The following is a 56210-nucleotide window of genomic DNA, read 5'->3' as shown; positions in this document are numbered from 1 at the left end:
ATCGGTTTGCCCGTGCAGACGCGCAAATGATGCATCGGCATTCGCGCGCATAATCGGGCAACGCACAAACGGAGTGCACGTCATGCTCGAACCTGAAATCGTGGCATTCGTCGAACGGACGAAAGCGCTTTATCCGGGCGACCGCTCGGCATCGACGGTCGTCGAGCAGCGGGCGATGTACGAGCGCCTCGCCGCCGCATTCACGCCGCCGTTACCCGATGGCGTGCGCACGCACGATGCGCCGTTCACATCGCCCGATGGCCACACTTTCATGCTGCGTCTCTATGCGCCTGCCCAACGTGAGCGGTGCGAGCGGTCGCCGGGCATGGTGCTTTATTTTCACGGCGGGGGATTCGTGGTCGGCTCGCTCGCGAGCCACGATCTGATCACTGCGCGCATCGCGGCGGATACGGGCCTGTGCGTGATCGCCGTCGATTACCGGCTTGCGCCCGAGCATCCCGCGCCCGCCGCTCACGGCGATTGCTTGGCCGTCACGCGTGCCGCGCTCGATGGGCGCTTGCCATTCGGTCCGCTGCCGACGTCGCTGCAACTTGCGGGCGACAGCGCGGGCGCGACGCTCGCGGCGAGTGTCGCGATGCGGTTGCGCGACGAAGGCGTGAAGGGCGTACGCGGTCTCGCTCTGGTTTATCCGATGTTGGGTGTCGAACCGCAATCGCCCGCGCGCGAGACGGAAGCCGAGGCGCCGATGCTCACGCTCGCCGATGTGCGGCGCTACAGCGCGACGTATTGGGGCGATGAAGGGGGCAACCGAGCGAGCAACGAAGCGGGCAACGCGGACAGCGCGGACAGCGGCATCGGCGGCATGCGCGCGAGCGTTTCGGCGCATATCGCGTGGACGATTCCGCTCGAAGCATCACGTTATGATGGATTGCCGCCGACGCTTGCAATAGGCGTCGAGCACGATCCATTGCGCGACGATGCACGCGTGTTTGCAGAACGCATCCGCGCGGCGGGCGGGCAAGCGCACGCACCCGTCGGCAAGGGCCTTGTGCATGGCTCGTGGCGCGCGCTTGCGACGAGTCCCGGCGTGCGATGGATGCACGGCGAGGTGTGCCGCTTCCTTGCCGATCATGCAGCGGACTAGCGGATGCAACAACGGCCTGTCGCGCGCGATCTTTTTGCGTGCGATGCTGCTGCTGGTTCTGTCCAGGAACCTTTGAATCCGATTGTTGCGTGAAGCGCCGGTTATGCGGCGAGCGCGTGCTCGAGTTCTTCGGCGGCGAGTGCGTGTTCGAGCACTTCGGCCGCGATCATCGCGGATGCATTGGCGGGAGCGGGGCGTTCGGCCGGCTTGAAGACGGCGTCGCCGCGGCGGATCTTGCGGCGCGATACGGCGCAGGTGCCGGACGAGTGCGCCGAGCGGCGGCGCCAGCGCTGCTCGCCATAATGACAGCGGCCCGGCTCGACCCAGCGAATGATTAGCGTTGTGTCAGAGTGCTCGAGTATCTCGATGCGCAACCCGTTGGCGCCTATCAACGGTAAACACTCCAGGGTCGTCATGGTCGGCTCCGTAGTTGTGGTGTGTGCCGAATTTAGTCCCGCGCGCGCGTGAGAGCCATTGTGCGGGCGTAGAAACACTGTTCCCGATTCCGCAATAATGAGATGGCGGGTATGTATGCGGACGGTAATAGGCCGTTTCGCGGGCTGTTATTGCCATTACATGCAAATCTGCAACGAACTGTTGTATCAGCGGCAGAAAAGGGCGGGGTCGCCGGGCAGCGTGGATGGGCGCGTGCGGCATCCCTTATGATGTGCGCCTCGACAGGGCGACGCCGCACCGGAGGTGAGCTCGATGCAGGTATCCCGCGTGCTCGCTGCCATGGTCTGTGCAGGCTTCGTCCTCTATTCGCGCTATCTTTGAGCGGGCAGGCCGCTCATGCGGGCAGCCCACGCACTCCGCTCATTCTACGAGGTCACATGAATCAACGTCCGCCAGATGTCCCATCCGAGGCCGACGCGCCCGATCGCCGCAAGGTGCAGCGCGTGGCCTCGGCCACGCTCTATGCCGTGATGGTCGTGCTGGCGATCTGGGTAATTCGCGACTTCGTGCCCGCGATCGCGTGGGCTTGTGTGATCGCGATTGCGCTGTGGCCGGCATTTCATCGGGTCGAACAACACGACTTCTTCAAGGGACGCACGACGCTGATCGCGACCGTGCTGACTATTGCCATTGGATTGCTGTTCCTGTTGCCCGTCGGGATCGGCATCGCGCAGGCCGCGAACGAAGCGCACGACGTGATCGAGTGGTTGCGCACCGTGCACGAAAACGGCATTCCCGTGCCTGATTTCGTGCGGCATCTGCCGTTCGGCGCGACGCAGATCGGCGCGTGGTGGGAGGCGAATCTCGCGCAGCCGCTGCGCGACTCGCCCGCGATGAAGGGCCTGCACAGCGATGCCGTCGTGACGTTCGGTCGGCATTTCGGCGCGCGCGCCGCGCATGCGCTGATGCTGTTCGGCTTCATGCTCGTCACGCTGTTCGTGATCTTTCAGGCAGGCCCGAGGCTGTCAGGCTCGCTGATGAAGGGCGTCCAGCGCGCGTTCGGTCACGAAGGCCTGCATCTCGTCGAGCGGATGGCGGCGGCCGTGCGCGGGACGGTGTCGGGGCTCGTGGTTGTCGGCATCGGTGAGGGCGCGCTGCTGTTCGTCGCCTACATGTTGACGGGCGTGCCGCACGCTGCGCTGCTCGGGTTCGTCACGGCGATCGCCGCGATGCTGCCGTTTTGCGCGCCTGTCGTATTCTGTGGCGCGGCGCTGTGGCTCTTCATCATCCAGGGGACGATCGTCCCTGCAATTGCGCTTGCCGTGTTCGGCTTTATCGTCGTGTTCGTTGCCGAGCACTTCGTGCGCCCTATGTTGATCGGCAATTCGACGCGGCTGCCGTTTCTGCTGGTGCTGTTCGGGATTCTCGGCGGCGCGGAGACGTTTGGCCTGTTAGGTCTGTTCGTCGGCCCCGCGCTGATGACGGTGCTGATGGTGCTGTGGACCGAGTGGATCGAGCGATGATCCGTTGATTCGCTTCCGCGCTTCTGCCGCGAGTGGGAGCGCGTTCGTGATACCGCTTCGAGTGGTGGTGGCGTGCGTGACTGCGTGATCGGTCCGATCAGGCGGGGCCCGAGCCGCGTAGGCGCAAGGTCAGCACGCGCGAGACCGGCACGGACACTCTGGCGACCGCGAACAGCGAACCGATCGCGACGGCATCGGCGATCAGGCCGAGCGGGACATTCAGATAGCCGTCGGTGGCTGTGTACAACAGCGAATCGACGACCAGCGATATCACCGTGCCCGCGATAAAGCACAGCAGGCCTTTGCGGCCCACGAGCCCGATCCACGGCAGACGCTGCGCGATCGCCTTTGCCCAGCCGATGCGCACCATGTTCGCGGCGAGCCACGCAATCGCGAGAAAGTTCACGGCGCGCAGCCACGACAGATTCTGCTTGAGGCTGCCATCGAGCGGCGCCGTTTCGACGAACAGCTTGTACCCGGCGGCCGCTCCGACCACGGCGCACGCGAGCGCCGTCACGATCCAGCCATGGCGGTGCGCGCTTGCGCGCTGATAGACGGGCTGCGTCTGCGCGATCACACCGAACACGAACATCAACTGCCATGCAAACGGGTTGAAGTCCCATTGCGCGTCTTCGGCGACGGGCAGATGCGGCAGCATCCACGGCGCAATCGACCACACGGCGAGACTGCCCGCGAGCAGCAGCCACGGCCTGCTTCGCGCGAGCGGCAAGACGACGGGCACAGCGAACGCGAAAAACGCGTACATCGGCAATACGGACGCGAGATAAGGCTGACGGCGGAACAGCAGGATGTCGCGCAGCACGGCCGCGGGCGTGTCCATCATGTCGTCGAGATCGGTCGTGGTCATGTTGGGTGCGTCGATGCTGAACGCGCTCATCACCGCGCTCGCGACGAGCATCAGGACGGCCGTGATCAGAAATGCCCTATACAGCTCGAACGAGCGCCGGAAGAAACGGTTGCGCGCGTCGGCTTCCGTGTGGCGCTTCGCGAGCGACGCATAGGCCGTCGCCGTCGCAAACCCGCCGAGGAAGACGAAGACTTCGGCTGCGTCGCACAGCGCATATGCATGCAGCGTGGCGCGCGACAGGATGCTGCCGCCGATATGGTCGACGACGATAAACAGAAGAACCAGTCCTCGGAAGAAGTCCAGCTCGATCAGACGGGCTTTTGATGTCTGCATGCGTGTGATGGCAAAGCGCCTCCACGAAACGGTGCGCGGGCGGCGCGCAGCGCGGTTTCGGTGAGGCGGAAGCGGAGGGGGGCTTGCGTGTGCGTGCCTGGCGCGCGTTCGCGGAATGGCCTGACGGCGCGAACGCGCAGCGGTTCGTGGCGGCGCTGCTGACCTCTTTCTGCATTGGGCGCCGACCACTGAATCGCCCGCACGATCCGAAATGGACCGCCATTATCTCTCAGAGTTCCTCCTGGTTGCGTTTTTGTTGGGAAGGTGGTGATGCGGGGTGGGTATCGCGGGTCCGAGGGCGGTGTCCGCCAACAAAAATGAGATGAGGGGTTGGCGAAAACGGTTCGGGTATTGGCCGGAAGGATGGGGGAATGGGTCGTACGCTTGGCGGCTCTTTTGAGCAGGGGGCTCTTACGGATTTTCCTGATGGCAAGTCATCAGAAAGCAGGCGGTGCTGGAGTTCATGTCGAGCAAGTTTGATCTATGTTGAAAATTATCAAGGAAAGATGCATTGCTTCCAGTCGCGTCGCGCTGGTGGCGATGTGCGTGCTTCTGCCGGCGTGTACCGCTGCTCCCGGTATGCACATGAACGTGCAGGCACCCGTCGCGACGAACAGTACGGAAAGCGCGCAACCTCAAGCGTCGGTTGTTACGGTCAATGAGATTGATACATCGTTGCTGAAGCGACTGCGCGAGCAGACCACGGCAAGCGACGCGTCGGCCCTGTTCGCGGCTCCACGTCCCTATCAGCTCGGCATCGCCGACGTTCTGCAGATCACCGTGTGGGACCATCCCGAACTGGCAGCCGCACTGGGCGCGCCTGCCCAGGCGCAGCTTCGTCCGGCCGATGCACCCGCAGGCTTTGTCATCGATCAGTCGGGCGACATCCAGTTTCCCTATGCGGGCACGTTGCACGTGGCCGGTCTGCGCGTGGAGCAAGTGCGCGACCTCCTGACGCGTCGGCTGTCGAACATGTTCCGCAATCCACAGGTCACGGTGCGTGTCGCGTCGTTTCGTTCGTCGCAGGTGTACGTCGACGGCGAAGTGCGCGCACCTGGCGCTCAAGCGATCAACGATGTTCCGATGACGCTGTACGAGGCGATCAGCCGGGCGGGCGGATTCACGGCAGCCGCCGACGAAAGCCGGATGACGCTCGTGCGTGACGGGGGCCGCTATCTGATCGACATGGCGAAGATGGTTTCCCAGCGACAGAACCCTGCCAGCGTCATGCTGAAGAGCGGAGACCTGTTGCGCGTCAGTTCGCGCGACGAAAACGGCGTGTTCGTGATGGGCGAAGTGAATCGTCCCACCACGGCTGTTCCGATGAAGTCTGGCGGCCTGACGTTGAGCGACGCGCTCTCGCAGGCGGGAAGCATCAACGTGGCAAGCGCAAATGCCACGCAAATGTACGTGATCCGCAACGCAATGGGCGATACAGCCGAGGTGTATCACCTTGATGCGCAGTCGCCTGTCGCGATGGTGCTCGCCAATCAGTTCGAGTTGAAGCCGAAGGACGTGGTCTACGTCGACAGCACGGGCCTCGCGCGTTTCAGCCGAATCCTCAGCCAGTTGCTGCCCGCAATCAACGCCGGTCTGACGGCTGCTGTGGTGACGAAATGAGCGGACATATCTTGATGGTTTGTACAGGTAACGTCTGCCGCAGTCCGATTGCTGCTGCCTTGCTGATTCAGTCGATGCCGGGCGTCGCGACGCTTTCGGCTGGCACGCACGCGCTGGTCGGGCGAGGTGCCGACCCGCTCGCAATGGCATTGATGCAAGAACGCGGGATCGACTTGAGCGCACATGTGGCCACGGCACTGAGCGATGCCCATGTGCGCAACGCGAACCTCATTCTCGCGATGACCCGTGCACACCTCACGTGGCTCAAAACCCTATATCCGGAGGTGAAGGAGCGCGTCCACCTGCTTTGCGAAAACGACGACACGGACGTCGTCGATCCGTATCGCCGCACCCGCTTCACGTTCGAACTTGCCACGTCGCAGATCGAACATGGTCTCTCACATTGGCTCGATGCCATCCGCACCCTTTCCGCGTGATTCATGACTCAGCAAGTGCCATTATTGACTGCCCCGTTGCATGCGTCGGATGAAATCAACCTGTCCGAAATCGTCACAGTGCTGCGGGAAAACGGCTGGCTCATATCGATCGTGACGGCGGCGGCGCTCGTGGTCGGTACGGCGTACGCGTTCGTCGCGACGCCTGTGTACCGGGCGGACGCGCTCGTGCAGGTTGACGACAGTTCGAGCATCCTCAACGACAAGCTTGGCGACCTTGCCGCGATGTTCGACGGCAAGGCCACTGCCGACGCGGAGATAGAGTTGATCCGTTCGCGCCAGGTCGTGGGCGATGCCGTGCGTCAACTGCACCTCGATATCGACGCAAGGCCGCATTATTTTCCGCTTGTTGGCGAGTGGATAGCCCGGCGCATCGCACCCGGCGAGGCGAGGCCGCCGCTTGGATTGAAGCAGTTCGCATGGGATGGCGAGCGCATTTCGGTCGAGCAGTTCGACGTGCCAGCGTCGCTCTATAACGCGACATTTACGCTCGTTGCGCAGGCGGATGAAACCTGGCGGCTCCTGAAAGACGGGGACACGGTGTTGACGGGCAAAGCGGGCGTCATCGCACACGGCGCTGTTCAGGAAGGTCCGCTTGCGCTCAAGGTGAGCCGCATCGTTGCACACGGCGGGACCGAGTTCCTGCTTTCGCGTGCATCAACGCAGCAGACGGTGCAGAACTTGCAGAAAGTCCTCGATGTGAAGGAAAAAACCAAGCAGTCCGGCATTATCGCGGTGATGCTGGATGGCGTCGACAGTGATCTGACGACGCAGACCGTCAACGCAATTGTGCATCGATATGTGCAGCAGAATATCGACTGGAAGTCAGCGCAGGCGGCCCAGATGCTCGATTTCCTGAGCGGCCAGCTTCCGCTGATTCACGCGGAACTGGACAAGGCCGAGCAACGCTACAACGAATTCAGAAATCGAAAACGCACAGTTGATCTGGAAGCGGAAAGTCGTCTTCTGTTGCAGTCCATCGTCGATGGCAAGACGCGTATTCTAGCCTTGCAGCAACAGCGCGACGAACTCGTCCAGCGCTTTGCGGACGGACACCCCTCCGTGACAGCAATTGATGTGCAACTGGCCGATCTGCGTAAGCAGCAGCAAATGCTCGACGCACAGGTCGCCGCACTACCGGACACGCAGCGTACGGCGCTGGGACTGGAGCGCGATGTCGAGATCAACACTCAGCTCTATACAAAGCTGATGGATAGCGCACAGCAGTTGCGTGTCATGCGAGCAGGGCAGCAAGGAAACGCGCGCATCGTCGACCTTGCAGTCGTCGCGGAGAAAGCCTTCTGGCCAAGGAAAGGTCTGGTTATGGCGACCTCGTTCCTACTGGGACTGCTATTGGGTGTTGGCGGCGTTTTCGTGCGTCGTTCGTTCCGTCAAGGTATCGAGACGAGTGTCGAAATAGAACAGGTAACGGGCATTCCCGTATACACCATCATTTCGCGTAGCGAGCGGCAACTGAAGTTGCAAAAGAGCGCAAGCAGCAAGGAGCGGGGCATGCGTGTACTTGCCGTGGACGCGCCTCAGGACGTCGCCGTGGAAGGCATTCGAAGCCTTCGCACGGCGTTGCAGTTCCAGATGACGAGAGCACGCAACAACATTGTCATGATCACGGGACCGCGTCCGGCAGTCGGCAAATCCTTTCTTGCAATCAATCTGGCCGCAGTACTGGCGGTTGCGAATAAGCGTGTGCTGGTGATTGACGCCGATCTGCGTCGAGGGAGCATGGAGGATCACTTCGGCGTCAATCGCGGACCGGGCCTCGGCGATGTGCTGGCAGGAACTGCACCTGACAAGGTGATCCGCCGCAATGCGTTACCTAACCTGGACATCCTCCCACGCGGGGTGGGCACCCCCAATCCGGCAGAAGCATTGATGGGCGAACGTTTTGCCGATGCAATGAAGCAGTTCTCGAACGAATACGACATCGTCATCGTTGATACGCCGCCTGTGCTTGCCGTGACAGATTCGATGCTGATCGGCAAGCACGCTGGCACGACGCTGCTTGCGACGCGCTATGGCCTGCATTCCGCGTCGGAGCTTCGCGAGACCGTGCGTCTGCTTGGCAGCGCCGGCGTGACGATTTGTGGCATCACACTCGGCGACGTGCCTCCCAGTGCGACTGCGTATGGCACGTTCTCGTCCTATGAGAGTGTCGCGCCGTGAAGAAAAGGATTCTTTTGACGTTCGGTACGCGTCCCGAAGCGATCAAGATGGCGCCGCTCGTGAAACGTTTTGCCGCGAGCGCAAGCATAGATTGTTTCGTGTGCGTGACGGGGCAACATCGAACGATGCTCGATCAGGTGCTCGATCTCTTCAGGATTCGCCCGCATTTCGACCTCAACGTGATGAAGCCCTCACAGGATTTGTACGACGTGACATCGTCGATCATGCTGGGCATGCGCGACGTGCTCAAGGACTGCCGGCCTGACATCGTACTCGTTCACGGCGACACGACGACGACGATGGCGGCGACGCTCGCCGCGTTCTATCAGCGAGTGCCTGTCGGTCACGTCGAGGCGGGTTTGCGTACGGGCAACCTGCTTTCGCCGTGGCCAGAAGAGGCGAACCGGAAACTCACGGGTGCACTTGCGGACATTCATTTCGCACCGACTCAGCGCGCGCAGCAAAATCTCATCGCCGAGAACGTGCCCAATTCGCGAATTGTCGTGACGGGGAACACGGTGATCGACGCATTGCTCGACGTGCTCGGAATGTTGGCGCGCGACCCGCAGCTATGCGCGGTTGTCGACCAGCAGCTTCCCTCGTTGCCTGCAGACAGACGTCTACTGCTGGTTACAGGGCATCGCCGCGAGAGCTTTGGACTCGGTTTCGAGCGCATATGTTGCGCGCTTGCGCAAATCGCGCAACAGCGTCCGGACATCGAGATCGTGTATCCGATGCATCTGAATCCCGCAGTGCGGGAGCCTGTCAATCGTCTGTTGAGTGGCATTCCAAACGTGCAGTTAATCGAGCCGCTCGACTATTTACCCTTTGTCCGCTTGATGGACCGTGCACATCTGATTCTCACTGATTCCGGTGGAGTCCAGGAGGAGGCGCCGTCTTTGGGCAAGCCAGTGCTTGTGATGCGTGACTCGACGGAGCGACAGGAAGCCGTCGATGCCGGCGTGGTGAAACTGGTGGGCACGGACGGACAGATGATCGTGAGGACTGCAATGCAGCTTCTGGACGACGAAGGTTTGTATGACGCGATGCGTCGTGGAGGTAATCCGTACGGCGACGGGCGCGCGTCTGAGCGCATTGTCGAGACGCTCGAGCGGCATTGAAGCGTCATGCGACCTGTTTTCAACGATCAAACTGAGGAATAAGGGCAGCGGCCCATGGAATTTGAAACTATTTCTGTTGTAGGTCTTGGCTATATCGGTTTGCCGACGGCGGCTGCATTTGCAGCAAGGCGAAAGCGCGTCATTGGGATCGACGTGAACCAGCATACCGTTGATACCATCAACCGCGGAGCGGTTCACATCGTCGAACCGGATCTCGACATGCTGGTTCACGCAGCGGTCACGCAAGGATATCTGCGCGCGACGACAACACCAGAGCCGGCAGACGCATTTCTGATTGCAGTGCCGACACCATTCGCGGATGGTTTCAAGCCGGATTTGACTTTCATCGAAGCGGCTAGCCGAGCCATCGCACCGGTGCTGAAGAAGGGTGATCTCGTGGTCCTCGAATCAACGTCGCCGGTGGGTGCGACTGAGCAAATGGCCGTGCGGCTTGCCGAGTTGCGTACGGATCTGACGTTTCCGCAGCAAGCCGGCGAGGGCTCGGATATTCGCATCGCGCATTGTCCGGAACGCGTGCTGCCAGGCCATGTCATTCGGGAACTCATCGAGAACGACCGGGTGATCGGAGGGATGACACCCAGATGCGGCGAGGCGGCTCGAGATTTGTATCAAAGCTTCGTGCGCGGCGAATGCATCCTGACCGATGCGCGGACAGCCGAAATGTGCAAGCTCACGGAGAACTCGTTTCGTGACGTGAACATTGCATTCGCAAACGAACTCTCGATGATTTGCGACAGGCTCGATATCAACGTGTGGGAACTGATCAGGCTCGCGAACCGGCATCCGCGCGTGAGTATCCTGCAGCCGGGGCCGGGCGTGGGAGGGCACTGCATCGCGGTCGATCCCTGGTTCATTGTCGATTCGGCGCCGGAACAGGCGCGCCTGATCCGCACCGCGCGCATGGTGAATGACGACAAGCCGAGGCACGTGATTGAGCGTGTCGAGCGCGCGGCGAGGCGCTTCAGAGAACCGGTCATTGCGTGCCTCGGGCTGGCATTCAAGGCGAATATCGACGATTTGCGCGAGAGTCCAGCGGTTGAGATCGTGCGGCGTCTTTCGGAGCGCTTTCCCGGCCAGGTGGTTGCGGTGGAGCCGAACATTCGCAAGTTGCCCGATGTGCTGAAGGAAGCCGTGCCGCTTTGCGACATGCATGACGCGCTGACCGAAGCCGATATCGTGGTGATTCTTGTCGATCACATGCAATTCAAGCAGGTTGATCCGGTCAAGCTGCAGGCGAAGGTCGTCATCGACACGAGGGGGGTGTTGGCGCATGGCTAGGTCGAATCGCCGACAGGAGTCGGGCGTTCGGGGCGTTTGATGACTGACACAGCTCGGTCCGATACGGTGCCCAGCGGGAATCCACAGGACAGGCGGATTCTCGTGCGGAATTTAATGGTAATGATGGTGTGGCAGACGGGCAACTATCTGGCGCCGCTGATGACCTTCCCCTATCTGACCCGCGTGCTGGGTCCGGTCAATTTCGGCGTGCTGGGCTACGCAACTGCGATTGCAACCTACGGCGCGTTGGTCACGGAATGGGGATTCTTTTTGAGCGGCCCACGAGCGGTGGTCGAGTGTCGTGAGAACCCAGACGCTTTGAATGAACTGATCTGGTCGACGATTGGCGCGAAAGCTTGTCTTTGCGCGTTGTCGTGTGCCGGTTTGTGGATCGTGCTGCATGCCGATGAACACATCGCATCGGCACGGCCGATCGTACTCGCATCGTGGCTCATGGTGGTCAGTAACGTATTCACATTGAACTGGCTGCTGCAAGGGTTGGAGCAGTTCTCACTGTTCACCGTAGTATCGCTCGCCGGCCGCTTCGTGACGTTGCCACTGACTTTCCTCTTCGTGCATCGCGAAGAGGATGTGGCGGCCGCCGCGGCGATACAGGCGTCGGCAGCGGTCGTTACCGGCGCATTTTCAGTGTGTGCTGCATGGCGGCTTGGCGTGATGAAGCGGCCCCGCACGTCCGTTTGCGCGATTAGGCGCCGTATTTGCGAGAGCACTGAATTGTTCGTCTCGTCCGCGTCGGTGAGCCTGTTCAGTACAACCAACGCGGTCATTCTGACTTCGTTGGTCGGATCGTACCAAGCGGGTATCTATGCGGCTGCTGACAGGATCAAGACCGCGGCCAACATGGTTCCCGCCCAGATCAACACCGTCCTTTATCCGCGCATAGCAGCGCTGTTGATCGAGCGCAGGCGTACAGCAGCGAAGCTCGCCGCCGTTGGCGCGGTAGCAACAGTCATGACGACAGCGGGCGGGGTAGCGGTGTTCTCGTTCCTCTCCGAGCCATTCACTGTGCTCTTACTCGGCAGGAAATTCATCGACTCGGCGTCGGTGCTCAAGATACTTTGTTTCGCCACACTGTTCGGCAACCTGGCCTACTTTCTCGGCCTGCAAGTGCTCATTCCGTTCGGCGCGAGCCGCATGCGCTCGTTGGTTATGCTGGTTGCGGGTTGCTTGAACGTCGTGCTGGCGCTTATCACGGTTCCGCGTTTTGGCGCTGAAGGTGCCGCAGCCTCTTTCCTCATCTCCGAAATCGCAATACTCGCCGCGTACCTCGTGATGATCGTGCGCAAGCCTGAGATACGCGCACATTTTCTGCAATTGTTGCATCGGTGAAATTCGTCATGTTCGATGTCCACGTCATATCACTGCCGCGTTCGGGAAGACGCGATTCAATCGGGAGAGTTTTGAGCGAAAAGCGCGTCGCGTTTCGGTTTGCGGATGCTGTGGACGCGCGTATTTTCACCGACGCGGACATAGCGGAATGCTATGACGATGCGGCAGCCCGTCAGCTTTATCGACGTTCGATGACCGCCGCCGAGGTCGCGTGCTTTCTAAGCCACTTATCCGTTTGGAAAGAGATTGCGTCTACCGGCCGCGGTGCCGTTGTACTTGAGGATGACGCGATCCTCGAGCAAGGCTTCTTCGAGCGGGTTCTGCATATGTCCGACGAGCGGCTGGCGTCGATTGCCGATATCGTGTTGCTGGGCAGATCGAAGTTGCCACGCACATGCGCAGCAGCGGCCTATTTCCATGAGCCGCTGAAGCAGTCCACGCTGATGGATGGACTGCGAGTCGGCGCTCCATTCAAGCAGTGGACGTCGGGGGCCGTGGGTTACTGGATATCTGCGCAGGGCGCTCGCCTTGCGGTGGAGAACGCTCGCGGGCCGATTCGCGCGCTACTCGACGATTGGCCGTGGCACATAGATAACGCGGGCGTACGCGTGGCCGAAGTACGCCCGTATGTCGTGTGGGAAAACTTTGAGGTGCTACCGAGCAGTATCGAGGCTGAGCGGCGCGCGTTGACGAAGTCACGTAAAGCAGTTCATGACGCTGCACTATGGCCGCTGCGAATTGTGAGGACCATCTGGCGGTGGGGAGCAGTCGCGATGCTTCGAATGGCTACTTTGATCATGAAAGGGGACTCCCGGCATGAGCGGTCTTGAGCTTGTGGAACATCGCGAGCCGCGGGCGTACATGCGTGGCTTCACGAAGCGGAATCGGATCACGCTGACATCGGCTGTCTTTGCTATCGGCATGGTGCTCTCGCCGATCGCCGATTTTCTTTCGGTACGCGCATCTTATGGCTTCGAAGACGCAGGCGACTCAGGGCGCTACTCGCTTTTGGTCCGTGGCGGAATGGTGTTCGGGCTCATCCTCGTTATGCTGATGCGAAAGAGGATGAAGACATCGAGCCTTCGGACTGCGTTCTTCGCTATTGCCGCCATTGCGGTATCGACGGTTGCTTGGGCGCTAGGCGGTATATCGATCGGTGAGTATCTGCAGCAAAGCGTTTTGGTGCTCAAGGTGTTCTCGTTCTTCGTGTTCTTTGCCGCGCTATCCGGCATGGACGATCGGCAGATCGAAGGGCTTCAGTCACTAATCCGCTTGTCGCTGCTGGTATATGCGCTGTCTATTGTTGCAGGCGCTGTGTTTTCCATCGACTTGTTTCGTAGCTACTGGGGCGACACGCAGATTCGGTCGGGCTACAAAGGCATCATCTATGCACAAAACGAGGCATCCGCGCTGATGATCGTTGGCCTCGCATATGGACTCCAGCGGGTCCTGAGATCCGGGTGGACGCTGTTCAATGCATTCTTGACAGGAAGCATTTTCATCGCGTCATTGCTAGTCGGAACCAAAGCCGCCGCCATCGGCGCACTAATGACAACGTGCTCATACCTTTATGCGAGATACAGCCTGATGCGTGCGACTCTTCAAGCCGCAACGGTCATATCGCTGGTTGCGGGGGCGGCGATTTCCGTTTACCTCACGTCTCAGAATGTGAGGGATGCCGTCGACCTCAGCGTGAGGTACTTCACGTACCAGCACGAGCATGCGAATGGCGAACGGTTCTTGACGGTCCTGCTATCTGGTCGAAACGTCAAGTTCTCGAAGATATGGGACGATGTTTCGCAAAAGGGATTCGTTCCGCTCCTCACAGGTGGCTACCCTGTCGTACGCTATCTCATCGAGATCGACGTACTCGACTTGACGCTCGCCCTCGGTTTGCCGGTGTTCACGCTTTACTTGTGCTGGCTCGGAAAGGCATTCATCCATCGGAGCCGTGGATGCATACAACGGTTCGGAAAGCTGTTTTTCATCGTGCTGATGGCCACCGCCGCAACGGCGGGGCACATATTGGTGTCAGCACTCGTCGGCCCATATCTGGCGATCATTGCGGTGTACCTGTCCCGGGCTGGACGAACAGTGAAGCCGGTAACACGGAATCCCTTACCATGAACAAGAAGGACGCTGAGCGGAGCGGCTGTGGCGTGTCACCTGTAGTACGGGTTCTGCACGTCGGACCGGGCTGGGGGCAGCGGGGAGGAATCGCCTCCGTGCTGGCCGAACTGGCCGGAGAAAGAGAACGATTTGCAGCGCAGGAGATTCTGTTCTCGTTCTTCGAGACGCACGGCTTTCAGAGCATCAAAGGCGTGCTCTCCTTCTTGCTGTTGGATATTCCTCGTTTCTTTGTCGCGATGTGCGGTGACGTGAATATCGTGCATTTCCACGTCTCCGTTCGCGGTTCTTTCTATCGCAAGTACATGTTGTATCTGCTCGCAAGGCTTTTCGGAAAGAAAGCTGCATTTCACCTGCATGCAGGAAATTTTGAGCGTTTCGTCGTTGGTTCCAGCCGCGTGATACGCGATGCGGCGTCCCGGTTCGCGCGTGGGGCGGACGCCGCCGTGGCAGTGTCGTCAGCCATTGGCGACGAGGTGAGCCGATATCGGGGAACACGCGATGGACTCTACGTCATCGGCAATACAGCTCGCATGGCCCAGGCGGCGTCGCATGCGATACCTCGCAAGGCCAACCGGAACACTCCACCCTATATTGCGTTCGTCGGTCGTCTGGCCGAAGGAAAAGGCATCGACGATTTGATGAAGGCGCTAGCCATATTGGCCGATCGCGGCGTACACGTTGGCTTGAAGCTTGCTGGCGGAGGCGACCTCGACCGGTGGAAGCGTGCGGCCAGCGCGCATCGGGTCGATCACAGCGTGGAATTTGTCGGTTGGCTCGAAGGCGAGGAAAAGCTATCGCTGTACAGGAATGCTCGTGTGTTCTGCATGCCTAGTCATTTCGAGTCGTTTGGTATCTCCACGCTTGAGGCCATGTTTCTTGGAGTTCCAGTTGTCGGTACGTCCGTTGGCGGCTTCCTCGACCTGGTGGAGGACGAACGGACGGGGTATTTGGTGTCGCCCGGAGATGTTGAGAGGCTGGTGGACCGGATCCACATTTTGCTGGATAACCCGGATCTCGCTGTTCGCATGGGGGCGGAGGCTGCCAAGAGGGCGTGCAGCCGCTACTCGGTCGAGAAGATTGCAGACCAATACGTTTGTTGCTATCGAAACGTGATGGCGTTGCCTGGCGGAAAGAGATGAAGACCGGACAATCAAAGGCAGGAAAGGTCGCGCTGTTTGCAGCGTTAAACATCCTTACTGCTGTTGTCGGCGCTGAGGTATCGGGCGGGGTTCTGTCCGATTCGCGAGCCGTGGCGCGGATGAAGACCTACGAAACACTCTATGCCAGGAACTGGCTTGATGGCATCGGTTCTGGAATTGGTGTTCAGGCTAACCCGGGCGACATTGCTGTCGTTGACGACCCCGTTTATCCGGGGCGCAAGGTGTTGCGGGTCAGCATTTCGAAAAACGAAAACTTCTCGAAAATCGCGAACGGCGTGCCTAGGGCGGAGCTGCTATTTCCGGAGCCGGTGAGGTTTGCTCAGGGCACAGACTATCTGATTCAGTGGAGCACCTACATTCCCGCGGATTTCGCGTTCGATTCGAAACAGGCTGTGATCATTACCCAGATTCATCAAGGCAAGTGGATAGGCGGGCCGACGGTCGCCCTCGCGCTGCTCGGTGCGCGATATGCGCTGTCTGAGCGCGGAGGGCAAAGTACAGCGAATGTTTCCGCCGGCAAATGGCTATGTTGTGCGGACAAGGATCGTGGCCGATGGGTGAATTGGGCTTTGCGTTATGTGGCCGACGAGAAGGGGTATCACGCGTCGACGCAACTATGGAAGGACGGACGGTCGGTCTTCGAGACGCAGGGTGTCCCCAACGCCTATCTTGGCGTCCAGGATGCGTATCTAAAAATGGGACTCTATAAGTCGGGATGGAATTCAGAACCGTCGGACGTTGATCGAATTGCCATGCTGTTTGGACCAGTTTCTGTCTCAAGCAAGTAAATGAATTCCCGCGCATATCGAACGATAAAGACTGCAAGACAGTATTCGTAAAATAGAAAATTAATATTTTTGGGAAAACAATGCGACGAATAGAGTTGTTCGGTTGTCCAATGGATGTTGCAACGATGGAGGAAACCGTAACGTCGATCTTGCAGCGAATCGACACTAAGGAATTTACTCAGCACGCTGGCATCAATGTTGCCAAATTAGTGCACATGCAGTCGGACCGCCAGCTTGCGATGTCGGTTCGCGGGTGCGACTTCATCAATATCGATGGCATCGGAGTGGTTTGGGCGGCGCGGATGCTCAGACATGAGGTTCCCGAGCGCGTGGCAGGCGTGGACCTTTTCGAGCGCCTGTTGCAGGAAGCCGCACGACGAGGCATTTCGGTGTTTCTCCTTGGCGCGACCACCGAGGTGGTCGCGCGTGTGGCTGAACGGTGTGCATACCTCTATCCTGCGTTGGAAATCGCCGGCTATCACCATGGTTACTTCTGGGACGACGAGCGATCGGTCGTCGATCAGGTTCGTGCGTCGTGCGCACGCATGCTTTTCGTCGCAATTACGTCGCCGGAAAAGGAAAATTTCATCCACCGCTGGCAATCGGAGCTGGGCGTCGATTTTGTAATGGGCGTGGGCGGTACGTTCGACGTAGTTGCAGGCAAAGTGAAGCGGGCACCACGATGGATGCAGAATTCGGGACTGGAGTGGTTCTTCCGCGTAATTCAGGAGCCCCGGCGGATGTGGAAACGGTATTTCGTGACCAACAGCCGATTTGCATTAATGCTCGGAAAGGCGTGGCTCGCGCCGCGTCGGAATTGACGAAATGATCGGGCGCACTGTGGACGGGTTGGCGAAGTCTTGCAATTTGGTGGATAGTACATGATTTACATCTATCGGCTTGCACATTTTCTTTATCGCTTCCATGTTCCGTTTCTTCTATGGTTTTTGAAGGTCATCAACCGAATTATTTTTTCCGTCTCATTACCGGCATCGGCCAGAGTGGGGAGAAACGTAACATTCGGTTATCAAGGGCTCGAGATTGTCGTGCACAGACAGGCGGTGCTGGGCAGCAACATTGTCATATCTCCCAACGTGGCAATCGGCGGGAGAGGGTGTCCCGGTGCGCCGGTCATCTAGCAGGCTGTTGAAATATCCCTTCGTCGTGGCGTGCCATCCCATTCGAAAGAACTGTTGCGTTGAATCGTCGCGTCCAATTTGATGCCGAAGTTCGTTAATTCAGGTGCATCCAATGTCGTTTTTTCGCGTGCCTGCACTTTCATACCACCCGAAAGGCGAGCGTTCGCATACGCGTCAGGGTTGTAGGCCGCCTGGGTGAGCAGGAAGAGTTGGTCGACTCGCTCCAGTCCTCGATACATTGCCTGCCGAATCCTGCCGACGGTCTTGCTCCAGCCAAAGACCTGCTCAATAAATTTGCGCTTGCGCTGACTGATCGCGTAGCCGGGCCAGCGCGTGGTGCGACCGTCGATGGCCGAGCCACCCGCGCGGACCATCGTTTTGCGCCACATGCGGAGTCACGCCGCGTGCGCGGCACGTCGCCACGAAGCCGGCCGTGTCGTAGTTCTTGTCAGCACCGACCTTAATAGGCGTACGGGCGAACTGCGCGGTATCCGCAAGCATCTCAGCCGCTGTGTCACGCTCGGCCGTGCCATTGGCCTGCGTCACCCGTGCGTTCGCCACGAGGCCATGCCGGTTATCAGTCAGCAGGTGGCCCATGTAGCAGAGCATGGCGCCCGTGCCACGACTCTTGCGAAAGAGTCGCGTCTGACTGTCTGTGCTGGATTCATGCGTGTCATTGCTACGCTTCTCGCCATGCCAGTTCTCGTGGGAGTCGGCCCCTCCATCAGGCGGCGTATCGTCGTCCGACTTCGCCTTGCGCACAAAGCTCTTGTGTCCTGCCCACGCCTGAATGAGCGTGCCGTCCACGCTGAAATGTTCGCCCGACAGGTAGGCACGCACGCGCGCCGTCTCGACCGTCTCGTTGAACAGGCTAACAATGACGTCGTGAGCCATCAGGCGGGTCCCGGTTCTTGCTGAAGGTAGAGTGGTCCCACACCGCATCGTCCATTGCCAGTCCGACGAACCAGCGAAACAGCATGTTGTAGGAGATTTGCTCCATCAGCATGCGTTCACCGCGAATCGAATACAGCACCTGCAGCAGTAGTGCCCGAATCAGTTTCTCCGGCGCAATGCTTGGGCGACCGCCTTTCGCGTCGCTCTCGTACATACGCGAGAAGAGCGCATCCATGCGAGTGAGCGCGTCGTTCAGCCAAAGCCGAATGGGTCGCAACAGGTGACTGGCCGGAACGAAGTCATCCAGCCTCGGCATCGTGAACATCGACTCGGTATAGCCGTCCGCTCCGCGCATCGCTTCAGTCTCAGTATTGTCCGGCTCTTCTCAACGTTTACCCCTCATACCCGGATGACCGGTGCGGAAGGTATTTCAACAACCTGCTCGGATGACGTACTTATCGGCGCAGGGGCCTGCATTCTGGGTCCGGTGACCATTGGACGTGGCGCGAAGATCGGCGCGAATGCCGTGGTCCTGAGTGACGTATCGCCCAATGCGACAGGAGTCGGCATTCCGGCGCACATTGTGAGTCGGCCTTGCGAGGCGATCCTTTGTGGGTAAAGCGTGGTATGAAATGTAACAATGAGCGAGACGGAAAATCTCCCGCTGCATCAGTTGCCGGGCTCAAAAAGTAATTTTTTGTTACGCCTTTAATACACACTATTTCCTATAAATCCCCTAATTATGGTCAAGGCGATAATTTTCATATCCATCCAGAATGTCCAATGTCGGATGTAGTGCATGTCAAACTTGACTCGCGCTTCCATCTTCTCGATCTCTGCCGTTTCTCCCCGATACCCGTTCACCTGCGCCCACCCCGTGATGCCGGGCTTGATTCGATACCGGAACATATAGTGCTGGATGAGATCCTTGTAATACTTGTCGTGCTCGACAGCATGTGGGCGCGGCCCTACTACGGACATTTCTCCTTTGAGCACGTTGATAAACTGCGGCAATTCATCGAGGCTCGTACGCCGCAGGACGCGGCCCACTCTGGTGACACGCGCATCTCCCTTGCGCGCCTGAACGACAGAGCCTGGCAGGTCCGCATCCTGAAACATCGTGCGAAATTTATAGATCGAAAAGACATCACCATTCATGCCCATACGGTACTGTCGGAACATGATCGGACCTGGTGACGACAGCTTCACGGCAATGGCGATCGCGAGCAGCGCTGGAGAAATCGCGAGCAACACGAAAAGAGCAAACGCGCGGTCGAATAGCTCCTTCGGCAGAACGTCCCAACTTCGTTCAGGCGTAGCCATGATATTCAGGACTGGAACGCCACGAAAGTCGCCAACTGCCCTAACAGGCATGCTTCCTTCAAACAGCGGCAGCACACGAATATTGACGAACTCGTCCCGAAATTCTTCGATCAAGTGCTCGACGGAAATCGGTTCAAATAGCGGATTGATGATCCAGATTTCCCTAAGATTTTTTATCCGTACAAGCTGCTTGAACGCACTCAATTCGCACACCAATGGGACGTGATCGATTGTGGTATCGCATGGTAGAGAAGGATTGAAAATTACTTCCGGGACGAAGGCATTTCTCGTCGCCTGAGCTATCCGCATGAGCAGATCGACATTCGCTGCGAACGGCGCGACGATTGCGATTCGCGCCGGTGCAAACCGCCACGAACGCAGCAGTGATGGCAAAGCGTGGATTGTGCAACGTCCGGCGACGAGCATGCATGCGGCTATCGTCGTCCACCACAACAACCAATGTTTTCGCAGTTCACCGCCAGGATAGGCATGTGACAACCCAGCCAGAACTAGTTGGGCGATAAACCAGGCGAGCAGGACGCGCATGACACTGGCAAGCGCAGAATTATAACGAAAAGGCCGGTAAACCCTGATAAACCGAAACGTTATAAACGGAAGCATAAGCCCGAGCATGCCCATTAGACCGTCAATATGTGAAAACGTAGTGCGGTCGTGAAAGACGATGCTTTGCGAAATATAGGCGGCCCCCGAAATACAGAGAAAGTCGGTGGCTTTGAAAATAGGCGTCAGCATCGCTTGTATCGATCGATAAAATTCAGAATACGCGGCTTCGTCTCGACAAAAATTCTCATGTCTTTGAGCACGTTGAACGCAACCGACTCCGATACTCTGTCGGAGAAATATGCCAAACCTGCCTAAAAAGTCTCGCAAGGCATTCCCCACCCGTCAGTCCGCATCGTCTTGCAATTTTGTCGACAGGCAGATCGCTCGATTCCAGCATGGCCGCAGCAAGCTCGATGCGCGAACGCCGGAGATGCTCAGAAGGATTGACGCCCATTTCCGCGCGAAAGTGCCGTAAATATGAGCGGTCGCTCATGTTCGCCGTTTGTGCAGCTACCGTAATGGAAATCGACTTGTTGCAATTGCGCGTGATCCACTGCGCGCTTTCCTGAATTTTCTGCCTGATCGATTTGCCGTTATCGCTTGCAATCAAGGCAAGCTCTGGCCGATTTGTATCGGGCAGCAACTCCAGAACACGACGTAGAATGGCAACGCCAAAATCCCGCCGGATTATTTCGAGTGCCTGTCGGATTCCGGAGCGTGGCATCGGCGCGTGTGGGGCAGTGACGCTCCCAGTGTCCATAGCGCGCAAGTCCCTGGTAGGAGTCTGGTTGCCCGCCGTAGACCAGCGACTTGATCCCCCCATCGCGGACAACAACGCGTCGCCGTTACCAATAGGGAAGATCTCGTCTGATTCAACTGTCGCTTCGCGAAGCCATCCATCGGATTGCGTATCCCCCGTTTCACCGCTCGCGACGAATAGTGCTCGCGCTTTACCCAAAAGTTTGATCGATTGTGTCAATACGTCGATGTGCGCCGAGCTGGATATACAACCGCCGTGGCGGGAAACAAAGGCAGTGCGGTAGGTGGGCGTGTCACGGTGTGCGGCCGCGAGAACATGATTCGCTTTATCGAAGACGTCGACGACTTCTGCCACAGGCAACATCGAGAACCCGTCGAATACAAGGATTCCAATAGGGTTTAGGAAGCGACTAAAACCCGGATTGGGCACGGCATGGCGTGAAGTGTATGAGTCAGGACAATGAGTCATCTTCATCAATGCATTCCCTGCTGCGTGACGGCGCCGTGGCGCATGGTGACGAGGGTGTGAGGCGAGGTTCAATACGCGCTTCAACGGACGCCTCATAGAGGCGCAGAGAATACGTAGACGTTTCGACACATCAAATCAGACAATTCCGATTCACCTTGCGGCTGTCTCTGAGAAGAAAGTTTTAACGAAAGCGGGTCATGTCTCGTTAGAACCAGTCTGACAGACCCATTCAATCGCACGAATTGACGCACCAATTGTGGGCGTTTCACAACGAATCTCACACCCGTGAATGCTTCAACTGGACTGCACGCACTAGCTCGGGCAGCATCTCGTCCGCTGCATGCGTTGTGGGTCGATAACACATGTGTGTAAAGCTCCAAAAAGCTTTATATACATTTAGCATGACGAATGAATAGTTGTATAAAACAGAACACAACGAATCACACCTCTACCAACAAACGGAGATCATTCAATGAAAAAACAGGTCATCGCATTGGCCGCCACCGCCGCATTCACCGCTTCCGTCTTTGCACAAAGCAGTGTCACTCTGTATGGCGTGATCGACGAGGGCATCGACTATACGAACAACGTCGGCGGCAACAGCGTAGTCGAGCTGCAAAGCGGCTACGCGCAAGGCAGCCGCTGGGGCATGAAGGGCGCGGAAGACCTGGGTGGCGGCAACAAGGCTATCTTCCAGCTGGAAAACGGTTTCGACCTGAATAGCGGCCGGCTCGGCCAAGGTGGCCGCATGTTTGGCCGTCAGGCGTATGTCGGTCTGTCGAACGATAAGTTCGGTACGGTCACATTCGGCCGTCAGTACGATTCCGTCGTCGATTACCTTGCGCAAACGACGTCAAACGGCAACTGGTCCGGCTATCTGTTCTCGCATCCGTTCGACAACGACAACACGGACAACTCGTTCCGCGTCAACAACACGATCAAATATGCGAGCCCCGACATCGCGGGCTTCAAGTTCGGCGGCACGTACAGCTTCAGCAACGACACGAACTTCGCTAACGACCGTCAGTACAGCATCGGCGCGCAATACGCGACGGGCGGTCTGCTGCTCGCCGCCGCGTACCTGCAGGCGAATAACGCGGGCGCGACGACGGGCGGCGCGATCGCAACCAACGACGCAAGCTTTCTTGCGCAACGTATGCGCGTGTTTGGCGCGGGCATCAACTACACGCTCGGCTCGGCGACGGTCGGCTTTGCGTACACGAACTCGAACTACAAAAACCCGACGGGCAACGGCTATCTGGCCGATCCGGCCGCGATCATCGCGCCGGGCGCGACGCTGAACACACTAAAGTTCCAGAACTTCGAACTGAACGCGAAGTATCAGGTCACGCCCGCGTTCTTCGTCGGCGGCGAATACGTGTACACGATGGAGAGCTACGATGCATCGACGGGCGGCGTGAAGCCGAAGGTCCACTCAGTCGGCCTGATGGCGGACTACAACGTTTCGAAGCGTACGGACTTCTACGTGCAGGGCATGTATCAGAAGGTCGCGGGCGACAAGACGAACTCCGTCATGGACAACGCGTTCATCCTGGGCACACAGGCTCCGTCGTCGACGGCGAATCAGTTTGCGTTCCGCGCAGCGATCCGCCACAAGTTCTAAGCGTCATGTAGCAAGCGACATTCGTGTCGTGAGCTTTCCACGCATTGCCCGTCGCGCTTCATTCGAAGAGCGGCGGGCTTTTTTATGGCGCCCGAATTGCGAACGCGCAAGTTCATTCCCGGAACAAATGCAAAGCCGCATACTGCAGCAGCATGATAGTCTTGCCGTCCATGATCTCGCCTCGCGCAACCATCGTTAGCGCATCGACGAGCGGCAATTCAAGCACTTCGATGTCTTCGCCCTCGTCGATGACTCCGCCGCCTCGGCCCACGCGCGTGCCCGCGTCGTATTCGGCGACGAAGAAATAGACCTTCTCCGTCACCGAGCCCGGGCTCATGAATGCCTCGAAGATTTTGCGCACCGTTTGGACTCGATAGCCCGTTTCCTCTTCGACCTCGGCGCGAATTCTTTCTTCCGGTGACGCTTCCTCGAGCAACCCGCCAGGCGTCTCGATCAACATCCCATCATGGCCGTTGACGAAGGCGGGGAAGCGGAACTGCCGCGTGAGCACGACGGTTCTGCGCCGCAGATCGTAGAGAAGAAGCGTCGCGCCGTTGCCGCGGTCGTAGGTCTCGCGGCTCAACCGCTGCAAGCTGCCGTCGGCGCGCTGATAGTCGAAGGTGGTTTTCTTCAGCACGTACCATTCGTCGGATAGCACCTGCACGTTGACGATACGCACGCGTTCAACGGTTCCGCTCATGTGCACTCCTGTGTCGAGGCCGGAATCGGAGGCGGTGATTCCGGTAGGACGCGTCCCGGATAGGCCGCGCTGTCGAATCATGGTATCGTGCAGATTCATGCAAAATCAAGAAAAATCGTGCATAGCCGAGCAGGTGGCTATCGCGGACCGTTATTCAGGCAAACCCGATGCTGACCTCTCAACGCAAGAAACTGATCCTCGATGCGCTCAAGCGCGACGGCCAGGTGCTGGCGAAGCCCCTGAGCGAATCGTTCGGCGTATCGGAAGACACGGTGCGGCGCGATCTGCGCGAGCTTGCCGCCGAAGGCAAGTTGCAGCGCGTCCATGGCGGCGCGTTGCCGTCGTCACCGGCCGTGGCGGACCTCGCGAAGCGCCGGTCGATCGGCTCGGAGGCGAAGGCGGCGATCGGACGGGCCGCCGCGCAGATGATCGCACCGGGGCAGATTGCAATCGTCGATGGCGGCACGACGGCGATCCAGCTGGCCCGCCACCTCCCGATCGATCTGCGCGCGACGATCGTGACCCACAGCCCGAGCATAGCGGTCGAACTGGCGGAACACGAAGCGCTCGAAGTCGTGCTAATCGGCGGGCGGCTGTTCCGTCATTCGATGGTGACGGTGGGCGCGGCTGCCATCGAAGCGCTCAGCCACATTCGCGCCGATCTCTACTTCATGGGCGTGACGGGCGTTCACACCGAGGCGGGGCTCAGCACGGGCGATCTGGAGGAGGCGTACATCAAGCGCGCGCTTGCGGCGCACGCAGCGGAGACGGTCGTGCTGGCGTCGTCGGAGAAGCTGAACGCCGCGTCCGCCTACAAGATCGCGGACATCAATGCGGCCAGTACGATTGTCGTCGAGAAGGGCACGCCTCGCGAAGCGACCGCGCCCTTCGATGCGCTCGGCGTGACGATCGTGCGTGCATGAAGCGATGCGCGCCTTGCGCTAGCGCTTCTCGAGAAACCGCTTCAGCGCGGCGAGATCGCGCTCGACCCATTGCGCGTCGGCGGCAAATCGCGCGTCGCTCATGTCGGCCGCGCGCAGCAGCGTGAAGAGCACTTCGGCGCCGTCGCCGTTCGCGATGACGCGCATCGGCACGTAAATCTCGTCACCGTGTTCAGTCGTCACATAGTGATCGAGCACGCCATACGGATTGCGCGGCGTGAAGCGCACGGTGACGGGGTGGCCGTCGGCGCTTTCGAAGGTCCACTGCGAGCCTTCGCCGCGCAACGGCTTGCCGAGCCCCGATGCCCACTGCGCGAACGACAGCGGGTGCTCCATGAATGCGTAGACTTCGCGCCAATCGCGCGCGATCGACACGCTGATGGTTTTCGATTCGACAGGGCCAGTCATGCGTTCGTCTCCATAAAGGGCAACGGTGGGGTAACGGCGCGCGTCTCAAGTTTCGTGCGCGTCATGCCGATATGAGATTGAGCGGTCGTCATGACGCTTCGACGCCCGCGCGACGGGCGTCGCAGGGCGGGGCAAGCAAAAAAGCCGCCGTCAAACATTTCATTTGTATCAGAGTGTTCGGGCCGCCCGCTTTTCCGGCGCACGCAATCTACAATGCGGGATTCATTTTAGACGCTTAATCTGGCCCTTTTGACGGAAGATCGCATCACGTTTGACGCGGCTCCGGCAGGGCATCGGCTGATTCCGGCACAGCGCCGGAAGGTTGCAGCCGCATCAAGGCGGCATGCTGCGCCACCGTTCGCAAGTGTCGGTCGACACCTGCTGGGCAGGCAGAAGCGCGCATCCGGTCTTTAACGAACAATGCGGGAGAGCAGATGTCGATGAGTGGACTCGATAAGACGTGGGCCAGTTTCGCGAGCTTTGCCTTCGCCTTGATGCTGGGTGCCTGCGCGCACGTCGGCGAACAGAATGCGAATAACAATGACGCGGCCGCGAGCAACCAGACGGCCGCAAATTCAACGCCCGCGCAACCCGCGACGCAGATGGTCGCGCAACCCGTGCCGCCCGTCATGTACAAGGTGCGGCGCGGCGATTCGCTTGCCCGCATCGCGCGCAGCCATAACGTGACGGTCGCGCAGATCGTCGCGTGGAATCATCTGAAACCACACGCGCGCTTGCGGGCCGGTCAGTCACTGAAGGTGTCGTCGCCGGATGCCGTCAAAATGGTCGCGATGCCGGTGACATCTTCTTCGGCTTCAAACGGATCGACGTCGAGCGTGAATGCGAACGCCGGCAATGCGTCGGGCGCGACAGTCAGCAGCGCAACCGGCAGCGATTCGAATGACGCCGACGGCTCGAACAACGCACAGAGCACGACGGCTTCGGCCGCCGCGCCTGCGCCGAGCGCCGCCGAAGCGCGCGAAGTGAACGCCGAAGTGTCGCGTCACGCGAAGGGCGTGTCGCTGATCTGGCCGGCGCAGGGCAGCGTCGTCGAGGCTTTCCAGCCGGGCGAGACGCGCGGCATCGAAATCGGCGGCAAGCCGGGCGACCCGATCCGGGCCGCTGCGGACGGCAAGGTGATGTACGCGGGCACGGGGCTCAACGAGTACGGCAGCCTCATCATCGTCCAGCACAACAAGGACTTTCTGACGGCCTACGCGCACAATCGCAAACTGCTCGTGAAGACGGGCGACATCGTGCGCAAGGGGCAGCAGATCGCCGAGATGGGCAGCGAGAACAACTCGCGCGTCTCCGTGCTGTTCGAGCTGCGCCACGACGGCAAGCCAATCGATCCGATGCCTTTTCTGCCGCATCAACGGAGCTGATCGAGCCGTTTCAACGCGTGCACGGAATACCGGCCTGAAGGCAAGGCGCCGACGAACGAAGTTCGCCGGCGCCTCGCTACGTTTAGGCCCGTTGCTCAGCCGATCCAGCGCATCACGGCGGCGACGATCGCTTCGGGCGCGTCTTCCTGCATCAGATGTCCGGCGTTCGGCACGGCCTGAAAACGCGCGCCGGGCACGAGACTCGCCAGATGCCGCCCGCGCTCGATGGGAATCCATTGGTCGTCTTCGCCCCACAGAATCTGCGTGCGGCAGCGTATCCGCGGATAGCGCGCTTCGACTTCATCCGTATAGCGCTGATCCATCTGCGCGATCTGACGATAAAAGGCCGGCTGCCCGATGTCCCCGAGCCACGGCTCGACATAGGGAGCGAGACTCTCAGTGGAAATAGGCCTCGCGACCGCGCCGCGAATATACGCATCGACGATTGCCGCATGGATATACGCAGGCAGGCCAGCGAACGCCGCCGCGTGCTCGCGCACGTGCCTGACGAACGGCGAGCCCCAGGGCGCGACGGCAACCGGGTCGATCAGCGTCAGGCTTCGATATTCGCAGCCATCGATCAGATGCGCGCGCAGCGCTGTTGCGCCGCCGAAATCGTGCGCGACGACATCGGGCGCATCGAGCTTCCAATGCGCCAGCAGCGCGCCCAGCACGCCGTTCTGCACACCGAGCGAGACGTCCTGGCCTTCACGCATTTCGGACTGTCCATAGCCGGGCAGATCGTAGACATACACTTTGCGTTCATGCGCGAGATGCGGCGCGATCCGGTGCCATACCCATGATGAAAACGGCGTGCCGTGAATCAGAACGATCGGCGGACCATCGCCGAAGGTCCGATAGCGCACGGCCTGATCGCGGTATGTGAATGTCTGATCGAGCGTCCATTGCTTCATCGGTGTTGAACTCCGTTTCGCGAACCGCGCGAGCGCGATCTGTTTCGATGGATAACGATGGTCACGCCCCTTCGACCGACTTCAGGATCGGCGCGACCTGTCCATGTGCATGAAGTATTTCGGGGCTGTTCTGCAAGATCTGCCGATAGCGCGGCAGAAACAGATTGCCCGGCACGTCATCGGAGAAAAGGCCCACTGTCGACTCCACGGCTGCGGTGCGTTCAGCGGAAGTCGCTTCGTCGTTGTCGAGAGTCTCGTCGACATTGGCGATCACCGTCGATAGCGGCGTTAGCCAGCGAAAGCCCGAGCCGTTGATCAACACCTGCAGGAACGCAGCGGGCGTGACAGGCCCGAACTCCTTTTCATACAACGCGCGCTCGTGATCGAGTATCGCTTTGTGCAGCACGAGCAGCGGCTTGCGAATGTCCCCAAGAAACTGAATGGCGCGTTGGTCGTTCATCGTTCGACTCCAGGCAGATAGCGTGCACGGCTATTACACGCGACATCGAACACCGGTGCAATCGGTATCGAGCGATAGCCTCGGCGGGCAGTCCGCACGCACGTTTTTTAACGTGCCACTACAATCGATTGACCTCAGTTTTTGATTGCATGCGCAATGGGTCGATGCACGCTGTGTGCATCCATGCGCGTTGCACGATTAGCGCGCCATGCGTGACAAAGTGCGGGGATCGATTGCATTTTGTCAGGCGTCGGCGGATAAACGGCACCCACTTACGGAATGGACATGACAACGCTGAACATCAACGGCCAGTCTCATACCATCGACGCGCCGCACGACATGCCCGTGCTCTGGGTGCTGCGCGACATCATCGGTCTCACGGGAACGAAGTTCGGCTGCGGCATTGCGCAGTGCGGCGCGTGCACCGTGCATCTGGACGGCGTGGCCGTGCGTTCCTGTGTGCTGCCCATTGCGGCTGTTGGCGAGAAGAAGATCACGACGATCGAAGCCGTCGGCGATACGCCTGCGGGCAAGAAAGTTCAGGCGGCATGGCGGCACCTCGACGTCGTGCAATGCGGCTACTGCCAGTCGGGCCAGGTGATGCAGGCAGCGTCGCTGCTTGCGCAGAACCCGACTCCGAGCGACGCCGACATCGACGCGGCGATGGCGGGCAACATCTGCCGCTGCGGCACGTACAACCGGATTCGCGCGGCCGTGAAGCGGGCCGCGAAGGAGGCGTGACATGTCGCAAGGATTGCTCGATGCTCAAAACGGCAAGCCGCGCGACGACGACCATTCGCCCGTCACGCGCCGCGCGTTTCTGAAGTTCAGTGCGAGCGTCGCCGCGATGGCGGGCGGCGGTTTGCTGCTCGGCTTCAGCGTGCCCGCGCAAAGTCAGGGCGGCCAAGGCGACGCACGCAAGACGGTGATCGGCGGCGATGGCGTCGAGACGCCGCAAAATGGCGTGCTCGCGCCAAACGCCTTTGTGCAGATCGACACGGCGGGCAAGGTCACGCTGATCGTCCCGAAGGTCGAAATGGGACAGGGCGTGTACACGTCGATTCCAATGCTGATCGCGGAAGAACTCGAAGTGCCGCTCGACAGCGTGACGATCGACCATGCGCCGCCCAACGAAAAACTCTTCACCGATCCGCTGCTCGGCGGCCAGCTGACGGGCGGCTCGACGTCGATCCGCTATGCGTGGGAGCCGATGCGCCGCGCGGGTGCGACGACGCGCGTGCTGCTGATCAACGCCGCCGCACAGCAGTGGCAGGTGGACCCGGCGTCGTGTCATGCGGAGAACGGCCAGGTGGTTCACGCGGAGAGCAAGCGCAGCATCGGCTATGGGCAACTCGCCGATGTCGCCGCGAAGCTGCCCGTGCCGCAGAACGTGACGCTGAAAGACCCGAAGGACTTCAAGCTGATCGGCACGCAGGCAAAGCGTCTCGACTCGCCGGAAAAAGTGGACGGCAGCGCGATGTTCGGTCTCGACGTGCGTCTCCCCGACATGGTCTATGCGGCCATCGTCAACTGCCCCGTGTTCGGCGGGACGCTCGCGAGCGTCGACGATACGGCCGCGAAGAAGATTCCCGGTGTGCGTCAGATCATGAAGATCGACAATGGCGTCGCCGTGATCGGCGCTCACACGTGGGCCGCGAAACGCGGCGCGGCGGCGTTGAAGATCACATGGAACGAAGGCGCGGGCGCGTCGGTATCGACGCAGACGATCGTCGACGATCTCGTGAAAGCGTCGCAGCGCGAAGGCGCCGTCGCGCGCAAGGAGGGCGACGTGAACAACGCGTTCTCGCAGGCGAAGACGCGCGTCGATGCCGTGTATCAGCAGCCGTTTCTCGCGCACGCGACGATGGAGCCGATCAACTGCACGGTCCATGTGAAGCCAGACGGCTGCGATATCTGGGTCGGTACGCAGGTGCCGACGCGGGCGCGGGATGCGGGCGCCAAAGTGACAGGGCTGCCGCCGGAAAAAATTGTCGTGCACAACCATCTGCTCGGCGGCGGCTTCGGCCGGCGGCTCGAAGCCGACATGGTCACGCAGGCGGTGAAAGTCGGCAAGCAACTGAATGTGCCCGTTAAGGTGACGTGGACGCGCGAAGAGGACATCCAGCACGACATGTATCGCCCGTACTACTACGACAGGATTTCGGCCGGGCTCGACGCGAACGGCAAGCCGATCGCGTGGCAGCATCGGATCGTCGGCTCATCGATTCTCGCGCGCTTCGCGCCGCCCGCCGTGAAGAACGGCGTCGATCCCGATGCCGTCGAGGTGGCGGCCGACCTGCCGTACGACCTGCCGAACCAGCTCGTCGACTACGTGCGCCAGGAGCCGCGCGACATACCTACGGCCTTCTGGCGCGGCGTGGGGCCGACGCGGGGCACGTGGGTCGTCGAGAGCTTCATCGACGAACTCGCGGCGCAAGCGAAGGTGGACCCCGTCAAGTACCGGCGCGATCTGCTCGGCAAGTCGCCGCGCGCGCTGAATGTGCTGAACGTCGCGACCCAGGCGGCCGGCTATGGCGGCGCGCTGCCGAAGGGTCAGGGGCGCGGCGTATCGGTGATGCATGCGTTCGGCAGCTATCTGTCGATGGTCGCCGATGTGACCGTCGATCAGGGCGAGGTCAAGGTGAATCGCGTGGTGTGCGCGGTCGATTGCGGGATGGTCGTCAATCCGAACACCGTCGAAGCGCAGATTCAGGGCGGCGTGATCTTCGCGATCACAGCGACGCTCTATAGCGAGATCACGCTCGACCGCGGCCGCGTGCAGCAGAGCAATTTCACCGACTACCGGATGCTGCGCATCAACGAAACGCCGCCGATCGACGTGCATATCGTGAAGAGCGGCGAGGCGCCGGGCGGCATCGGCGAGCCGGGGACGGCCGCCGTGATTCCCGCGATCGCCAATGCGATCTATGCGGCGACGGGCAAGCGGCTGCGGCAGTTGCCCGTCGGCAATCAGTTGATGAGTGCGTGAACGGAGGCCTGCGATGAACACGACATGGAAGGCATTCGTTACAGCAGCCGTGCTTGCGCTGCCTGCCATCACCCACGCTGCCGACGACGCTCTCGTCAAACGCGGCGAATATCTGGCGAAGGCGGGCGATTGCATCGCGTGCCACTCGGCGCCGCACGGCAAGCCGTTCGCGGGCGGCCTGCAGATGACGACGCCGATGGGCGCGATCTACTCGACCAACATCACGCCCGACCCGGACACAGGCATCGGCCGCTACAGCGAGGACGATTTCAGGCACGCGATGCGCGAGGGCGTCGCGAAGGACGGCCACAACCTGTATCCGGCGATGCCATATCCGTCGTACGCGAAGGTCAACGACGACGACATGCATGCGCTCTACGCGTACTTCATGAACGGTGTCGCCCCCGTGAAGCAGGCGAATCGCGAGTCCGATATCAAGTGGCCGCTCAACATGCGCTGGCCGCTGAAACTCTGGAACCTGGTCTTTCTCGACAACGGCGTGTATCAGAACAAGCCGGACAAGGACGTTGCGTGGAATCGCGGCGCGTATCTGATCCAGGGCCTCGGGCATTGCGGCTCGTGTCACACGCCGCGTGGCATCGCGTTCGAGGAGAAGGCGCTCGACGAAAGCAGCAACGCGTATCTGACGGGCGGCGTGCTCGAGAACTGGTTCGCATCGAATCTGACGGGCGAGCACAACACGGGTCTCGGCCGCTGGTCCGACGCGGACGTCGCTCAGTTCCTGAAGACGGGCGCGAGTCGGCATGCGTCCGCATTCGGCGCGATGACGAGCGTGATCAACAACAGCACGCAAGCCATGACAGATGCCGATGTCGCCGCGATGGCGCGCTATCTGAAGTCGTTGCCTGCGGCGGGCGGCTCGGGCGGTCCCGCGTACGCATACGATGCGAAGGCGACGAAAGTGTCGCTGACGCGGCCGGCCAATGATGCGGGCGCGCGCGTCTATACGGCGTACTGCATGCACTGTCATGGCGTCGATGGACGCGCGTTCGCGCCGATGCTCGCGCCGCTCGCCGGCAACCCGAACGTGCTGGAAAAGGACGCGACATCGCTGATCAACGTGACGCTGAACGGCACGGAAGACCTCGTGATCGGCGGTATTCCCGCGCCGTATCCGATGCCGAAGTACGCGAGCGTGCTGAACGATCAGCAGATCGCCGATGTGCTCACGTTCGTTCGCGCGGGCTGGAATAACGGTGCGCCTGCTGTCGGCGCGGCCGACGTCGCGAAGTTGAGGAAGGCGACTCAGGCTGCACGATAAGCGTTTTGTGGGCGAAGGCGCTCGCATTTTCAATGCAGGCACCTTCGCAACGAAAGAACGTCACCGATGCTGCCCGACCTTCTGCTTGCGCTCAAGCACCCGCGCATACCACGTCAACGGAAAGCACATCGCGAAGTACAGCAGCGCGACCATTCCATAGATCGGAAACGGCCGGAACGCCGCATTGGTGATCATCGTGCCCGTCTTCGTGAGTTCGATGAAGCCGATGATCGACGTGAGCGCCGTGCTCTTGACCACTTGCACGAGAAACCCGACCGTCGGCGCGACGGCGATCTTCAGCGCCTGCGGCCACACGATATAGCGCAGCTGCTGGCCGAACGTCATGCCGAGGCTTGCGCCCGCGGCCCATTGTCCGCGCGGCACCGCTTCGACGCAGCCGCGCCAGATGTCCGCGAGATACGCGCTCGTGTATAGCGTCAGCGTGACGGTCGCGGCGACCCACGGCGATACGTCGACGCCGAGCAAAGGCAAGCCGAAGAACGCGAGAAAGAGCTGCATCAGCAACGGCGTGCCCTGGAACAGCTCGACATACAGCACGACGACGCGCCTCAGCCACGACAACGGCGACACGCGCATCGCGAGCAGCAACAGCCCGACGATGCCGCCGCCGACGAACGCGATCAGCGACAGCAGCACCGTCCAGCGCGCGGCGAGCAGCAGATTGCGCGCGATGTCCCACAGCGTGAATTCGATCATGACGGCCGCTCCGTCGACGGCGCCGGACGCGCGCCGCGCCATCCGAGGAGGTTGCGAAAGAGGCCGCGCGGCGCATCCGTGGAGCGGGCCGCGCGCCCTGCGAAGAGCCCCTTGCCGAGCCGGTTCAGCAGTCGACGCAAGACGATCGACAGCACCAGATACGTCGCGGTGATGATCAGGTACGCCTCGAACGAGCGGAAGTTGCGCGACTGGATGTAGTTCGCCGCGTAGGTCAGATCGGGCACCGAGATCTGCGACACCACGGCCGAGCCGAGCATCACGATCAGCACCTGGCTCAGCAACGCGGGGAACACGTTGGCGACCGCCTGCGGCAGCACGACATGGCGAAACACCTGGCGCTTCTCCAGGCCGAGCGCCTGCGCGGCCTGAACCTGTCCGTGCGGAATCGACTCGATGCCGGCGCGCACGATTTCGATTGCGTACGCACCAAGATTGACCGTCATCGCGAGAATCGCGGCCTCGATCTCATCGATGTGGATGCCGAGGCTCGGCAGCCCGAAGAACACGAAGAAGAGCTGCACGAGAAACGGCGTGTTGCGGATCAGCTCGACATACGTGGCGATCAGCGCGCGCGCCCATTTCGGACCGGACGCGGCAGCCGCCGCGCCCCCAATGCCGACGACGCCGCCCAGCACGGTCGAGACGGCCGTGAGCCCGAGCGTCACGCCGACGCCACGCACGAGCATGCCCGCGTACATGTCGAAGCTGCTGAAATCGAACGAGTAACTCATCGTATGCGGCTCATCGTGGCATCGGCGATCAAGAGGACTTCAATGCAAGGACTTCAACGCAAGGACTCAGAGATTCTCCGGCAGCGGCGCGCGCAGCCACTTCTGCGAGATCGCGTTCATCGTGCCGTCCTTGCGGGCGCGCGCGATGGTTTCGTCGACTTTCTTCAGCAGGCGCGGCTCGTTCTTGTTCAAGCCGACGTGATCGGGCGAACTGAACAGCGAGAACTTCTGCTCGGGATCGTTGGCGGGATGGCGCGCGAGTATCGTCGCGCCCACATCGTTGCCTACGACCATCAACTGTACCTGACCAGAAAGAAATGCAGAAATAGCGCCGTTCGGATCGTCGAAGCGCTTGATGTTCGCCGACGGCGGCGCGATCTTCGTCACGCTCAGGTCCTCCAGCGTGCCGCGCGCAACCGAAATGCTCTTGCCCGCGAGATCGCCTGCGTCCTTCACCTTCACCGTCTTCGGGCCGAACACGGCGAGGTAGTAAGGCGCGTAGGGCTGCGAGAAGTCGATCACCTTCTCGCGCTCGGGCGTCTGGCCGACGGACAGCAGCATGTCCGCCTTGTGGTCGGCGAGATACGCCATGCGGTTGTCGCCCGTCACGGGCACCAGCTCCACCTTCACGCCGAGCGACTTGCCGATCAGATTCGCGACGTCGATGTCATAGCCTTGCGGCTTCATGTCGGGGCCGATCGAGCCGAACGGCGGATAATCCTCGAACACGCCGACGCGCACGATGCCCGCCTTCGTGATCGTGTCGAGGGCATCCGCATGCGCGAGCGGGGCGAACGCGGACAACGCGGCGCCCGTCAAGGCAAAGGCCGCGAACGCGTGGGAGAAGCGGCGGCGGTAGAGGGCGGCGAAGGTCATCGGTGCATCCTTTCGTTGAAGGTTGGGGCTGCGGGGACTACGGGTGAGGGTCACTCTAGGTTTGCCAAAATCCGCAAACAATCGAAATCTGCGCATGGACGCCATGACGTGCGCTCATGCCGTACGGGTTGTCCCGAAGCCGCTGCCGCATGAGCGCCGCGCATGACGAACGGTGCCCGGAGAATTTTGGATCGCGTATGCTTGGGAATGGTCGGCCGCGTGCTTCGAGTCGAAGCGTCACGCCCGATGATTTTTACTGATGCGATCCACGCCCATGCGACGACTTCCGCCCCTGAACGCCTTGCAGATCTTCGAGACAGTGGCGCGCCATCGCAGCTTCACGCGCGCAGCCGAGCATCTGTGTCTCACGCAGGGCGCCGTGAGCCGCCAGATTCTCGCGCTCGAGGACTACTACCGGTTCCCGCTCTTCAAGCGCCACGCGAAAGGCCTCACGCTGACGGCGGAAGGCGAACTGCTGCTGCCCGCCGTCAAAGAGAGCTTTGCGCGCATCGAAGAAATATCGCTGCGGCTCACGCGCCAGCGCACCGATCTCGCGCTGAAAGTGCCGACCTGCGTGATGCGCTGGATGCTGCCCAAGATCATGCAGTTCCAGGCCGAGTATCCCGATCTTCACGTGCAGATCACGACGACGTGGCAGCACGATGTCGACTTCCAGGTCGAGCCGTTCGATGCCGCGATCGTCTATGGCACGTCGGCGGGCGCCGATGTGCAGTCGGTGCCGCTCTTCGAAGAGCGGCTGACGCCCGTATGCGCGCCGCAGCTGTTGCAGGACAAGCCGCTTGCGAGCGCCGCCGATCTCGCGCGCCACACGCTGCTGCATCCGACGCGCGATCATCGCGACTGGAAAACGTGGCTCGAATACGTGGACGCGCGCGATGTCGACGCGGATCACGGCCCGAGCTTCGATACGCTCGATCTCGCCACCAACGCCGCGCTGCAAGGCTTCGGCGTCGCAATCAGTGACCTCGCGCTGATCGAAGAAGACGTGGCCGCGCAGCGTCTCGTGCGTCCGTTCGATGCGGTGCTCACGACGGGCGCGCGCTACTACCTCGTGTATCCCGACAGCGTCGCGCATCAGCAGAAGGTCAATCTTTTTCGCGACTGGATCGACCGGCACTGGGCGGGTTGAGCGGCGGCCTGCTTACATTGCATTGACGTTGCGAACGCAAGACGCTCAGTCCGCGAAGATCGAATGCGTCAGGGCACGAAAGACAGAAACAGATAGGCGGCCAGCAGCGACAGGTGCACGGCTCCCTGAAGGATCGTCGTGCGCCCCGTGCCGAGCGTGAGCGTGCTGATCAGAAGCGTCAGCGCGAGCAGCACGGTGTCCCTGCCCGTGATGCCGAGCGTGAGCGGACGGTCCATCCATATGAACACCAGCGCGACGGTCGGAATCGTCAGCCCGATGCTCGCGAGCGCCGAGCCGAGCGCGAGATTCAGGCTCGTCTGCAAACGGTTGGCCCGTGCCGCGCGCACGGCGGCAAGCCCTTCGGGCAGCAGCACGAGCGCCGCGATCACGATGCCGACCACGGCGATGGGCGCGCCCGCTTCGAGCACCGCGCGCTCGACGACGGGCGACAGCACTTTCGCGAGCAGCACGACGGCGACGAGGCACACCATCAGCAATACGCTGCTCGTCAGCGCAATGCGCGCGCTGGGTGGCGCGGCGTGCGCGCTTTCGTCGTCGGCTGCGTCGGCGAGAAAGTAGTCGCGGTGGCGCACTGTCTGCACGAACACGAAGACGCCGTACAGCACCAGCGAAGACACGCCCGCGAACGCAAGCTGTGAGGCGGTGAGCGCGGGTCCGAGCGTGACGCTGATGTAGTTGGGCATCACGAGCGACAGCCCCGACAACGACGTGAGCACGGCCAGCGCCGCGCTTGCGCCGCGAATCTGGAAGCCCTGCTCGCCATGGCGCAGTCCGCCGAACAGCAGGCAGACGCCGACGATGCCGTTGCATACGAGCATCACGGCGGCGAACACGGTATCGCGCGCGAGTTCCGCTTTCTCCGGGCCGGCCGACAGCATCACCGACACGATCAGCGCGACCTCGATCACCGTCACGGCGACGGCGAGCACGAGCGTGCCGAACGGCTCGCCGATGCGATGCGCGACCACTTCCGCATGATGCACGCCGGCGAATACCGAGCACCCGAGCGCGATGGCCGCGAGCGTCACCAGCAGCCCGTTGCCGGGCAGCGCATAGGCGCCGCCGAGCACGACCCACGCGAGCAGAGGGGCCGCGATCGTCCAGCGGGGCAGTACGGGCGAGGTCGATGCCATGTGCGTTTCAGTCCGTTTATCGTTGTTCGGATGACCCGGGCGCGGATGCGCAGCCTCACGAGTCGCGCGTCCATGAAATTAAAGCAGGTCGGATCGCCGCGTGTATGACAGGTCAGGTCAAGACGCGCATCGCGCAAAGAAAAACACCGCTCCTCGCGGCGAAGAGCGGTGTGTCGTGCATGATCCGGGCGCCCGCGTCGCGAGCCCCGGAGGCTTTGGCGTGGAACTTATTGCCCGACGGGGCGGATCGTCAGCGCGTTCTTCACCGATGTCACGCCTGCCACGTTTTGCGCGACCTGCGTGGCTTTGTCGACTTGCGGCTGCTCCGGTACCGAGCCCTGCAGCGTCACCGCGCCGCTCTTCGCGCGGACCGTGATGTTGGAGACACTGATGTCCTTGCTCTTCGACAGCGCGGCGCGCACCTTCTTCGCCAGCGCGCGGTCAGCCGATTTCGCTGCCTTCGCGGTCTGTTTCGCACTGGGCTGGTTGGTCATGTCGACATCGCTTGCCTGAGCATAGGCGTTGATCGACGCCAGAACCACGAGCGCGCCACCTACCAACTTGATTGCCTGAATCGCCTTCATACACTTTCTCCTGTTGTCATGATTTGCGACGGTGTCGCGCGTGAACGGACCCGGCAAACGGGCCGTCATACGTGATACGACTGCACTACCACTTCGGTACTTCGCGATGAAAACGGCTGGAAAGATGCTGCTGGTTGGATAGGCATCGGGTGGCTTGCCGATCTGGAGGGCAGGCCGGAACACCGATGCGGCTAGCCGGACAGTAACGATACCTCAATTGGTTCCATGGTGAAGACATGGGGTCGTCAGGATGAGGCATCGGTACAACGGATGGGCGCCGGATCGACGTCATTCGTGCCGGATTGCGTGCATCGTGCATGGATACGGGCGACGCGTCATCATGCTGCAAACTGTTTGGCGCACGCCGCCGACCCGTTTGCCGCCGACGAATCACCGTATGGTCACGACAACACTTCCTATCGTTCCTCTACGTCGCAACGATCTACCCGTCGATACGGTTGACCTTGCGCGCTTCATGCTGGGTAAATACCTGGTCCACGATCTGCGCGAAGGGCGCGTGGCGGGGCGCATCGTCGAGACGGAGGCGTATCCCGTCGGCGATTCGACCAATCACGCGTGGCCGGGGCGGCGCGCGTACAACGGCTCGATGTTCCTCGAGCGCGGGCATGCGTATGTGCGGCTCACCTACGGCATCTACAACGTGATCAACGTGGTCAGCGAGCGCGAAGGGACGGGGGCCGCCGTGCTGATCCGCGCGCTGGAGCCTGTCGAAGGCATCGAATGGATGCAGGCACGCCGGCCGGATGCAAAGCCGCGCGATCTTGCGCGCGGGCCTGGCCGGCTCGCGCTCGCGCTTGGCATCGATCTGGGCTTTGACGGCGCCGACCTCTGCACGGGGCGCGGCTTGTGGCTCGGTGCGATCGACGGAAAGCCCGCGCCGTTTGCGGTGACGACGCGCATCGGCATCGCGCGCGAGACGCATCGTCTGTTGCGCTTCTACGAGCCGGGCAGTCCGTTCGTCAGCGGTCCGCGCAAGCTGCTGTCAGCGGGATGACGCGCACGGCGCGGGGCCGAGCTTCGCGCAAACCGTCGATGTCCCATAGGCCTTGATATGTGGCAGTCGTCACGCTTGCCGCACTTCTGGGCAAGTCCTGATGCGGCCCGTCATTATTGCGGCACTCCGTCCCTTGAATCGACAGGCGGCTCGCATGGCCGCAGAACTTTTGCACTCAGCGCAATTAAGTATCTCCGATATAGGGGTTTTCCCTCGGTGCACCGGTGGCTACACTGAACTCACTTGCTTCACACACGGTGTGTGAAGCGGCTGATAAAACAATCATTGGAGGTAGTTACCATGAAATCGCTGATCAAGGCTGTCGCCATTGCTGCTGTTCTCGCTGCTCCCGTCGTTTCGTTCGCGCAGTCGAGCCAACCCGTCACCCGTGCGCAGGTTCGCTCGGAACTGATCCAGCTGGAAAAGGCAGGGTATAACCCCTCAACGGCTTCCGATCCGACCTATCCGGCCGACATCCAGGCCGCCGAAGCACGCGTCCAGGCCCAGAACGGCGCTGTTGCGCAAGCGCCTGTCGCCGATACGGGTTACGGCCCGGCGACCAACGGTTCGTCGCAATCGGGCGCTGCAAAGCGGCTGAGCCCGACGCAAAACGTCTACTTCGGCAATTAATCGTCGTTCAGGGGCCGCGAAGTGTGCGGCCCTGCATGCGTGCTTTCGAAGAACAATGAAGCGCGCATGACAAACATCGTTACGGCGTCGCGGCGCGGGCTTCAGAAACCCGGGGCCGCGTCGCTGTCGACGAAACCTTGAACCTCCGCCGCCGCAAGGTGGCTTTGCCCAACCTCGCGGATTGGGCTTTTTTTGTTGGCGCGAGCGAACGGACTGACGGGCGGCGCATTGCGCGCGTCAAGTCAAATGCGGCTGTCGCGACGACGAAACGCAAGGTGCGACAGCGCAGGGCGAAGGCGCTTCTACGCGCCGTGAATGTAGTGCTCCAGCTGCTGAATCGTGAACTGCTGCTCGGCGATGATGTTCTTCACGAGGTCGCCGATCGACACCATGCCGATCAGCTTGTCGCCTTCCATCACGGGGAGGTGCCGCATGCGGCGCTCGGTCATCAGCGCCATGCATTGGTCGGTGGTCTGCTCGAGCGTCACGAAGCGCACGGCGCTGCTCATGATGTCGCGTACGGCCGTCGTCTTCGACGAGCGGTCCATCAGTACGATCTTGCGCGCGTAGTCGCGTTCGGTGACGATCCCCGCGATCGACCCGTTCTCCTTGACGATCAATGCACCGATCTGTTTTTCAGCCATCAGCTTGATGGCGTTGTAGACGGAATCGGATGCCTCGACGGTGTAGACGTCTTGATTCGGCTTCGATTTGAGTACTTGTGCAACGCTAGTCATGGAGCGGCTCCGTTTGCAGTGCAGCACGCCCGGCCGCGGCGCGCTGGGGTGAAGGAGAGGCACGTCAAGCGCAGATCAAGCGCAGATCAAGTATAGGCGTCGACAGCGGCTGCGGCGACGCTCGCTTCGCCTGGTTTCGTGGGGCCGGCACGCATGTCATGCGAACGGCAACGCGATGGATGGCTGCGTTCGTTCGTTCCGTTTCATGCAATGGCGGATGCGCCGCAGCGCCCGCGCGCAGCATCGCGAAGCGCGCGACAGGTAGAATTCACCGTTTAGCGGTAAACTCCGCTCTGTACTTTGTTCGCCGGTTTCTTTTTCACTCCGGTCTTCATCCCCGTTAGTTCACGGGTTCATGTCCGCAATACCGCTAACGCCATGCCCATGTCTCACGAGCCGTCGCAAGCAGACGGCGCACCTACCGGCGAATGCGTCGCGCTCGACGCGACGGCCACGCTTCCAACCCGCTACGGCATCTTCACGTCCTATGTGTTTCGTGTGAACGACACGGGCGCAGAACACGTCGCGCTCGTGATGGGCGATGTCGCGAACAAACAGTCGGTGCTCACGCGCCTGCATTCGGAATGTCTGACGGGCGACGTGCTCGGCTCGTATCGCTGCGACTGCGGCGAACAACTGGATCTCGCGCTGCGCTATATCGCAGCCGAAGGTTGCGGCGTGCTGCTCTATCTGCGCGGACATGAAGGACGCGGCATCGGGCTGTCGAACAAGATCCGCGCGTATGCATTGCAGGAGCAGGGCCGCGATACCGTCGAGGCCAATCTCGACCTCGGCCTGCCCGAAGACTCGCGCGAGTACGATTCGGCGGCCGCCATTCTGCGGCTGCTGAAGGTGACGTCCGTGCGCCTGATGAGCAACAACCCGAAGAAGTTCGACACGCTGTCGAAGCACGGCATTCCCGTCTGCGAGCGGGTTGCACTGGCGATTCCGATGCGCGAAGAGAACGAGCGCTATATCCGCACGAAACAGGTCAAGTTTGGGCACTATTTCGAAGAAAACGAATAGCTTAGGATTGCATAGGGGTGTGCCCATTCGAATTCGGTCGGTGCGTCTAAATGGCTGATATATAAGGATTTTTTGTTGTGCGCCCGACATGAATGTGGGAGCTATTTTCCCATTGTTTAAAGTAGTGAACGAATGAAAAAGCGTAATGCCCAGTTCGTGAAAGGCGGTTAAGACTCCGGATTGCAACCATTTAATGCACTGATTTTAAATTGATTTATCCATCGGCTATGAACGCCTGTTAATGAGTTGCGCTGACCTTCCGCTATCTGGGCAGGGTGCGCTGGCGTAGGTTTTTTCCCCGTTTCGAGAGAACCTACGCCGTTTGCGTTTTTCCCAAAAAGAACCTGCGCCGAGGATCGACATTGCCGCATCGCCATGACGCCACCGGTCACCGGCTTGCGAGAGTGATCTGATCGCCACGCTCCTGGGTATAGACCAGTTCAATAAATTCGCATCGCGCCTCGGGTTGGCCGTAACCAACCTTTTTAGTGGCGAACAATTGTCTGAAATCTGTCTGCTTGCGGTCATCCGGATGACGTGAACGACGGGCCAATGGTTATGACCATCGCCGACGACCCTCACACTGCCGCGCTGATGACTGCTGGCCGATGCCGATAGTGCGAGTGAGAACCACGGCTCCCCTTCGACGACGGATCGAATGCGTGCCAGTAACCGTCCTTCACGACGACGTTGTGGGCGCCGCCTCATACATTCGTGGATGTCCGATCGCTGATCTACGATCAAACCGGATCGCGCCAAATTCAGTGCGACGAGACATAAGCCGTATCGGCGAATACCGCCGGGATCGCGAAGCTCTCGCGCATGCGCTTAGCCTCTGCGGCCGGCGTCAAGCCAAACAGACGCCTGAATTCCCTGCTGAACTGGGACGGGCTCGCGTAACCCACAGCGTGTCCCGCCGCCTCCGCGGTCAGCGCCTTGCGCACCATTAACAGGCGAGCCTGATGAAGGCGCGTCGACTTCACGTATTGCATCGGCGACACCTGCGTAATTGCCTTGAAGTGGCTGTGGAAACTCGGAATGCTCATACCCGCTTCATCGGCCAGTTGCCTTACGTCGAGGGGCTGCGCATAGCTTGCATGAATCAGCCGCAGTGAGCGGCCTATCTGGCCGAACTGTCCTCGCATCGCCAATGCCTCACGCAACGAGCTTCCCTGGGCTCCCGTGAGCACCCGGAAATACAGTTCACGCAGCAGCCCGGCGCCCAACACGGCAGCTTCGAGCGGCCGATGCATCGCCTCCAGGAAGCGCAGCACGGACGCTTGCATCGCCTCATCCATCGGCGTCGACATCATGCTCCGAGGTGCTGGTGTGCGCGCCTCCGCGTCTTCGCGGTCGATCCGCTCCGCAAGTTCGGCGGCCAATGTGAAATCGAGGTGCAGATACAGCGCGAGCAGTGGGCGCTCCGCGGTTGCGTCGGTCTCCATGCTGAACGGCACGGGCACCGACACGGCCAGGTAGTGACGCTCGTCGTACAGGTAGAGCTGGTCGCCGAAATAACCGCGCTTGCGGCCCTGGCAGACGATCACGATCCCGGGGTCGTACAGAACGGGGGCGCGCGATAGCGCACGGTTCGACCGCAAGATGCGGACGCTGGGCAGTGCCGTCAGGTTGTAGCCCTCGTCGGGCGCCAACGCGTGTAGCAGGGCAACCATGCGTTTCTGGCTTCGAGAGGATAGAGCTGGATGCTGGGTCGAAGCGCGTATCGTGTTCATAGTTTTATGCAAGAAAATCAGCGGAACTCGGCTTAATTTACCTCGGTCGTCAGATTAGCATGCACTCTCCAATCGACATTCGGGAGAAGATTCAATGGCATCCGGCAAAACTCTGCTCATCACCGGCGTCAGCAGCGGCTTTGGCCGCGCGCTCGCACGGGAAGCGCTGGCGGTGGGTCACAAGGTCGTCGGTACCGTAAGAAGTGCCCAGGCAAAGCGTGAATTCGAGTCCTTATCCGCGAATGCCGCTTGGGGACGTGTGCTCGACGTGACCGGGTTCGACGCGATCGACGGCGTCGTAGCGGAAATCGAAGCTGACGTGGGGCCAATCGATGTGCTGGTCAACAATGCCGGCTACGGCCACGAGGGGATCATGGAGGAATCGCCGCTGTCGGAAATGCGCCGGCAGTTCGATGTGAATGTATTTGGCGCGGTCGCGATGATGAAGGCCGTCCTGCCGTTCATGCGTGAGCGCCGCCGCGGCCACATTCTGAATATCACGTCGATGGGCGGCTACATCACAATGCCGGGAATCGCTTATTACTGCGGGAGCAAGTTTGCGTTGGAGGGCATCTCCGAGGCGCTCGGCAAAGAGGTCAAGCCCTTCGGTATTGCCGTGACGGCCGTGGCGCCGGGCTCATTTCGCACTGACTGGGCAGGTCGCTCGATGACGCGGACCCCCCGCTCGATTTCGGATTACGACGAGATTTTCGATCCCATCCGCCAGGCCCGCGAGGAAAAAAGCGGCAAGCAATTGGGAGATCCCAGGAAAGCGGCGCGCGCAATGCTGGCCGCCATTGCAGCGGATCATCCGCCCGCGCATCTGTTGCTCGGTAGCGACGCGCTCGGGCTCGTTCGAGACAAGTTGTCGGCATTGAACGTGGAAATTGGCGCGTGGGAGGCTACCACCGTTTCGACGGACGGCTGATGAACGCCGAGGCGTCTAGTGAAGCGGTGACCCGCCATTCGGCGCATAACGCGGTTAGCTTGCGGACCGTCACGTGGCGATAATGGGTACTTTGCTCCAGCCCCGACGATACCGACATGAACGATTCAAGCGACATTCGTTTCCTCCTGACGATACGAGAAGCCGGCAGCCTCCTTGCGGCAGCGAGAAAGCTTGGAATTTCGCCGCCTACGGTCACGCAGCGGCTGCAACAGATCGAAAGGAGGCTCGATACGCGCCTCATCGACCGCACCGCCCGCCGGTTGCGCTTCACCGAGGAAGGCACGCTGTTGTGCCAACGCGGCGCCGACCTCGTGCAACAGTTCGACACGCTGTTTGACGATTTGCGTGCGCGACGGGGAGGGCTCGTTGGCTCCGTAAAGATTCGCGCGCCGTTAGGGTTCGGGCGGCGCTACCTGGCTTCCGTTGTTTCCGGCTTCCAGCAGGACAATCCCGATGTCGACATCGAGCTGACGCTCACTGATCAACCCTTGAGCGAAACGGCAGAGCGCTATGACATCGTGGTTCATATCGGCGAGTTGCCGGCGTCGAATCTGATCGGCTATGCGATCGCGCCGAATGCTCGTTTCGTCTGCGCGTCCCCCGCGTTTCTGAAGTGTTTTCCGAACCCGGAAACGCCCGACGATCTGGCGCATCTGCCATGTATCGTGCTGCGCGAGAACAATGAAGATGTGTCGCTTTGGCAGTTCCGCAAGGGCCGGACGACGCGCAGCGTCAGGGTGTCGTCGAAGTTGAGCTGCAACGATGGCGACGTGATTCGTCGATGGGCATGCGAGGGCCGCGGCGTCATTCTCCGCTCGGAATGGGACGTCGCGGACGATCTCGCAAAGGGTGATCTCGTGCGCCTGCTCCCCGCATGGAAGGTCGCCGACGCCGATGTGGTCGCGCTCACTGGCAATCGCGCCGGATTGCCCGCCCGCACCCGGCAGTTCATGCGTTATATGCAGGCGCGATTCAGGCCGCAGCCGCCGTGGCGAAGCTAAACCACACCTCATCGAATATTCGGCTTTCTTTAATGATTGATTTTGTTTGATTGAATCGATAGTGCACGTTCGAGCTCTATACTGGGTGCCTTGAACGATCAGCAATCAAGGGAGTTTCCAGGCTCATGAGCAATCCATCTGCGCCGGCCGTCTACCCGAAGGCGGTCCTCTTCGATCTGCTGACCGCGCTACTCGATTCGTGGACGCTCTGGAATCGTGCCGCCGGCTCGGAACAGGCGGGCAGGGCGTGGCGCGCCGAGTACCTGCGTCTGACCTATGGATGCGGCCGATATGTCGACTACGAACAACTCGCGCGGCAGTCGGCAACAAACGCGGGCCTGCCCGAGTCCGTCGCGTATGCGCTCGAAGCGAACTGGCAGCAACTGGCGCCGTGGAGCGGGACGGTCGAGGTATTGCGGCAACTTCAACCACATTGCAAGGTCGCCATCGTCACCAACTGCTCGGTACGGCTTGGCCGTCAGGCGGCGGCAATCATTCCCGTCAAATGGGACGCCGTCGTCACCGCCGAAGAAGCCGGCACGTACAAGCCCGATCCGATGCCATATCGCCTTGCGCTCGACGCGCTTCGCGTGGCGCCGTCGGACGCAGCTTTCGTCGCAGGCTCGAGCTACGACATGTTCGGCACCGCTGCAGTGGGCTTGCGCACTTATTGGCACAACCGGATCGGTCTGTCATTGGCAGAAGGCGCGCCGAGGCCTGAAATCGAAGCGCCCACGCTTGACGCTCTTGTTCCCTGGTGCAGCCGTTTCGGCGCATCGGTGCACGACAACCTGTCTGCCTGAAATCATGAAACTCGACGAACTCGATACCCCTGCAGCCCTGGTCGATGTCACGCGGATGAACAGGAACATTGCACGCATGCAGTCGCGGATGAACGCACTCGGCGTGCGGTTCCGCCCGCATGTGAAAACGACCAAATGCCTGGAGGTGGTGCGCGCGCAACTGGCGGCGGGTGCGGACGGCATCACGGTATCCACGCTGAAAGAAGCGGAAGCGTTCTTCGCGGCTGGCGTGACCGATATTCTTTATGCGGTCAGTATCGTGCGTTCGAAACTGCCAAGAGCGATGGCGCTGAGGCAGCAAGGCTGCGACTTGAAGCTGGTGGTCGATAACGCACTCGCAGCAGCAGAAGTCGCAAAGTTTTGCGCCGCGCAGAGGGAAACGTTCGAAGTCTGGATCGAGGTCGACACGGACGGACATCGTTCAGGGATCTCACCCGAGCAGGATGGGCTGCTGGAAGTCGGGCGCATTCTGCACGAGGGCGGCATCAAGCTTGGCGGCGTGATGACGCATGCGGGGTCCAGCTACGACCTGCATACGCCTGATGCGCTATCCGCGCTTGCCGAGAGGGAGCGCTCGGGGTGCGTTCGCGCCGCGCAACGGCTGCGTGACGCGGGTCTTCCTTGTGACGCCGTGAGCATCGGTTCGACGCCCACGGCGTTGGCCGCCGGGAAACTCGATGGCGTGTCCGAGGTGCGCGCGGGCGTGTATGTCTTTTTCGATCTCGTGATGCACAACATCGGCATATGCTCGACCGACGATATCGCTTTGAGCGTGCTCGCGACAGTCATCGGTCATCAACCCGAGAAAGACTGGGTGATTCTGGACGCGGGCTGGATGGCTATGAGCCGCGATCGCGGAACATCGAAACAGACGCGAGATTTCGGATATGGTCTGCCATGTACGCTCGATGGCACGCCTTTGAGCGACTGGATATTGAGCAGCGCGAATCAGGAGCACGGCATTCTGTCGCCAGTGCATGGAACGCGGGGAAAGAGCCTGGCGTCGCGTTTTCCGATCGGAACGAAGCTGCGCATCCTGCCCAATCATGCCTGTGCGACGGGTGCGCAGTTCCCGGAGTATCACGCGCTATCTGCAGATGGCGAAACTACCGTATGGAGCCGCTTTCATGGCTGGTGACGAATCGGGCGTGCGGTTGCCGCGCATGGAAAACCCGGCGAGCCTCGCGACGCCGGGAGGCCACTATAGTCACGTGGCGATCGCAAACGGGCTGGTGTTCGTGTCCGGCCAGTTGCCAATCGACGCGCAGGGTGGAAAGCTGACGGACGCGTCTTTCGAGGTGCAAGCCAGGCAGGTGCTAACGAATCTCGCGAAGGCGCTGGAAAGTGCTGGCAGCAGCATCGCGCAACTGGTGCAGGTTCGGGTCTATCTCGCCGATATTGAGCATTGGCCGAGCTTCAATCGGATCTACGCGGACTGGGCGGGCGATGCGCGACCGGCCCGCGCGATCGTGCCGGTCGGTCCGCTTCACTTCGGCTTCAAGATCGAGATCGAAGCTACGGCGATGGTGTGAGCCGCATTGGGCAGGAGTCGGCCGAGGCTGTGCGAAAACGCGAAACTAGCGCGCCTCATTCATGGTGCCGTTGCACTGCGTCCAGGCATCGATCGACGGTACAAGAAAGTGCCGCAATGACATGCGCATTTGTGTCCGAAATCCTCGGTGATCTCACCGTCGATTACGAGGCCGTAGTCGATAGACAACTCCTCGCCAGGCTTGATGGCAGTGAGTGCATGAATGAAGACGCGGTCGCCTGTTTCGATTGTCTCGCAGTTGGGCGTACATGCATGGTTCATCGTCGAAGCACAGATCTTCATATGCGGCTGGGGCGTCGAGCCAATGCGCAAGCTGAAAGACATTGACGGATTGTTCAACGGCCGCCGCTTCGATTGCGAAGTTTGCGTTACAGGCATGCCGGCGCCAACTCCAAATCCTTACCGATTGCTACCGTGTAACCATGGACGGGTTTGCGTCCATTACACTGCGCGTTGACCCGTCGAGTAACGATCGGCGCTTCGGCCTGCACGCGGACTGGGTGCGTCTTTTCGGCGCCCAGCACTTCATAGACACCACGATGAATCTCACCGCGGAAGCGGACTTTGCCCACGATCTCCATCGCGTGCTGCCCGCGATGCCGCAACGGCACGCGTGCGCACGCTCCAATCTGACATCATCGCGCTCGCCGATTCGACGACGCTCGGCTGGCTTCAGCGGATGTTCATGAGTGTCTTGACGTTCTGACCTTTCGCGGGCTTCGAATCAGGCATTGCCGACGGGCGCGTCGTAACGGTCGGCCGCGCCCGTCTGACCGGTCGGCACAAAGATATAGCCTTTGCCCCATACCGTCTGCACATAGCGTGGCTCGGAAGGATCGACCTCGATCAGGCGGCGCAAACGCCATATCGACACATCGAGGCTGCGGTCGCGATGCGTATCCGTCGCACCGTATATCTTTTCGAGAAGTTGAGCGCGCGTGAGCACCGTCATCGCGTGCGAGACGAACACCTTTAGCGTTGCGAACTCGCTCGAGCGCAACGTGATCCGTTCGCCGTCGCAACGCAGCTCGCGAGCGGGGAAGTTCACTTCGAAGCGTCCGAAGCGATACGGTGCCCGGTTTTCGGGCGCGGCCGGGGCTGCGCTTTCGCGCCGTCGCAGCACGCTGCGGATGCGCGCGACAAGTTCGCTCGGATCGAACGGCTTGCCCAGGTAATCGTCCGCGCCGAGTTCGAGTCCGATCACGCGATCGATCACATCCGCGCGGGCGGTCAGCAGGATCACAGGAATGTCGTCACCCGCGTGGCGCAGCGCGCGCAATGCGCTGATGCCATCGAGTTCGGGCATCATGATGTCGAGCACGACGAGAGCGGGCCGCTCGCGTTGCAAAGCCTGCTGCAACGCGATGCCGTTTTCGAACACGGAGACCGTGAAGCCCCTGCCTTGCAGATAGTCGCGAACGATGTCGCGAATGACGGGGTCGTCGTCGACGACCATGATGGATGGATTCATGCACGAGATGGTAGTTGCGCGTCGGCTTGCGCGAAAGCGGGAGGTGCTTTCGAAATCGTTCGTGCGTGATGATTCGTCGTTTTTGACTGCGACGAGGTTTCCACAGCCCACGAGGCTTGCCAACGAAGACAGTTGCGAACGAGAAGAGGATCGCCGCGCAGCGATCAATTCTCGAGCGCCGAAGTCTGCATCGTCTCCGACGGCAAGTTGAGCCGGTTGACGACCATCTTGTCGATGAGTCCATTGACCTTCACCGACGTGCTCGAAAACCTGTCGACGCCCAACCCTCCCGTCTGATATCGCGCCGTCACGAGAATACGTCCGCGCTGAATCAACGTGAGATCGATCGTCGAAAGATACTGAACGGCCTCGTCGCTGAACGAGCGACGCCCGTAGTCGACAGAGGCGTTGTACACGAGCCGCGCCTCGCAGCCCGCCGGCGACGTGCCCGCGTTATATACATCGGAACGCACGCCGTGCCGGTCGAGCGAGTTGCAGAGCAGGCACGAAGTCGCCGACCGACACAGTCTGGTTCACCTCGATGCATACGGTACGAATCTCCGCGGGGCGTCCGTTGACGAAGGTCGGCGACGAGTAGTTCGACGAGTAGTTCGACGCGATCGCGTAGCCCGCCTGAATGACGGAACCCGTCGCGTCGGCGGCTGTGATCAGCGTCCATGCGCAGCCGCTCAGCAACGACAGGCACAGCGCGGCCAGCGCGATCCTCGTGACTTGCGGAATCAAAGACGCGATCACGATGCGCTCGGGCATGGCGTATCGGCGGAGTGGGAACGTTCAGCGCGCAACGCGCAGACGCAACTCGTTCTGGCCTCGCACGCTGGCCGTGACGCTCACACGGCGATTGGCGGTCTTCACGATAAAGTGCTGACGTGTCCGTGTGTTGATGTCGTGCACGGCGTTCGGAAAACATGCTGCCATGTCCGCGCCGATTTCTTCGAGCGGATCGTTGACGAAGCCGTCCGCTTCCCAATGCGCGCGCCAGTGGCAATCGTATGAGTGCGCGTTAGCACGACAACCGTCGATGGCATCGACGCCCGGTAGCTGTGCATCCGGTTCGTCGTCCAGCTTCTTGAAGTCGGCGGACGACACGATGTGCGACAGCGCAGGGCAGATGTCGACGGGTTCCTCATGGGCGGCGGGCGTCATCTGCGCGGCATGTGCAGCCGTCGCGAACAGCAGCGCAGCGGCGCTTATCGGCATGGCGTCGCGACGGGACTGCGCAACGCGGAAGAATAAACGGGAGAGCGAAGAAAGGCGGCGGTCGATTGACATGGCAGATATTTCCAGTGGCGTTGAACATGCGTCGCGGGCCACGTCGGGGAGCGTGCGGCCCACGATTCAATCGTCGCTGGAATGTGCTGCGCGCAAAACATTGAACAGCGCACGCGTTCCGAAAGTGCTTTCGAACTGTTCGGGATTCTTTCCGGATGTTGCCTTGATCGGCGATTGATGCGCCCACAGGCGGAGGCCTCACGTCGCCGGCACCTCGCCTGAAACGCGAGAGCCCTCGAGTCTCGTGGATGGCTATCCACGCTTTGCACTCCGTCCTCCCTTCATCCCACATCGCCAGGGTAACTCCCGATACAGCAATCGATGACTAATAATATTATTAATTTTTGCCGTATCGTTTCCGTTTCTTCAGAGTTGTCAGGATCGCCGTGCGCAGGTAAAGACAGAACTAAGCGCGATAAATTAATAATAATTTTCGACCTTTTATAAACACGGGGATCACAGGAGAGACAGGTGCGCAACTTCTTCGTGCTTTCGGCAAGCGCGGTGCTTCTGGCCGCGTGCGGTGGAAACAGCGATTCATCCAACCCGGCAGCGGTGGCCGACACACAGACGCCCGCCGCGAGCGCAGCATCGGCTGCCGTGCAGAGCGAATTCAGGCTGGCGGGATCCACGCCGCTCGGCATGCGAACCACTACGCCAGCCGTCGTCATCAGCGATCCAGACAAGAATCTTCCGCCGTACACACCGCCCGCGCCGCCCGCTGCGCTCTCCACTGCCACGCTCAGCTTCGGCGACTTCACGAGCTATCTGGCGCCCGGCTCCACGCAGGGCTGGGTGCCCGGCACGACGGCTTCGAGCATCACGATTCCGGCGCCCGCCACCAATGGCACGGGTGCCGGCGACAAAGCCGTCGCGCTCGGCAGCACGTATGCGACGGCATCGTACGAGGCGGACGTGACGGTCAGCAGTCCCGTCGGCACAGGCCCGGCGAACGCAGGCTTTATCGTGCGCACGACCAATCCCACGGCAGGCGGTCCCGATAGCCTGACGGGCTACTACGTCGGCCTCGACACGGGCTCGCACACATTGGTCGTAGGCCGCGAGAACAACAACTGGACGCAGTTCATCCAGTATCCGAACAGCACCATCACCGGCGGCAGCACGCACCATCTGAAGGTTACGACGAGCGGCACGGCCATCACCGTCGATCTCGACCAGCAACGCGTGATCAGCGCGAACGACGCGACCAACGCGCTGCCCGCCGCGTTCGCGAACGGAAGCTTCGGCGTGCGCCGCTTCGGTGTCGGCGCGACCTTCAGCAACATCACGATCAAGACGTATCCCGCTGTTACTTCGCCGAGCTTCGATTTCTCGAAGGTGGTCGGCATGGTCTACACGCCGTCGACGGCCGTCAACGCCATCGACTTCTGGGAGAACTATGATCCCGCCATCGTGAACCGCGAGCTGACGTATGCGCAGACCTACGGTATCAACACGATCGCCGTGTATCTGCACTATCTGGTGTGGGCCAACGACCGGGTCGCGTTCCTCAGCAAGTTCGAAAACCTGCTGGAAATCGCGTCGCGGCACGGGATCAAGGTGTCGCCGATCTTCTATGACGACTGCTGGAACCCGACGCCTGCGTACGGACCGCAGCCCGCGCCCGTCTGGGGCGTGCACAACAGTCAGTGGGTGCAGTCGCCGGGCACGCCGATCGAACAGGCATACTTCCAGCCGAGCGCATCGAACGCGGCCGTCACGTACAAGGCGAGCCTCGCAAACTACATCACCGACTTCGTCGCGCCGCACCGTAACGACTCGCGCATCATCTTCTGGGAGCCGATGAACGAGCCGGGTTGCAGCGGCAACGGCGCATTGCAGCAGACGCGCGCGGTGATGATGAACGACGCGCGCATCGCGATCCTCAATGCGGGCGCGACGCAGCCGATCAATTCGCCGCAGGTGCAGGAAGACGAAGGCACGTACTTCTCGGACTTCTATGCGTTCCATCCGTATAACAACCCGTACACGGGGCCGGTGAACGGCAGCTACGTGAACGCGCTGAATTCGGAAACACTGCAACGCGGCTTCCCTGGCACGACGGGGCAGACGATGCCGGGCATTGTGTCGAACTACGGCGGCATGACAGGCTTCATCATCTGGGAACTGATGATCGGGCGCACGAATACGCGCTTCCACTGGGGGCAGACGCCGGGCGCACCCGCGACGGTCGAACCCGCGACGCCGTTCCAGGGCACGATCTACCCGGATGGCCACCCGTGGCAAACGTCGGAAGTGCAGGCGCTGACGGGCGGATTCGATGTGAGGCTCCCCGTGCTGAACGTCGGGTACTACAACGATCCGACTTTCGCCAGTGCGCCGGTGAAAACGTCGGTGACGCCGCTGGTCGATTTCGATCTGAACACCGAGCGCGGCACTGATTCGCCGGATGCGTCGGCGGGCATCAACGTGACGAACTACGGCATTCGCTGGACGGGTGCGATCGAAGCGTCGGCGACGGGCCTCTACACGTTCACGATCGACAGCGACAACGTCGCGCGTCTATGGATCAACGGCGTGCAGGTCATCAACAAGAATACTTCGACGCGTTCGACGGCGAGCGGTATCGTGTTGCTGACCGCGAAGCAGCCGACATCGATCAAGGTCGAGTACGTGCATGGCACGGGAGCGGCGAACATGCACCTGTCGTGGTGGAACCCGCTGGTTCAGAGCCCTGCCGCAGTGCGGATTGTGCCATCGAATCCGCTAGTGGCGACGTACTGATCCTATCTCGAACGTTGTGAAGGAAAGGAGCCGGCAATGCAGTAGCGATGCCGGCTTCTCTAATAGTGCTTGCAACTGACGCAATCAGATCCGCCTCCCCGTCTGCGCCGCGTCCGACTGTCTTTATGATATTTGCGCCGTGAACGAGCCTTGGCTATTCGCTTCAGGATTTAACGCGGTTTGAGCGGCCGTCTACTGGCGCATCCGGACAGAGTATGCAAGCGCATCGACATCTCCGGACTGCAGGTTGGTATTCGAGGGAATCGTGCTTGCTGTAAGAGTGCCGCTCCACCAACGTGCAGCGGATCACGCAAATGACACATAAGTGCGGAGAGCCGCATGAATACACGCTTTCCGGGCATCGGATGCACCCAGCATCAAATGATTTTTGTCGATTTATTTCGGAACCTTCTTGTCGTAAGCTGTTCGTAATCACCATCGCGTTTGTCCGCGACGGACAGCCGACCCTGTTCAATTCTGACCCGGCAGGAGCCCGATTGATGAATCACCCCAAACGCCTGTTGCTGTCCAATCTCGCGTGGTCGCAAGAGGTGTCGACACGCGAGCCCGAGTTCTTTACGGAAATGGCGCGCGGACAACAGCCGCGCATTTTGTGGATCGGCTGTTCCGATAGCCGCGTGCCCGCCGAGCGCATCACGAATGCGCAGCCTGGCGAACTGTTCGTCCATCGCAACATCGCGAACCTCTATACGTCCGACGACGGCAATGCGTCGAGCGTGATCGAGTATGCGGTGCATGCGCTGAATGTCGAACACATCATCATCTGCGGACATCACCATTGTGGCGGCGTGCGCGCGGCTCTGTCGCCTCCATCTGATGCGCTGCCAGTTGTGAACCGCCGCATCGCCGGATTGCGCGAACTGGCTGAACGGCACCGCGAGGAGCTGCACGCGATCGCCGATTTCGACGAACGCGTTGACCGCTTCGCGGAGCTGAACGTGATCGAGCAGGTGCGGCTGTTGCGCGAATCGCCGATCGTGCGCCGCGCGCCCTGTCCGCCGCAGGTGCATGGCTGGATCTTCGGGCTGCGCAAAGGGTTGCTCATGCAACTCACCGACATGGAAGAAGCGCAGCAGATGGCCGACATGCGCGACGCAGCGTAACCGGCCTCGAAACAAACTCCTTTTCACGTTCTGACCATCGAGCCGCCGGCGCCCATCGCCGGGCGGCGTGGCTCAACTCGACCTCGCGAATACCATGCACACACCTTCTGTCTCCCGTCTATCGACTTTGCGTAGCGACGTTTTTGCCGGCATCGTCGTCTTTCTGGTCGCCTTGCCGCTCTGTCTGGGCATTGCCGCGGCGTCCGGCGCCACGCCGTTTGCCGGCGTCGTATCGGGCATCATCGGCGGACTGGTCGTCGCGCTCCTGAGCGGCTCACATCTGAGCGTGAGCGGTCCCGCGGCGGGCCTTGTGGTGATCGTCGTCTCGGCGATCGCTTCGCTCGGCAGTTTCTCCGCGTTTCTCGCCGCCGTGCTGATTGCGGGCGCGCTGCAGATCGGCTTCGGCCTGCTGCGCGCGGGGCGGCTCGCGAGCTTCGTGCCCGTCGCCGTCATCAAAGGCATGCTTGCGTCGATCGGCATCATGCTGATCGTCAAGCAGATTCCGCTGGGCGCGGGGCTCATCACGGGCGCGGATGCGAACGCCGCGCACGCCGCCACGCTGGCGACGCCGTTCGGCCAGGTGTCGCCGGTCTCGATTGTGCTCGCCGTCCTGTCGGTCGCGACGCTGTTTGCATGGGAGACGCCGCGCGCGAAACGTCTTGCGATCACGCGCATGCTGCCGGGCCCGCTGGCTGTCGTCGCGCTCGGAATCGGCGTGACGCTTGCGCTCAATCTGCTTGCGCCCGCGCTTGCGTTGCCTGCTGAGCATCGTGTGTCGCTGATGTCGCTGGATTCGCTCGACGCATTGGTGGGCGTGATCTCGATGCCCGACCTTACGCAACTCGTCGATGCCGACGTGTGGCGCGTCGCGTTGACGCTCGCCGTCGTTGCGAGTCTGGAAACCCTGCTGAGTCTCGAAGCCGTCGAACAGATCGACCCGAGGCGCCGCCGCGCGTCGCCGGATCGCGAGCTGAAGGCGCAGGGCGTGGGCAATATGGTCGCGGCCGCGCTGGGCGGTTTGCCGCTCACGGCCGTGATCGTGCGCAGTTCGGCGAATGTGCATGCGGGCGCGCAGACGCGCATGTCGGCCGTGATTCACGGCGTGTTGCTGCTCGCGAGCGTGTTCGCGCTGACAGCCGTGCTGAACCTGATCCCGCTCGCGTGTCTCGCGGCGATCCTGATTCACACCGGTTACAAGCTCGCGAAGCCGGCGCTGTTCGCGGCAATGGCGCGAGAAGGTATCGACCGTTTTGTGCCGTTCGCGGCGACGATCGCAGGCGTACTCGCGACTGACCTGCTGATCGGCATTGGCATCGGCATCGCAACGAGCGCGATGCTCGCGATGCGCGCGAACCTGTCGCGCACCTTCACGCTTACGCGTCACGACGACCATTTTCTGCTGTGCCTGCGCAAGGACGCGACGTTCCTGTCGAAGCCGATGCTCACGCACTGTCTCGCGCAGATTCCGGATCGCTCGACCGTGCTGATCGACGCCGAGCGCGCGGATTTCATCGACCGCGATATTCGCGAGACGCTCGATGCGTTCGTGAGCGAGGCGCCGCGACGGGAGATTACGGTCGAGCGGCTGCGCTGGCCGGAGACATCGGCGCAGGAAGGGAGGGCGTTGCTGCCGAGTTTGCGCGTGATGGGCTAGGGCGCGAACAGCGCGAGGTGAACGGCGAGGGCGTCAAAATCCTTGCCGGCGCTCGCCCGATCAGGGGATGGAGACTGTGCCAGAGCGGGGGCCCTGCAAATATGGCAGGAGCGAGTGTCAACAGTGCCTCGATGGGCTCTGGTGCAATCTCGCTTGACCCAACGCACGATCGTCGTGTGGGCCACCGACAGACCGCGCTCGCCCATTATTTCGGCGAGGTCTAGAAAGCTGAGCTTGTAACGCAGGTACCAACGCACACAAAGAACGATAACGTAGCGATCAAAGTGGCGGCCGTTGAACAATCCGTGAATGTCTTTCAGCTTACTCATTGGCTCGTGCTCGTGAACAAACTGGAGCTGTGCGACATGAGGTCGCTTGAAGAATTGCTCTGCCTGTAGAACATCGCAGTGACAGAGTCCGCTGTTCCGTCAGCGGTAGCCTACTGACCCGTGCGAGAGTGGTAACGCTCTGGTTCGAAGCGGTCAGGACAATGTAGCACAGTGCTGCGAGTACCGACGTGGCGTGGGCACTAGGCTTGATGGCATGGTCAACGGAAGTGAACTGCTATAAACGTCGTTATTTGTGAGCAGCCAAAGGTACTGACAGGCTGTAGCCAAAAGGCACCGTAGCTGGCTATTCCCCTAGTTCTTGGGAATACACGGACAACAGAGCTACCGGCGGAGAGGCAGGACCTAACCCATCGTGTTTTTCAAGCGGAACATGGTAAGCCCGTATCGCTGCCCATTGGGCAGGTCAACCGCGAGGAGAGCTAGTGTCAAGAGTGGTGTATGAACAATTTGACGGCGATCGATTTCAAGCGGCGAGTTTCTGCTGAACCGGCCGATCGTCTTGCACCGGTTCGCCGTCCTTGAAGGCAACGCCCTCGAGCAACAGCTTGATCTTTTCTGGGCCGTTGATACGACGCCAGGTTTTCTCGGCTTCCTCGATCAGCTTGAATGCCAGTCCGAGGAAGGTTGGTCGCGATACGCAGTTACGCGTGCGCGTCGTACGGTGGCGCACCGTCGCGAACGTCGATTCAATCGCGTTCGTCGTGCGCAGATGCT

53 protein-coding genes and 4 pseudogenes (1 of these 57 running past the window's edge) are annotated in these 56210 nt (G+C 60.9%); 34 read left to right on the top strand and 23 right to left on the bottom strand.

The features are described from left to right. Positions 1–30, top strand: partial view of a thioesterase family protein gene (locus tag GCT13_RS29415; protein ID WP_152764075.1) — the end only. It extends 462 nt beyond the left edge of the window; the window shows 30 of its 492 coding nt (coding positions 463–492); its start codon lies off the left edge, out of view; it ends in the stop codon at positions 28–30. Positions 31–82: 52 nt separating this feature from the next. Beyond that, entirely contained in the window at positions 83–1105 is a 1023-nt protein-coding gene (locus GCT13_RS29410; protein ID WP_152764073.1) for an alpha/beta hydrolase, read from the top strand. 101 nt (positions 1106–1206) lie between these two features. On the opposite strand, the gene GCT13_RS29405 is transcribed toward GCT13_RS29410, so the two are convergent. After that, on the bottom strand, positions 1207–1521 hold the full coding sequence (locus GCT13_RS29405; RefSeq protein ID WP_152764071.1) for a DUF3331 domain-containing protein: 315 nt from the start codon (positions 1519–1521) through the stop codon (positions 1207–1209). A 417-nt stretch (positions 1522–1938) separates the two neighbouring features. On the opposite strand from GCT13_RS29405, the gene GCT13_RS29400 reads away from it, so the two are divergent. Continuing rightward, a complete protein-coding gene (locus GCT13_RS29400; RefSeq protein WP_152764069.1) occupies positions 1939–3024 on the top strand; it encodes an AI-2E family transporter in 1086 nt (361 codons plus the stop codon). A 97-nt stretch (positions 3025–3121) separates the two neighbouring features. Here the strand turns inward: GCT13_RS29400 and GCT13_RS29395 are convergent, their stop codons facing one another. After that, positions 3122–4225 carry an OpgC domain-containing protein gene (locus GCT13_RS29395; RefSeq protein WP_152764067.1) on the bottom strand — a complete coding sequence of 368 codons (1104 nt, stop codon included), beginning with the start codon at positions 4223–4225 and terminating at the stop codon, positions 3122–3124. A gap of 585 nt (positions 4226–4810) precedes the next feature. Here GCT13_RS29395 and GCT13_RS29390 point away from each other — a divergent pair. The 12 genes from GCT13_RS29390 (at position 4811) to GCT13_RS29335 (ending at position 17468) form a co-directional block, all read left to right on the top strand. Then, positions 4811–5845 (top strand): polysaccharide biosynthesis/export family protein, encoded by a 1035-nt coding sequence (locus GCT13_RS29390; RefSeq protein WP_407670877.1) that lies wholly within the window; start codon positions 4811–4813, stop codon positions 5843–5845. Next, positions 5842–6282, top strand: a complete 441-nt coding sequence (locus GCT13_RS29385) for a low molecular weight protein-tyrosine-phosphatase (RefSeq protein ID WP_152764065.1) — start codon at positions 5842–5844, stop codon at positions 6280–6282. The genes GCT13_RS29390 and GCT13_RS29385 overlap by 4 nt, the downstream gene beginning before the upstream one ends. A 3-nt stretch (positions 6283–6285) precedes the next feature. After that, positions 6286–8481 carry a polysaccharide biosynthesis tyrosine autokinase gene (locus tag GCT13_RS29380; protein WP_152764063.1) on the top strand — a complete coding sequence of 732 codons (2196 nt, stop codon included), beginning with the start codon at positions 6286–6288 and terminating at the stop codon, positions 8479–8481. After that, complete coding sequence (wecB, locus tag GCT13_RS29375) at positions 8478–9602, top strand: non-hydrolyzing UDP-N-acetylglucosamine 2-epimerase (RefSeq protein WP_321574696.1); 1125 nt, start codon at positions 8478–8480, stop codon at positions 9600–9602. The genes GCT13_RS29380 and wecB overlap by 4 nt, the downstream gene beginning before the upstream one ends. 54 nt (positions 9603–9656) lie before the next feature. Next, entirely contained in the window at positions 9657–10901 is a 1245-nt protein-coding gene (gene wecC / locus GCT13_RS29370; RefSeq protein WP_152764061.1) for a UDP-N-acetyl-D-mannosamine dehydrogenase, read from the top strand. A gap of 39 nt (positions 10902–10940) precedes the next feature. Then, positions 10941–12251, top strand: coding sequence for a flippase (locus GCT13_RS29365; RefSeq protein ID WP_152764059.1), 1311 nt, complete (start codon positions 10941–10943; stop codon positions 12249–12251). 8 nt (positions 12252–12259) lie between these two features. Then, positions 12260–13081 (top strand): glycosyltransferase family 25 protein, encoded by an 822-nt coding sequence (locus GCT13_RS29360; protein ID WP_152764057.1) that lies wholly within the window; start codon positions 12260–12262, stop codon positions 13079–13081. Beyond that, complete coding sequence (locus tag GCT13_RS29355) at positions 13068–14378, top strand: O-antigen ligase family protein (RefSeq protein WP_227747069.1); 1311 nt, start codon at positions 13068–13070, stop codon at positions 14376–14378. The genes GCT13_RS29360 and GCT13_RS29355 overlap by 14 nt, the downstream gene beginning before the upstream one ends. Continuing rightward, complete coding sequence (locus tag GCT13_RS29350) at positions 14375–15520, top strand: glycosyltransferase family 4 protein (protein WP_152764055.1); 1146 nt, start codon at positions 14375–14377, stop codon at positions 15518–15520. Before GCT13_RS29355 ends, GCT13_RS29350 begins: the two co-directional genes overlap by 4 nt. Beyond that, the gene (locus GCT13_RS29345) at positions 15517–16329 is read left to right on the top strand and encodes a polysaccharide lyase (protein WP_227747068.1); all 813 of its coding nucleotides are present in this window, start codon (positions 15517–15519) and stop codon (positions 16327–16329) included. Before GCT13_RS29350 ends, GCT13_RS29345 begins: the two co-directional genes overlap by 4 nt. A gap of 125 nt (positions 16330–16454) precedes the next feature. Further along, positions 16455–17150, top strand: coding sequence for a WecB/TagA/CpsF family glycosyltransferase (locus tag GCT13_RS29340; RefSeq protein ID WP_321574694.1), 696 nt, complete (start codon positions 16455–16457; stop codon positions 17148–17150). Positions 17151–17210: 60 nt separating this feature from the next. Next, positions 17211–17468 carry a hypothetical protein gene (locus tag GCT13_RS29335; protein ID WP_227747067.1) on the top strand — a complete coding sequence of 86 codons (258 nt, stop codon included), beginning with the start codon at positions 17211–17213 and terminating at the stop codon, positions 17466–17468. A gap of 139 nt (positions 17469–17607) precedes the next feature. Here GCT13_RS29335 and GCT13_RS29330 read toward each other — a convergent pair. Next, positions 17608–18717 (bottom strand): annotated as a pseudogene (locus tag GCT13_RS29330) (IS5 family transposase). Between the two features lie 54 nt (positions 18718–18771). On the opposite strand from GCT13_RS29330, the gene GCT13_RS29325 reads away from it, so the two are divergent. Beyond that, a complete protein-coding gene (locus GCT13_RS29325) occupies positions 18772–18981 on the top strand; it encodes a DapH/DapD/GlmU-related protein (RefSeq protein ID WP_152764051.1) in 210 nt (69 codons plus the stop codon). Between the two features lie 89 nt (positions 18982–19070). On the opposite strand, the gene GCT13_RS29320 is transcribed toward GCT13_RS29325, so the two are convergent. Together GCT13_RS29320 and GCT13_RS29315 are read right to left on the bottom strand one after the other, a co-directional pair. Continuing rightward, complete coding sequence (locus GCT13_RS29320; RefSeq protein WP_152764049.1) at positions 19071–20438, bottom strand: undecaprenyl-phosphate glucose phosphotransferase; 1368 nt, start codon at positions 20436–20438, stop codon at positions 19071–19073. Between the two features lie 55 nt (positions 20439–20493). After that, a complete protein-coding gene (locus GCT13_RS29315) occupies positions 20494–21483 on the bottom strand; it encodes a helix-turn-helix domain-containing protein (protein ID WP_152764047.1) in 990 nt (329 codons plus the stop codon). Positions 21484–21949: 466 nt separating this feature from the next. Between GCT13_RS29315 and GCT13_RS29310 the strand changes: the two genes are divergently transcribed. Next, on the top strand, positions 21950–23101 hold the full coding sequence (locus GCT13_RS29310) for a porin (protein ID WP_152764045.1): 1152 nt from the start codon (positions 21950–21952) through the stop codon (positions 23099–23101). 112 nt (positions 23102–23213) lie between these two features. Here GCT13_RS29310 and GCT13_RS29305 read toward each other — a convergent pair whose 3' ends face one another. Next, entirely contained in the window at positions 23214–23801 is a 588-nt protein-coding gene (locus GCT13_RS29305) for an NUDIX domain-containing protein (protein ID WP_152764043.1), read from the bottom strand. Between the two features lie 167 nt (positions 23802–23968). On the opposite strand from GCT13_RS29305, the gene GCT13_RS29300 reads away from it, so the two are divergent. Then, positions 23969–24724 carry a DeoR/GlpR family DNA-binding transcription regulator gene (locus tag GCT13_RS29300; protein ID WP_152764041.1) on the top strand — a complete coding sequence of 252 codons (756 nt, stop codon included), beginning with the start codon at positions 23969–23971 and terminating at the stop codon, positions 24722–24724. Positions 24725–24742: 18 nt separating this feature from the next. On the opposite strand, the gene GCT13_RS29295 is transcribed toward GCT13_RS29300, so the two are convergent. Next, entirely contained in the window at positions 24743–25150 is a 408-nt protein-coding gene (locus GCT13_RS29295; protein WP_152764039.1) for an SRPBCC family protein, read from the bottom strand. Between the two features lie 434 nt (positions 25151–25584). Here GCT13_RS29295 and GCT13_RS29290 point away from each other — a divergent pair, with 434 nt between their 5' ends. Then, the gene (locus GCT13_RS29290; protein ID WP_152764037.1) at positions 25585–26535 is read left to right on the top strand and encodes a peptidoglycan DD-metalloendopeptidase family protein; all 951 of its coding nucleotides are present in this window, start codon (positions 25585–25587) and stop codon (positions 26533–26535) included. Positions 26536–26630: 95 nt separating this feature from the next. Here GCT13_RS29290 and GCT13_RS29285 read toward each other — a convergent pair whose 3' ends face one another. Both GCT13_RS29285 and GCT13_RS29280 read right to left on the bottom strand, forming a co-directional pair. Continuing rightward, positions 26631–27449 carry an alpha/beta fold hydrolase gene (locus tag GCT13_RS29285; RefSeq protein WP_152764035.1) on the bottom strand — a complete coding sequence of 273 codons (819 nt, stop codon included), beginning with the start codon at positions 27447–27449 and terminating at the stop codon, positions 26631–26633. Positions 27450–27510: 61 nt separating this feature from the next. Continuing rightward, entirely contained in the window at positions 27511–27909 is a 399-nt protein-coding gene (locus GCT13_RS29280) for a hypothetical protein (protein WP_152764033.1), read from the bottom strand. 285 nt (positions 27910–28194) lie between these two features. On the opposite strand from GCT13_RS29280, the gene GCT13_RS29275 reads away from it, so the two are divergent. From GCT13_RS29275 to GCT13_RS29265, 3 genes are read left to right on the top strand one after another with little or no spacing between them, the layout of a single operon-like run. Next, positions 28195–28650: a (2Fe-2S)-binding protein gene (locus GCT13_RS29275; protein ID WP_152764031.1), complete on the top strand. Its 456-nt coding sequence runs from the start codon at positions 28195–28197 to the stop codon at positions 28648–28650. 1 nt (position 28651) lies between these two features. Next, on the top strand, positions 28652–30898 hold the full coding sequence (locus GCT13_RS29270; protein WP_152764029.1) for a xanthine dehydrogenase family protein molybdopterin-binding subunit: 2247 nt from the start codon (positions 28652–28654) through the stop codon (positions 30896–30898). A 13-nt stretch (positions 30899–30911) separates the two neighbouring features. Continuing rightward, positions 30912–32180: a c-type cytochrome gene (locus tag GCT13_RS29265; protein WP_152764027.1), complete on the top strand. Its 1269-nt coding sequence runs from the start codon at positions 30912–30914 to the stop codon at positions 32178–32180. Between the two features lie 60 nt (positions 32181–32240). Here the strand turns inward: GCT13_RS29265 and GCT13_RS29260 are convergent, their stop codons facing one another. The 3 genes from GCT13_RS29260 to GCT13_RS29250 form a co-directional block, all read right to left on the bottom strand. Continuing rightward, on the bottom strand, positions 32241–32897 hold the full coding sequence (locus GCT13_RS29260; protein ID WP_152764025.1) for an amino acid ABC transporter permease: 657 nt from the start codon (positions 32895–32897) through the stop codon (positions 32241–32243). After that, positions 32894–33649: an amino acid ABC transporter permease gene (locus GCT13_RS29255; protein ID WP_152764023.1), complete on the bottom strand. Its 756-nt coding sequence runs from the start codon at positions 33647–33649 to the stop codon at positions 32894–32896. The genes GCT13_RS29260 and GCT13_RS29255 overlap by 4 nt, the downstream gene beginning before the upstream one ends. 66 nt (positions 33650–33715) lie before the next feature. After that, the gene (locus GCT13_RS29250) at positions 33716–34525 is read right to left on the bottom strand and encodes a transporter substrate-binding domain-containing protein (protein ID WP_152764021.1); all 810 of its coding nucleotides are present in this window, start codon (positions 34523–34525) and stop codon (positions 33716–33718) included. A 274-nt stretch (positions 34526–34799) separates the two neighbouring features. Between GCT13_RS29250 and GCT13_RS29245 the strand changes: the two genes are divergently transcribed. Next, on the top strand, positions 34800–35675 hold the full coding sequence (locus tag GCT13_RS29245; RefSeq protein ID WP_152764019.1) for a LysR substrate-binding domain-containing protein: 876 nt from the start codon (positions 34800–34802) through the stop codon (positions 35673–35675). Between the two features lie 68 nt (positions 35676–35743). On the opposite strand, the gene GCT13_RS29240 is transcribed toward GCT13_RS29245, so the two are convergent. Together GCT13_RS29240 and GCT13_RS29235 are read right to left on the bottom strand one after the other, a co-directional pair. Beyond that, positions 35744–36829 (bottom strand): calcium:proton antiporter, encoded by a 1086-nt coding sequence (locus tag GCT13_RS29240; RefSeq protein ID WP_152764017.1) that lies wholly within the window; start codon positions 36827–36829, stop codon positions 35744–35746. 227 nt (positions 36830–37056) lie between these two features. Beyond that, positions 37057–37413 (bottom strand): BON domain-containing protein, encoded by a 357-nt coding sequence (locus tag GCT13_RS29235; RefSeq protein ID WP_152764015.1) that lies wholly within the window; start codon positions 37411–37413, stop codon positions 37057–37059. 397 nt (positions 37414–37810) lie between these two features. Here GCT13_RS29235 and GCT13_RS29230 point away from each other — a divergent pair, with 397 nt between their 5' ends. Continuing rightward, a complete protein-coding gene (locus GCT13_RS29230) occupies positions 37811–38428 on the top strand; it encodes a DNA-3-methyladenine glycosylase (protein WP_152764013.1) in 618 nt (205 codons plus the stop codon). 300 nt (positions 38429–38728) lie between these two features. Next, the gene (locus GCT13_RS29225; protein ID WP_152764011.1) at positions 38729–39058 is read left to right on the top strand and encodes a DUF4148 domain-containing protein; all 330 of its coding nucleotides are present in this window, start codon (positions 38729–38731) and stop codon (positions 39056–39058) included. A 302-nt stretch (positions 39059–39360) separates the two neighbouring features. Here the strand turns inward: GCT13_RS29225 and GCT13_RS29220 are convergent, their stop codons facing one another. Beyond that, a complete protein-coding gene (locus GCT13_RS29220) occupies positions 39361–39795 on the bottom strand; it encodes a CBS domain-containing protein (protein WP_090873685.1) in 435 nt (144 codons plus the stop codon). A 384-nt stretch (positions 39796–40179) separates the two neighbouring features. Here GCT13_RS29220 and ribA point away from each other — a divergent pair, with 384 nt between their 5' ends. Then, positions 40180–40821 carry a GTP cyclohydrolase II gene (ribA, locus tag GCT13_RS29215; protein WP_152764009.1) on the top strand — a complete coding sequence of 214 codons (642 nt, stop codon included), beginning with the start codon at positions 40180–40182 and terminating at the stop codon, positions 40819–40821. 761 nt (positions 40822–41582) lie between these two features. Here the strand turns inward: ribA and GCT13_RS29210 are convergent. Continuing rightward, positions 41583–42554 (bottom strand): AraC family transcriptional regulator, encoded by a 972-nt coding sequence (locus GCT13_RS29210; protein WP_152764007.1) that lies wholly within the window; start codon positions 42552–42554, stop codon positions 41583–41585. Positions 42555–42648: 94 nt separating this feature from the next. Here GCT13_RS29210 and GCT13_RS29205 point away from each other — a divergent pair, with 94 nt between their 5' ends. The 5 genes from GCT13_RS29205 (at position 42649) to GCT13_RS29185 (ending at position 46839) form a co-directional block, all read left to right on the top strand. After that, positions 42649–43482, top strand: a complete 834-nt coding sequence (locus tag GCT13_RS29205) for an oxidoreductase (protein ID WP_152764005.1) — start codon at positions 42649–42651, stop codon at positions 43480–43482. A gap of 116 nt (positions 43483–43598) precedes the next feature. Continuing rightward, positions 43599–44504 (top strand): LysR family transcriptional regulator, encoded by a 906-nt coding sequence (locus GCT13_RS29200; protein WP_152764003.1) that lies wholly within the window; start codon positions 43599–43601, stop codon positions 44502–44504. Positions 44505–44629: 125 nt separating this feature from the next. Continuing rightward, positions 44630–45307 carry an HAD-IA family hydrolase gene (locus GCT13_RS29195; protein ID WP_152764001.1) on the top strand — a complete coding sequence of 226 codons (678 nt, stop codon included), beginning with the start codon at positions 44630–44632 and terminating at the stop codon, positions 45305–45307. A 4-nt stretch (positions 45308–45311) separates the two neighbouring features. Beyond that, positions 45312–46445, top strand: coding sequence for a DSD1 family PLP-dependent enzyme (locus tag GCT13_RS29190; protein ID WP_152763999.1), 1134 nt, complete (start codon positions 45312–45314; stop codon positions 46443–46445). Beyond that, positions 46435–46839, top strand: coding sequence for a RidA family protein (locus GCT13_RS29185; RefSeq protein WP_152763997.1), 405 nt, complete (start codon positions 46435–46437; stop codon positions 46837–46839). The genes GCT13_RS29190 and GCT13_RS29185 overlap by 11 nt, the downstream gene beginning before the upstream one ends. 59 nt (positions 46840–46898) lie before the next feature. Here the strand turns inward: GCT13_RS29185 and GCT13_RS29180 are convergent, their stop codons facing one another. From GCT13_RS29180 to GCT13_RS29160, 5 genes and pseudogenes are all read right to left on the bottom strand, one after another. Continuing rightward, the gene (locus GCT13_RS29180; protein WP_407670878.1) at positions 46899–47141 is read right to left on the bottom strand and encodes an SET domain-containing protein-lysine N-methyltransferase; all 243 of its coding nucleotides are present in this window, start codon (positions 47139–47141) and stop codon (positions 46899–46901) included. 86 nt (positions 47142–47227) lie between these two features. Next, entirely contained in the window at positions 47228–47440 is a 213-nt protein-coding gene (locus GCT13_RS29175) for a hypothetical protein (protein WP_152763993.1), read from the bottom strand. A gap of 143 nt (positions 47441–47583) precedes the next feature. Next, positions 47584–48330, bottom strand: a complete 747-nt coding sequence (locus tag GCT13_RS29170) for a response regulator (protein WP_152763991.1) — start codon at positions 48328–48330, stop codon at positions 47584–47586. A gap of 164 nt (positions 48331–48494) precedes the next feature. Next, positions 48495–49101: pseudogene (locus GCT13_RS29165) on the bottom strand (hypothetical protein). Between the two features lie 24 nt (positions 49102–49125). Further along, complete coding sequence (locus GCT13_RS29160) at positions 49126–49623, bottom strand: hypothetical protein (protein ID WP_152763989.1); 498 nt, start codon at positions 49621–49623, stop codon at positions 49126–49128. Positions 49624–50094: 471 nt separating this feature from the next. Here GCT13_RS29160 and GCT13_RS29155 point away from each other — a divergent pair, with 471 nt between their 5' ends. The 3 genes from GCT13_RS29155 (at position 50095) to GCT13_RS29145 (ending at position 55146) form a co-directional block, all read left to right on the top strand. Then, a complete protein-coding gene (locus GCT13_RS29155) occupies positions 50095–52368 on the top strand; it encodes a PA14 domain-containing protein (protein ID WP_321574692.1) in 2274 nt (757 codons plus the stop codon). A gap of 500 nt (positions 52369–52868) precedes the next feature. Beyond that, positions 52869–53492, top strand: coding sequence for a carbonic anhydrase (locus GCT13_RS29150; RefSeq protein ID WP_152763987.1), 624 nt, complete (start codon positions 52869–52871; stop codon positions 53490–53492). A 94-nt stretch (positions 53493–53586) separates the two neighbouring features. Continuing rightward, complete coding sequence (locus tag GCT13_RS29145; RefSeq protein WP_152763985.1) at positions 53587–55146, top strand: SulP family inorganic anion transporter; 1560 nt, start codon at positions 53587–53589, stop codon at positions 55144–55146. A 155-nt stretch (positions 55147–55301) separates the two neighbouring features. Here GCT13_RS29145 and GCT13_RS29140 read toward each other — a convergent pair. Together GCT13_RS29140 and GCT13_RS29135 are read right to left on the bottom strand one after the other, a co-directional pair. After that, positions 55302–55475 (bottom strand): annotated as a pseudogene (locus tag GCT13_RS29140) (IS6 family transposase); the annotation flags it as partial. Positions 55476–55959: 484 nt separating this feature from the next. Next, positions 55960–56210: pseudogene (locus GCT13_RS29135) on the bottom strand (IS256 family transposase); the annotation flags it as partial.

The organism is Paraburkholderia franconis, assembly GCF_009362735.1.
In the GTDB taxonomy this organism is placed as follows: domain Bacteria; phylum Pseudomonadota; class Gammaproteobacteria; order Burkholderiales; family Burkholderiaceae; genus Paraburkholderia; species Paraburkholderia franconis.
The sequence above is the reverse complement of the archived record's forward strand: the minus strand, read 5'-3'. Positions and strand labels throughout refer to the sequence as shown.

What these genes read in the sequence shown, in the direction of transcription:
- GCT13_RS29335 (WP_227747067.1), top strand. Translation starts at nt 17,211, where the DNA reads ATGATTTACATCTATCGGCTTGCACATTTTCTTTATCGCTTCCATGTT.
- GCT13_RS29170 (WP_152763991.1), bottom strand. Translation starts at nt 48,330, where the DNA reads ATGAATCCATCCATCATGGTCGTCGACGACGACCCCGTCATTCGCGAC.
- GCT13_RS29380 (WP_152764063.1), top strand. Translation starts at nt 6,286, where the DNA reads ATGACTCAGCAAGTGCCATTATTGACTGCCCCGTTGCATGCGTCGGAT.
- GCT13_RS29405 (WP_152764071.1), bottom strand. Translation starts at nt 1,521, where the DNA reads ATGACGACCCTGGAGTGTTTACCGTTGATAGGCGCCAACGGGTTGCGC.
- GCT13_RS29185 (WP_152763997.1), top strand. Translation starts at nt 46,435, where the DNA reads ATGGCTGGTGACGAATCGGGCGTGCGGTTGCCGCGCATGGAAAACCCG.
- GCT13_RS29295 (WP_152764039.1), bottom strand. Translation starts at nt 25,150, where the DNA reads ATGACTGGCCCTGTCGAATCGAAAACCATCAGCGTGTCGATCGCGCGC.
- GCT13_RS29250 (WP_152764021.1), bottom strand. Translation starts at nt 34,525, where the DNA reads ATGACCTTCGCCGCCCTCTACCGCCGCCGCTTCTCCCACGCGTTCGCG.
- GCT13_RS29290 (WP_152764037.1), top strand. Translation starts at nt 25,585, where the DNA reads ATGTCGATGAGTGGACTCGATAAGACGTGGGCCAGTTTCGCGAGCTTT.
- GCT13_RS29210 (WP_152764007.1), bottom strand. Translation starts at nt 42,554, where the DNA reads ATGAACACGATACGCGCTTCGACCCAGCATCCAGCTCTATCCTCTCGA.
- GCT13_RS29240 (WP_152764017.1), bottom strand. Translation starts at nt 36,829, where the DNA reads ATGGCATCGACCTCGCCCGTACTGCCCCGCTGGACGATCGCGGCCCCT.
- GCT13_RS29360 (WP_152764057.1), top strand. Translation starts at nt 12,260, where the DNA reads ATGTTCGATGTCCACGTCATATCACTGCCGCGTTCGGGAAGACGCGAT.
- GCT13_RS29265 (WP_152764027.1), top strand. Translation starts at nt 30,912, where the DNA reads ATGAACACGACATGGAAGGCATTCGTTACAGCAGCCGTGCTTGCGCTG.
- GCT13_RS29350 (WP_152764055.1), top strand. Translation starts at nt 14,375, where the DNA reads ATGAACAAGAAGGACGCTGAGCGGAGCGGCTGTGGCGTGTCACCTGTA.
- GCT13_RS29320 (WP_152764049.1), bottom strand. Translation starts at nt 20,438, where the DNA reads ATGCTGACGCCTATTTTCAAAGCCACCGACTTTCTCTGTATTTCGGGG.
- GCT13_RS29340 (WP_321574694.1), top strand. Translation starts at nt 16,455, where the DNA reads ATGGAGGAAACCGTAACGTCGATCTTGCAGCGAATCGACACTAAGGAA.
- GCT13_RS29255 (WP_152764023.1), bottom strand. Translation starts at nt 33,649, where the DNA reads ATGAGTTACTCGTTCGATTTCAGCAGCTTCGACATGTACGCGGGCATG.
- GCT13_RS29315 (WP_152764047.1), bottom strand. Translation starts at nt 21,483, where the DNA reads ATGAAGATGACTCATTGTCCTGACTCATACACTTCACGCCATGCCGTG.
- GCT13_RS29280 (WP_152764033.1), bottom strand. Translation starts at nt 27,909, where the DNA reads ATGAACGACCAACGCGCCATTCAGTTTCTTGGGGACATTCGCAAGCCG.
- GCT13_RS29325 (WP_152764051.1), top strand. Translation starts at nt 18,772, where the DNA reads ATGACCGGTGCGGAAGGTATTTCAACAACCTGCTCGGATGACGTACTT.
- GCT13_RS29180 (WP_407670878.1), bottom strand. Translation starts at nt 47,141, where the DNA reads ATGAAGATCTGTGCTTCGACGATGAACCATGCATGTACGCCCAACTGC.
- GCT13_RS29200 (WP_152764003.1), top strand. Translation starts at nt 43,599, where the DNA reads ATGAACGATTCAAGCGACATTCGTTTCCTCCTGACGATACGAGAAGCC.
- GCT13_RS29150 (WP_152763987.1), top strand. Translation starts at nt 52,869, where the DNA reads ATGAATCACCCCAAACGCCTGTTGCTGTCCAATCTCGCGTGGTCGCAA.
- GCT13_RS29355 (WP_227747069.1), top strand. Translation starts at nt 13,068, where the DNA reads ATGAGCGGTCTTGAGCTTGTGGAACATCGCGAGCCGCGGGCGTACATG.
- GCT13_RS29385 (WP_152764065.1), top strand. Translation starts at nt 5,842, where the DNA reads ATGAGCGGACATATCTTGATGGTTTGTACAGGTAACGTCTGCCGCAGT.
- GCT13_RS29160 (WP_152763989.1), bottom strand. Translation starts at nt 49,623, where the DNA reads ATGTCAATCGACCGCCGCCTTTCTTCGCTCTCCCGTTTATTCTTCCGC.
- GCT13_RS29230 (WP_152764013.1), top strand. Translation starts at nt 37,811, where the DNA reads ATGGTCACGACAACACTTCCTATCGTTCCTCTACGTCGCAACGATCTA.
- GCT13_RS29285 (WP_152764035.1), bottom strand. Translation starts at nt 27,449, where the DNA reads ATGAAGCAATGGACGCTCGATCAGACATTCACATACCGCGATCAGGCC.
- GCT13_RS29365 (WP_152764059.1), top strand. Translation starts at nt 10,941, where the DNA reads ATGACTGACACAGCTCGGTCCGATACGGTGCCCAGCGGGAATCCACAG.
- GCT13_RS29400 (WP_152764069.1), top strand. Translation starts at nt 1,939, where the DNA reads ATGAATCAACGTCCGCCAGATGTCCCATCCGAGGCCGACGCGCCCGAT.
- GCT13_RS29310 (WP_152764045.1), top strand. Translation starts at nt 21,950, where the DNA reads ATGAAAAAACAGGTCATCGCATTGGCCGCCACCGCCGCATTCACCGCT.
- GCT13_RS29305 (WP_152764043.1), bottom strand. Translation starts at nt 23,801, where the DNA reads ATGAGCGGAACCGTTGAACGCGTGCGTATCGTCAACGTGCAGGTGCTA.
- GCT13_RS29345 (WP_227747068.1), top strand. Translation starts at nt 15,517, where the DNA reads ATGAAGACCGGACAATCAAAGGCAGGAAAGGTCGCGCTGTTTGCAGCG.
- GCT13_RS29270 (WP_152764029.1), top strand. Translation starts at nt 28,652, where the DNA reads ATGTCGCAAGGATTGCTCGATGCTCAAAACGGCAAGCCGCGCGACGAC.
- GCT13_RS29300 (WP_152764041.1), top strand. Translation starts at nt 23,969, where the DNA reads ATGCTGACCTCTCAACGCAAGAAACTGATCCTCGATGCGCTCAAGCGC.
- GCT13_RS29395 (WP_152764067.1), bottom strand. Translation starts at nt 4,225, where the DNA reads ATGCAGACATCAAAAGCCCGTCTGATCGAGCTGGACTTCTTCCGAGGA.
- GCT13_RS29390 (WP_407670877.1), top strand. Translation starts at nt 4,811, where the DNA reads ATGAACGTGCAGGCACCCGTCGCGACGAACAGTACGGAAAGCGCGCAA.
- GCT13_RS29195 (WP_152764001.1), top strand. Translation starts at nt 44,630, where the DNA reads ATGAGCAATCCATCTGCGCCGGCCGTCTACCCGAAGGCGGTCCTCTTC.
- GCT13_RS29145 (WP_152763985.1), top strand. Translation starts at nt 53,587, where the DNA reads ATGCACACACCTTCTGTCTCCCGTCTATCGACTTTGCGTAGCGACGTT.
- GCT13_RS29260 (WP_152764025.1), bottom strand. Translation starts at nt 32,897, where the DNA reads ATGATCGAATTCACGCTGTGGGACATCGCGCGCAATCTGCTGCTCGCC.
- GCT13_RS29275 (WP_152764031.1), top strand. Translation starts at nt 28,195, where the DNA reads ATGACAACGCTGAACATCAACGGCCAGTCTCATACCATCGACGCGCCG.
- GCT13_RS29205 (WP_152764005.1), top strand. Translation starts at nt 42,649, where the DNA reads ATGGCATCCGGCAAAACTCTGCTCATCACCGGCGTCAGCAGCGGCTTT.
- GCT13_RS29190 (WP_152763999.1), top strand. Translation starts at nt 45,312, where the DNA reads ATGAAACTCGACGAACTCGATACCCCTGCAGCCCTGGTCGATGTCACG.
- wecC (WP_152764061.1), top strand. Translation starts at nt 9,657, where the DNA reads ATGGAATTTGAAACTATTTCTGTTGTAGGTCTTGGCTATATCGGTTTG.
- GCT13_RS29245 (WP_152764019.1), top strand. Translation starts at nt 34,800, where the DNA reads ATGCGACGACTTCCGCCCCTGAACGCCTTGCAGATCTTCGAGACAGTG.
- GCT13_RS29225 (WP_152764011.1), top strand. Translation starts at nt 38,729, where the DNA reads ATGAAATCGCTGATCAAGGCTGTCGCCATTGCTGCTGTTCTCGCTGCT.
- GCT13_RS29175 (WP_152763993.1), bottom strand. Translation starts at nt 47,440, where the DNA reads ATGGAGATCGTGGGCAAAGTCCGCTTCCGCGGTGAGATTCATCGTGGT.
- GCT13_RS29220 (WP_090873685.1), bottom strand. Translation starts at nt 39,795, where the DNA reads ATGACTAGCGTTGCACAAGTACTCAAATCGAAGCCGAATCAAGACGTC.
- GCT13_RS29410 (WP_152764073.1), top strand. Translation starts at nt 83, where the DNA reads ATGCTCGAACCTGAAATCGTGGCATTCGTCGAACGGACGAAAGCGCTT.
- ribA (WP_152764009.1), top strand. Translation starts at nt 40,180, where the DNA reads ATGTCTCACGAGCCGTCGCAAGCAGACGGCGCACCTACCGGCGAATGC.
- GCT13_RS29235 (WP_152764015.1), bottom strand. Translation starts at nt 37,413, where the DNA reads ATGAAGGCGATTCAGGCAATCAAGTTGGTAGGTGGCGCGCTCGTGGTT.